The sequence below is a fragment of the Streptomyces sp. NPDC020747 genome (genome assembly GCF_044334695.1).
Taxonomy (GTDB): domain Bacteria; phylum Actinomycetota; class Actinomycetes; order Streptomycetales; family Streptomycetaceae; genus Streptomyces.
In genome coordinates this window covers 103,684-154,681 of the sequence record NZ_JBIRTJ010000022.1, presented here as the reverse complement: position 1 = coordinate 154,681, position 50,998 = coordinate 103,684, and the positions used below count along the sequence as shown (strand labels likewise).

Genomic DNA, 50,998 nt, shown 5'->3' with positions numbered 1-50,998 from the left:
CCAGATGTACGGCCGCGCGAGCTTCCCTCTCCTCCGCCACCGCATCCTCTTGGGCTGACGACACCCTCCGTCACCACCGACTACGGAACAGACCCGCTCGTTTGACAGTCCCTCGGGAAACGCGGTTGGGTGACGACGGTGCTGCGGCCAACGAGTTGGTGGGCCGGATGCAGGAGTCGCGGTCTGCGCCGTCTGTTGCCGACGAAGATCCGGCTCAGGTCCCTACAGGGCGTCCCAGACCTTGAAGTAGCCGATGTCGTCGTTCGCCCGGTCCCCGACGTAGGGCGTGGCGTAGCCGTAGTAGTAGAAGGTGGTCTGGCCGTCGTTGAGAACTGCCTGCTGCCCGTCGCAGCTGTTGTAGGTCTCGAACGAGGAAATCATGTAGCGCGACAGGCCTGCGTCCAGGACATAGCCGGACGCGTCGCAGGGGCCGTAGTCCCCGTACACATCGGTGATGGCGCCGTCGTATCCGGCGTGCTGGTACCAGGTCATGAGCTTTGTCGCAGCGCTGCTGTTCCTTGTCGCCGCCGTCGCCGCTGTCGCTCTGTCGTCGGAGCAGGTTCGGCTCTTCATCCGGGAGACCCTGTCCCCCGGTTTCACCCGCTCCACCACCACGGAGCAGTACGTGTCCTTGGACGGCGCCGCCGCCGATGCAGGCGGTGTGAGTCCGGCGAGACCGATGAGTGAAGCGGCCGCGCTCAGCGTGACGGCCGTACGCGTGCGGAGATGCATGGCGCTCCTTGCGGCTGGGCTGGCAGGGGCATTGCGCACGCAAGGCTAGAAGAGTGCCGACCGCACCGGTCCTGACACATGTCAGGTATCAGGTGTCAGGCAACCGAGTGCTCCGTACGCGAGCGGTGCCAGGGGACGTCGTCGTCATGCCGGTTGACCCTGACGCAGGGTCAACGTCTCAGCATGGTGGGCATGACTACGAGAACCAGTGCGATCGAAGTCGCCGGACTGCGCAAGTCGTACGACGGCCGCGAGGTGGTCGCCGGGGTCGACCTGGCCGTCTCCGCCGGCACCGTCTACGCCCTGCTCGGGCCCAACGGAGCCGGCAAGACCACCACGGTCCGGATCCTGTCCACGTTGCTCCCCGCGGACGCCGGTGAGGCTCGGGTCGCCGGGTACGACGTATGCCGCGAGGCCGATCGGGTGCGTGCGTCGATCGGAGTGACCGGGCAGTTCTCCGCCGTGGACGAGTTGCTGACCGGGCGGGAGAATCTGCGACTGATGGCCGACCTCGGCCACTTCGGCCGGCGCCGCGCGGAGAGTGTGGTCGAGCGGTTGCTGGAGCGGTTCGACCTGGTCGATGCCGCCGACCGGCGCGCGGTGACGTACTCCGGCGGTATGAAGCGGCGGCTGGACCTGGCGATGACTCTGGTGGCCGGTCCGCGGCTGATCTTTCTCGACGAGCCGACCACCGGTCTCGACCCGCGCAGCAGGCGTGAACTGTGGGAGATCGTGCGGGAGTTGGTGGCCGACGGGGTGACCGTCCTCCTCACCACGCAGTACCTCGATGAGGCCGACCAGCTCGCTGATCGGATCGGTGTGCTCGACGGGGGCCGGCTGGTCGCCGAGGGCACCGCGGCCGAGCTGAAGCGGCTGGTCCCCGGAGGTCACATCGAGCTCCGGGCCGCCGACGGCGAGCGGGCGGCCGAGCTGGCACGCCGGTTGCCCGGAGCGAGCGCGAACGCCGAGGCGCTCACCGTGACCCTGGCGTACGACGGCAGCCTCGCCGCACTGCGACGACTGCTGGACGGGATCGACGATGACGCGGTCACCGGGCTCGCCGTGCACACCCCGGACCTGGATGACGCGTTCCTGGCCCTCACCGGGCGCCCGACCACCGACGAGCCTTCCGAGGAAGTGCCGGTATGAGCACCGCGAGGTACGCCGTTCGCGACTCCGTGACCATGCTGCGTCGCAATCTGAAGCACATGGTCCGGTATCCGTCGATGACAGTGATGCTGATCGGGCAGCCGCTCCTGTTCCTCCTGCTGTTCGTCTACGTCTTCGGCGCGACCATGGGCGCCGGTCTGCCGGGAACCCCGGCCGGGGGCCGTGGCGACTACCTGACGTTCATCACTCCCGGAATCCTGGTCATGACGGTGGCCAGTGTGTCCATCGGCACGGCGGTCCTGGTCGCCACCGACATGACCAACGGGATCATCGACCGGTTCCGGACCATGGCCATCGCCAAGGTCTCGGTGCTCAGCGGCCGCGTGCTCGGCGCGATGATCCAGACCGCGCTCGCACTCGCACTGATCCTCGCAGTGGCGTTCCTGCTCGGTCTGGACACCGCCGCCTCCGCGCTGCAGTGGTCGGGGCTGGTCGGACTGCTCGCGCTGCTGTCGTTCGCGATGACCTGGTTCACCGTGGCACTGGGGTTGGCCAGCCCGGACCCGGAGACCGCGAGCAACCTGCCGATGATCTTCGTGCTGCTGCCGTTCGTGGGCAGCGGGTTCGTACCGGTCGAGTCGATGCCGACCGGGCTGCGGTCGTTCGCCGAGCACCAGCCGTTCACTCCGATCATGGACGCCTTCCGCGGTCTGCTGGCGGGATCGCCGGACGGTTCGGACGTGTTGTGGGCCATCGGCTGGTGTGGGGTGATCGGGATGGTCGGCTACCTCTGGTCGCGGCGCCTCTACAGGTACCGGACGCGTACCACGAACTAGGAGACTGGAGCGATGCTGACCATCGGCGAGCTGGCGTCGTACACCGGAGTGACGGTGCGCGCGGTGAGGCACTACCACGCCAAGGGGCTGCTGCCGGAGCCGGAGCGGGACCACTCCGGCTACCGGAGGTACGACGCCGGCGCCGTGGTGGAGCTGATCAAAATCCGGACCCTCGCCGGGGCCGGGGTCCCGCTGGGGCGGGTGCGTGAGCTGCTGGATGCGGACGAGGAGGAGTTCGCCGCGGCGATCGCGGACATCGACAGGCGACTGCGGGCGGAGATCCGGGAACGGCAGCAACACCGCGAGCGGATCGCCCGCCTCGCCGTCGGGGACAACCTGGTGCTGCCCCTGGAGGTGGTCGATTTCCTCGACCGGCTCCGGGCGCTCGGCGTCGACGAGCGGATCGTACGGGTCGAACGCGACGGCTGGATCCCACTGGCCGCACACTCACCCGAGCGGATCCCGGAGTGGATGGCACGCAAGCGGGAGCAGATCGCCGACCCGCAGCTCATCGACTTCTATCTCACCCTGGGCCAGGCCCTCGACCGGACCGACGACGACCCACGGCTGGTCGAGCTGGCCGACCAACTGGCCACCTACATCACGCGGATGGCCGACGAGCAGGGCGAGGGTTACGTCGACGATGCTGACATCGAGCCACCGTTCGTCAAGCTGATGGATACGCTCGCTTTCGACACCGCGCCTCCGGCCCGTCGACTGATCGAGCTGCTGAAGGAGCGCGGCTGGACTGGCTGGACCAAACTCGAGCGCGTGGCCCCCACATGGGGTACTGCCGGATCACGGCAGGAAGACACTGCAGTGCGGCGTTCGCAGCGTGAGCGGTGATGGCGGGCGGGGTCCAGGTTGCCGACAGCCGGGTGGACATCACCGAGGTCACCGCCGAGCGTATGGGCCTCTCCCCCACTGCCCAGCGATGGGAACTCCGTCGGTCTGGGCGGCGAACGCGTTCGCGGGCTGGCGAAGCAGTCCTGCTTGGCTTCGCGGCGTCAGCGACGACTTGGGACTCCCGGAGATGAGGACTCCCGAGGTGACGAAAGACATGGCGGACAGAGGGCCACCGCTGTCGCGATGGCTGTCCATGCCCTGTCCGGCTCAGGCCAACGCGCAGGCGGCTCACCAAGGTGGTCAACTGGCCAAACGACTCTCCGTGCCTCTTCGCAAGGGAACTCAGCTATGGCGATCGTCGTGGTTCTCGATATGCCGGGGATGACCCAGGCCCAGTACGAGCAGAGCGCGGAGAAGGTCGCCGGCCGTCCCGGCCCGGTCAAGAGCCCCGCCGACTGGCCGGTGTCCGGCCTCATCTCGCACACTGCCGCGCCCACCGGCAACGGCTGGCTCGTCGTGGACGTCTGGGAGTCCGAGGAGGCATTTCAGCAGTTCGGCGAGACCCTCATCCCGATCCTGCGAGAACTCGGCCTCGCTGACGTGCGACCGCAGACCTACCCGGTGTTCAACGTGGTCACCCGCTAAAGGGTGTCCCGTCCTCCCGACAACGTGCGGATCCACACCGGGAAATGAGCATCCAAGTCCCCCTGCTATGGTGCGCCGATGTCATCGATCAAGAAGTTCCAAGTCACCTTCGACTGCGCAGAACCTGAGCGCGTGGCTCGCTTTTGGTGCGAGGTGTTGGGGTACGTCGCACCGACCCCACCGGAGGGCTTCGACACTTGGGACGATTTCAACCGCACCCTGCCTCCTGAGGATCAGGGTTCATGGTTCTCATGCAGTGATCCCTCAGGTGTGGGCCCGCGACTGTTCTTCCAGCGCGTTCCCGAAGGCAAGGTCGCCAAGAATCGGGTGCATCTCGACGTGCGGGCCGGCACCGGGCTCGTGGGTGAAGAGCGCCTGGCCACGCTTCAGGCCGAATGCGCACGACTGATCGCGCTCGGCGCGGTACACGTGCTCACGCAGCTTGCCGACGACGACAACGAGTCGTGCATCACGATGCAGGACATCGAAGGCAACGAGTTCTGTCTCGACTGAGCATGCTCCGAGACGGCGAGGTGGGGGCTGTTTCCCTTGAGGCCTCTCCAAACTGCAGTCGCGAAGAATCTGCCAGGTCCTCATGCGCGCGAAGACGTGCTCGACTCGCGCCCGGACCTTGCGGTGGAAGGTGTCGTACTCCGCCTTCCAAGCAGGCAGTTCGGTCTGACCGCGTTCACGGCGGGGCGGGATGACCAGGCCGATGCCTCGGTACCCCCATCCGCGATGACCGCGGTCCGGCCGACTGCGGACTTCACACCGGACAGTTCCCACGCCTTGCTGTCGTTGCGGTTACCGGTGACCGGCCGACCCACGGCGACGACGAGTCGAGGTTCGGCGTCGATGACGACCTGGTGATTGGTCGAGTGCGGGCAGTTCCCAAGTTCTTCGCTGCGCGGCAACCGTGTGATCCCGCGCGTGGGGTGCCAGGGTGCCTTCGACGATCAGGACGGCGTCCTTGCGAGCCGGGTGTGGCAGGCACGCCTCCACGCGTCCAGGGTGTTTTCACTTTCGTCCAAGCGTCCTCGATCTTTGTCCATGGATGAGTCTGCCTCCAGGGGTGAGGGTGGGGTCATGAGTGAATTCAGCGTCCGGGACACAGATTTCCTGCTGGACGGGCGACCGGCGCCGCTGTGCCCGGGGCCGTCCAGAGATTCTTGATTACGGGGCCTCCGTGAGCCTGTAATCGGCGTCCGGCGGCACGGACTTCGGGAGCTGTGCGGACGTCGGCACGGGCGGCGGCGCGGTGTACGACGGGCCACCGCAGCGGACGTCACGTCGTGCAACTGCGACGCGCCGATCGACTATATGCGGGCGCCGCACCGAGTCGTTTCTGGCACTTCCGGGAGATCCCCCGCGGTCTGCGCGGACATCTCCCCTGCCAGACGCACCCGCCATATCCGCGGCCCCCCGACAAGGCCGTCTTGGCAGAACTCACCACGTGGGCCCCTGGACGACCTCCGGGAAGTGCGCGGCACCCCGTCCTCCAGGCACCGATGCCGCCCACATTCGAGGAACTGGACCGCGACTGCAGGCCGGCGTGAACTCGCCCCGCCCGTAATCCACTTGAAAACCTCCCGAAAGGAGACGCAAGGCAAATGAGAGACGGCGCCTCCAGCCCCGTTGTGTACACGGGCGTGATCGAGCGGCGGCGGATGCCGAGTGGGCTTGTGGCGCTGGCACTTGGCGGCTTCGGCATCGGGCTGACCGAGTTCCTGATCGCCGGGCTGCTGCCGCAGGTGGCGTCGAGTTTCGCGGTGTCCGAGGCCGCGGCGGGCTGGCTTATCTCCGGGTACGCGTTGAGTGTCGCCGTCGGTGCGATCGCGCTTACCGCAGCGACGTCCCGGTTGCCCCGTAAGGCGGTTCTGATCGGCCTGGTGGCGTTGTTCGTCATCGGCAACCTGTTGTCCGCTCTCGCACCGAGCTATCCAGTGATGCTGCTCGGGCGGATCGTCGCGGCCTTGTGCCACGGGTCGTTCTTCGGTATCGGCTCGCTGGTCGCCCGCAGTCTGGTCGCGCCGGAGAAGAAGTCCCGCGCGGTGGCGCTCATGTTCGCGGGGCTGACGCTGGCGAACGTACTGGGTGTGCCGTTCGGCGCGCTGGTCGGTGAACGCTGGGGCTGGAGAGCGGCCTTCTGGGCGGTCACTGCAATCGGCGTGCTCGCACTTGCGGGAATCGCCGCCCTTGTTCCCGACGGGGCGGGAGAGACACGGCCGCCATCAGTGACGGGCCACTCGGACCCGGCACCGGCCGACGGCTTGCGCTCGCAGTTCCGTGCGTTCCGCTCCTGGCAGGTCTGGCTGACCCTGACGGCCACCGCGCTCAGCTACGGCGGGATGTTCGGTGCGTTCAGCTACATCGCCTACACGTTCACCGAGGTCGGCGGCTTCTCCCCCTCGGATGTCGCCTGGCTGCTGATGGTGTACGGCGTCGGTCTGGTGGTCGGGAACCTGGTCGGCGGGCGAGCGGCCGACCGAGACCGCGACCGCGCTCTGGTCCTTGCCCTGCTCGGGCTTGCCGTGACCCTGGCCGTGTTCGGTCTACTGGCCGGCAGCGCCACCGCGTCGGTGATCCTGGTCTTTCTGATGGGGCTGTTCGGGTTCGCCAGCGTGCCGGGCATGATCACTCGCGTCACCGACTTCGCCCATGGGGCGGCGCTGGCCGCCAGTGCCAATGTGTCCGCGTCCAACATCGGCAACGCGCTCGGCGCCTGGCTCGGGGGCCTTGCCATCACCGCGGGTCTCGGATACACCGCGCCGCTCTACGTCGGCGCCGGCATCGTACTGATCTCCGTCATCGTCATGGCCGTTGCCGCACACCAAGCCAAGTCAGCCGCGCAGCAGACTGAGCACTGCATATGAATCGATGTCGGGGCCGGCTCCCATGTAGACACGGTCGCCGAGAACCGGGACGCCCTGGCGTTCGCAGAAACCGAAACCGACAGCGACCTGAAGGTGCCGCAGCCGCTCACCAGACGAAGGTGACATCGGGGAAACCCGCTGAGGGACCGTCCAGAACATGGTCGTTGCGGTCTCGCAGCCAGCGGTCGAAGAATGAGGTGACACAGGCTCGGATCACCGTGACCGCACGGGCGGGGTCGATCGTGCCGATGGTCTCTTCGACGATGTCCTGGCCGAGACCGGTCTGGGGCATGACTGCCGCGAGATCGGTGTACGTCTGGTGCCGGGAGCCGATCAGGGTCAGGTCGCGGCGCCATCCGGTGCTGTGCGACCAGAAGGCCGCCCATGACGGCTCGGTTCGCGCGTGGTCGCTTCCTTCACGGCCCATCAGGAGGAAGGGGCGGTCCAGGCCGTGGGCGGCAACGGGCGAGAGGTTGGTTCCGTTGGGTTCCTGGTTGAACTCCAGGGTGCCGTCCAGGTCGACCCCTGCTCGGATCCTCCGGTCCTCGTACATGCTCTGAGCGGCGGTGAATCCGCCCCCCGACTGGCCGGCCAGGCCGACCCGGTGGGTGTCGAGCACTTCCGACAGCCCGTGCGGCAGCGCGCCGAGCCGATTCAGCACGAAGCGGGCGTCGGCGACCCTGGCACGCAGCGTCTTCTCCAGCAGGGCGGGAACGGTGCCCTCACGCTGGGCCCGCGCGAATTCCTCGAGCAGCACCTCGTTCGTCCTGACCGAGCCGTCGGGAAACTGCACGCCGGGAGACTCGTAGGTGTGGTCGACGGTGACAACGGCGTAGCCGTGGCTGGCCAGTTCCTCGGCCAGCAGGGTGCCCCAGCTGCGAGGGTCGCCGACGCCCGGCGAGTACACCACCACCGGCCGACGCCCGCCGCGTGGGTCCGCGGGCGCCTGACGATAGGCATGCGTGCGCGTGCCCGCCCAGTCCACCGTGCCCAGGGGGATGCGATGCGGCTCCAAGACGTCGAATCGCTCGGCCGCACGGCGCTCCATGTACGGCGCGAGGCGCTGCCCGCGGCGTGGCGCGAGAGCCGGATACCAGACACTGATCATCAGCTCGCGGTGGGGCACCGACGGCATCCATGGGTCGGGCCGACTACGGTCCACCAGACGGAGTGAGACCGTACCGATCGTGCACGGTCCCGTCGGCTCGGGGAGACGGATCCGGATCGCCGAGCGGCGGGCCGACTGCGACTGGGCCCGCGCAGCAGGCGCACCCGCCAGCGGCGACATCGCCAGAGCAGTCGCTGCCAGAAACTCGCGGCGTGGTAGAGAGAAAGACGGCATGCCGTCCATCCTGGACGAGACCACCGACGGGGTCACTCGTGCTACCCCCAGCTGCCCCGGTTCGGGTCTCCCCGTATACGCACCCTTGCCGTGATCGATGCTCCGCCATGTGGCACCAGAACGGCCGCCGCTGCTCATCAATCTCGCCCACGCTGTCCAGCCGCGCGCCCGATCTCGCCGGGGCCCGCACCCACCGGATCATCCGCTGAAGGGACAGCGGGGACTTCCATCGGGTTCGGCTACTTGATGGGGCGGGGTGCATGGATGGATATGGACGGACTCAGAGATGCAGGGCGGGCCGGTAGATGAGCTCTTGGATGTGGCCGTCGAGCGTCCGGCTCTCGACCAGCTCCAGGTCGAAGTCGGCCGCACCCTGGAGGATCGGGTCCAGCCCGGTCCGACCGGTGATCACAGGGAAGAGCGTCACCTGGACGCGGTCGACGAGACCGGCGGCCATCAGCGCCCGGTTCATCGACAGGCTGCCGTGCGAACGCAACGGCACCCGGGACTCCTCCTTGAGCCGGGCCACGACGTCGACGGCGTCACCGCTCACGACGGTCGCATCCGGCCAGTCGAGGGATCCTTCCAGTGTGGTCGAGACCACCGTTGCCGGCAGGTTCCTCATCCGCGTGACCCATGGGTCACGCACCTCGGAGTCCTCGGTGCTCGATGCCAGCATCTGCGCGAACGCCCGATACGTGTTGGCCCCGAAAACCATCCGCTGCTCCTCGCTGTACAGGCCGAGGCGGTGATCGAGGAGCTCGGGGCCCTGCTTGCCCCAGTAGCCGGTCCAGTTGCCGCCGGCAGCGCCGAAGCCGTCGAGGCTGGAAAAGACGTCGAATGTGTAGGTGGCGGCCATGATGCTCTCCTCGAGTGTGGTGATCGCTTCTGTGAATACAGACTGGCGACCACGGCGAAACTCATCGTCCTTGGACTCCTGGAGCTCGGCCACTTCGGTGAACCGACCGTCTCTATGTCGGCATCACTCCGACGTCTTCGGCACGCCATTCCTCTTCGAGAATGCTGAACGTCAGGGAGTCCCGCCAACCGTCCCGTATCCATGCCGTGTGCCGAAGCCGAGTGAGAGAAGTGGCGCCCGATTCCTGTGCCGATGCCTTGCCCCCATACCCGAGGACGCACAACGTAGGAGATCTCGCCCTGGCGCTGCCTGTGACTGCGGACATGCAGCTCGCCCACACCGACAACGTCGTCCCCGAAGCGCGCTATATGGGCGAACCTCTTCTGGGGTGTGCTCGACCAAGCCTCGACGGCGGCCGTCACGAAATCGCGTGTCTGCTCCTCGGTGTTTGGTCCCCAAGGCTGGAAACGACAAGCTTCCGGGAGACAGGCCCATGAGTGAATGGCCTGCCAGTCATCAAACGAGATCTTGTCCAAAACCACCGAGTGCTGACTCATGGGTTGATCTTGTCGACTGGAGTTGGCCAGCGCTACGAGCTCACAAGCACCTACTGAGCGGGTTTGCGTGTCGGCGGCGGGGTGCGTTTGGGACGCGCGCCCCGCCGCCGACCGTCCAACCGTGTTGATCGGAGCCGGCCCGCGTGACGGCCACCGCAAGCGTCCATGGGGCGCCGAACCGGAGCCGTTCAAGGAGCAACCGGGCGAGCCGGCTGCGCGCTTCGACATCCTCGGCTGAATCACACGGGATCCGGGTGCTCCGTCCTGAGTTCCAGGGACAACCGGGCCGGATCCACTTCGGCCGCGGCGGTCTTCGCGTCCAGTTCCCAACCCCTCCCGTACGCCGCGGCAAAGGCTTCCTCGCCCAGCGCGGCCCGACCTCGACGAGTGAGGTCTCGAACCTGCCGATCGGTGCGGTCGTGGGCGCCGCGCAGCCGGGAGGCGGCGCCGAGCAGGACAGCGGCCTCGTGATGCCGTCCGTGGGCCTCGGCGAGCGCGGCCGTGTTCACCGCCACCAGCGACAGGATCGGCAGGTCCCGGGTCTCCAGCGCCGATGCGTACGCCTTCGCCAGCGCCTTCGCCGCGCCGGCCAGGTCGCCCGTCTCCAGGCAGAGCGATGCACGTGCGCTGCCGACCAGCGTCCGCCCGTGGTCGCCGGGGAACGGGGTGTCGCCGTCCAGACCCCGCTCGGCTCTGTCGAGCAGTTCCCGCGCCCGGTCCAGGTCGCCGAGCCGCACCCACAAGACGGCCTCCCACGCGTCGACCAGGAGCAACATCTCCGCTGAGTCCGCGCGCACCGCCCGCTCCCGGGCCGAGTCGATCATCGCGATCACCAGGTCTGTGTCGCCACGCCGCAAGTACAGGTCGATCCAGCGCAGGTCACTGAACACCTCGTCGCCGAGGCTGAGCGAGCCGAATTCGGCTGCCAGCGACCGGGCCTCGCGGAGGTCGGCCAGCGCGCCGTCGAGGTCGTCGTCGTACTGCCGCAACTGGGCACGCAACGGCAGCACGTTGGCCTGGCCCCAGCGGTCGCCGACCTGCCGGAAGCAGGCCAGGGCCGCTTCGACGTCGGTGCGCATCTCGTCGAGTTCGCCCGAGTTCTCGGCGAACTGGGCCCGGAACATGCGGGCCAGCCCGGACAGCCACACGTCGTCGCCGTCGGCCAGGCTCTCGACGAGCGCGGGAGTGGTCCTCTCCTCGTGCAGGAACGCCAGCGGGAGCGCGGTGAGCGCGCCGTACGGGCCGGGCAGCTGCGGGTACGTGAGCAGCCGGTCGGCCAGCTCGCGCAGCTCGGCCTGGTCACCCGCGACCTCCTCGGCGGTCGTCCCGGTCGTCCCCGGCCGGGTGTCGACCCGGTTGAGCAGGTGGATCGCGTGGGCGCAGTCGCGGTCGGGCGTCGGCTCGCCGTCGGGCACCGACAGGGCCTCGCCCAGCCAGTAGGCCGCATCTGACTGCCGACCGAACATCTGCCAGTACCAGGTCAGGTTCAGGGCGAGGGCGATCGCGCCGGGGGCGTCTCCGGTGTCGCATCGCCGGCGCAGGGCAGAGAGCGTGTTGTCGTACTCGGCGCCGATGACTCGTACGGCCGTCAGCTGGCCGGGCCCGCGCAGCTGCGGGTCGTACCGGGCCATGAGCTCGGCGAAGTGGCCGGCGGCCAGGTCGCGGGCGGTGCCGAGGTCGCCCGTCTCGGCCAGGCGGTCGGTGCCGTACTCGCGCAGCGTCTCCAGCATGCGGTAGCGGCCCGGGGCGGGCGCGAGCTGCAGCAGCGAGCGGTCGACCAGGCTGGCGAGCAGCTCGGGGATCTCGGCGGCCTGCACTGCGGTGTCGGCGCAGACCGCGGTGGCCGAGGCGGGCGTGACGCCACCGGGCAGGATCGAGACGCGTTCGGCGACCGTATGTTCGTGCACGCTCAGCGGGTCCCAGCTCCAGGCGATGACCGCGCGCAGTGTGCGGTGCCGGGGCAGTGCGGTGCGGCTGCCGGTGGTGAGCAGCCGGAACCGGTCGGAGAGCCCGTCGGCGAGTTCGGGCAGCGACAGCGTCCGCAGCCGGGCCGCGGCCAGTTCGAGGGCCAGCGGCATGCCGTCCAGGCTGCGGACCACCTGCCGGACGTCGTGCAGTGTCGTCTCGTCGACCTCGAAGCCGGGGCGTACGGCCGCGGCCCGCTCGGTGAACAGGCGTACCGACGCCGCCCGCCGGGCCTGTTCGACGCCGTCGTCCGGGCCGGGCAGAGCGAGCGGGCCGAGCGGCACGAGCGCCTCGCCGTCGACCGCGAGGGGTTCGCGGCTGGTGGCGAGCACGCGCAGCCCGGCGCAGCGGGACAGCAGTGCCGCGACCAGGCGGGCCACGGCGTCGATCAGGTGCTCGCAGTTGTCCACCAGCAACAGGCTCTCCCGACCGCCGAGTTGGTCGACGAGTACGTCCAGCTCGTCGCCTTCCACTCGCGTCCGGGTCTCGAACATCGTGCCGCCGCGCAGCCCGATCCCGGCGAGCAGGGCCGCGCCGACCTTGGCCGGCTCGGTGACCGAGGCGAGGTCGATCATCCAGGCACCGTCACGGTACTCGTGGCGGTGGCGGCGGGCGGCCTCGACGGCGAGCCGGGTCTTGCCGGCGCCGCCGGGACCGAGCACGGTGACCAGGCGCCCTGCGGCGAGCAGCGTGTCGATCCGGGTGAGGTCGTCGTCGCGCCCGATGAAGCTGGTCAGCGGCGCGGGCAGGTTGCTCGGCCTGGTCTGCGCGGCGTCGGCGTCCGCGGCGGGCCATTCGGCGCGCAGCAGGCTCAGGTGGCGCTCGCGCAGGGCGGCGCCCGGGTCGGTGCCCAGGTCGTCGGCCAGGGTTTCGCGGACGCGCTCGTACAGGGCCAAGGCCTCGGCCTGGCGTCCCTGGGCGGCGAGCGCGTCCATGAGCAATGCGGCCGCCCGCTCGTGGACGGGGTGCTCGGCAAGCAGTGCGGTCAGGCGGTCTGCGGCCTTGTCGGCACGGCCCAGGGACAGCTCGGCGTCGGCGAGGTCGGCGACGGCCTCGGCCGAGGTGTGGGCCAGCCGGGTCGCGGCGGCGGGCACCACCGCGGCGACGACCGTTGGCTCGGCGCCGGGACGGGTGCCGGGATGGTCGCCCCACAGCGTCACGGCCTCACCGAGCACGGCCGCCGCGGCGTTCGGGTCGCTGGCGCGCAGGCGGTCACGGCCGGTGGCGGCGAGTTGCTCGAACCGCAGCGCGTCCACGTCGGCCGCGTCCACGTCCAGCCGGTAGCCGCCCGCCGCCTGCACGACGCAGCCGGCCGAGCCAAGGATCCGGCGCAGCCGCGAGACGAGTGCCTGCAGAGCGTGGGCGGGGTCGGCCGGCGGGTCCTCGGCCCAGATCGCGTCCACCAGCACGCCCTGCGCGACCGTGCGCCCGCCGGCGAGCGCCAGCCGTACGGCCAGACCCTGCAACCGCGCGCCGACAACGGGCAGGGCGGTGTCACCGCGAGACGCCTGAAAGACGCCGAGCAGCGTGATGCGAAGCCGCGCATCCCCGTCCATCCCCCGATCTTCGCGCGCGCACGCACGATCCCCAAATCAGGGCAGTGGTGCCTGACTTCCCTGCCCACGCCAGTGCCGGAAGGCGCCGGACGGGAGTGTCAGCGCCACGTGCCCCCCGTGTCAGCGCCGTGTGAGCCCCGTGTGAGCGGCCCGCGTCAGTCTTTGCCTGCCTCACGGAAGAGGCTTCGGAAGGGGAGTTCTCGTGCATGACGTAGTGATTGTGGGCGCCGGCCCAGTTGGTCTTTTCCTCGCCTGCGAGCTTGGCCTCGCGGGCTGCTCGATCCTGATGCTGGAGCGGGAGCCGGAGGGCCGCTCTCCGTGGAAGGCGGACCCACTCGGGATGCGGGGCCTGTCCGCCGCGTCGGTCGAGGCGTTCTACCGCCGCGGGATGCTGCACCCGCTCCTGACTGCGTCGGGCGTCCACGACGATCCCGGCGCGGACCTCGACGTGGACGAGCCGTCGCCCCCTCGTGGCGTGAGCCACTTCGCCGGCATGATGCTCGATCCGGCCCATGTCGACGTCGCCGCCCTGCCGTTCCGGCTTCCCAGCCCGGCAATGGAAGGCGTGATGACGAATCTCGAAGCGGTCGAGACGGTGCTGTCCGAGCGGGCGTCCAAGCTCGGCGTGGAGGTCAGGCGCGGCGTCACGGTCTCAGGCGTCGCGCAGGACGGTGAGAGTGTGGTCGTGCAGGCAGGCGAGCACGAGTACGCGGCGGGCTGGGTCGTCGGCTGCGACGGCGGACGCAGCGCGGTGCGTGGGCTCGCGGGCTTCGAATTCGTCGGCACCGAGCCGCAGTTCACCGGCTACGTCGTGCTCGCCAACGTCGCCGATCCCGAGAAGCTGCGCCCCGGGTTCAACCTGACGCCGACAGGCATGTACCTCCGGACACCCGCGCAGGAGTACATCGGCATGCTGGAGTTCGACGGCGGCGCGTTCGATCGCTCGCAGCGGCCGACTCGCGAACATCTCCAGGCGGTTCTGCGCCGTGTGTCCGGCGCCGACGTGACACTGACCGACGTCCATCTCGCCTCGAGCTTCACCGATCGGGCGATGCAGACGACGACGTACCGCCAGGGGCGCGTCCTGCTCGCGGGCGACTCCGCTCACATCCACTCCCCCCTTGGAGCGCAGGGACTCAACCTCGGCCTCGGCGACGCCATGAACCTGGGATGGAAGCTCGCCGCGACCGTGCACGGGACCGCGCCGGACGGGCTCCTCGACACCTACACCCGCGAGCGCCGTCCGATCGGCGCAGAGGTGCTCGACTGGACGCGCGCCCAGGCCGCGGCCATGAAGCCGGACCCCCATGCCCAGGCGATCCAAGGAGTCATACGCGACCTGCTCGGGACCCGAGACGGAACGACCTACGTGTTCAAGAAGACATCGGGATCGTCGAACCGCTACCACCTCGGCAGCGAGCATCCGCTGGTCGGCCTCAACGCCCCCGACCTCCGTCTTGAGGACGGCACTCGCCTCGGCGACCTGATGCAGGACGGACGAGGCGTCGCGCTCGACTTCAGCACCGACCGATCCCTGCACGCTTCGGCGATGGGCTGGGAGAGCCGGATGCGGTACGCAGCCGGTCCGGCTCGGAACGACCTCGGACTGGGCGCCGTGCTGGTCCGACCCGACGGCACAGTCGCCTGGGCAGGTGATCGCGACCCTGACCGTGAAGCGTTCGAACAGGCCGCCTGCCATTGGTTCGGCAGCCCGCAAACCTGAACCAACCACCCCGACAACCGAGTTCCAGGAGCACACATGACCATCACCATCCGACCGGGAAGCACCGTGATGTTCACCGGCGATTCGATCACCGACTGCCAACGGCTCGAAGGCGAAGAGCATCTCGGGTTCGGCTACCCGCTCCGCGTCGCGGGCGACTGGGGACTCCGCCGCCCGGACCGGGCCGTGACCTGGCTCAACTCCGGCATCGCGGGCGACAAGGTGATGGACCTCGAGGCCCGCTGGCAGGCGGACGTCCTCGACGCGCGCCCGGACGTGGTGTCGGTCCTCGTCGGCGGAAACGACGTCGGCTGGCACTCGTACGACCCTGACGGCTATGTGATCCCCATGGAGGACTTCGCGGCAGGGTACGACCGCCTGCTCGCGCCCCTCGCCGAGGCCGGCACCGAGCTGATCCTCATCGAGCCGTTCCTGCTGCCGATTCGCGGCCTTGTCGAGGTCGGCGACGTGCACCTCGACGAAGAGGTCCGAAAGGAGTGGCGGGCCGACCTGGACCCGAAGATCCAGGTCGTGCGCGAGCTTGCGCGCACGTACGGGGCTCATCTGCTCGCCGCCGACGGCATGTTCGCCGAGCTCGCCGCGACGACCGGGCCGGAGTACTGGGCTGCGGACGGCGTCCACCCGACACCGGCCGGTCACGCCGCACTCGCGGCGGCCTGGCTGCGCCTGGTCGCGTGACCGGGCCTCGCGATTGCCGGCGACACGGGCGATCGCGAGGAGCTTCACCGACCAAGGCCGTCGACGATGCGCGGACGGAAGTAGTCAGCTCTCGCCGAAGTCCTTGGTCTTGATGAAGCGGCGGTCCGTTGTCGACGGGCCGCTCTTCGTTCCGCGCAGGATCCAGTAACCGGCGTCCTTGCGGGGCTTGTTGAAGCCGAACGTGCCGATGAGCAACTCGTCACGGCCATCGGTGTCGAGGTCGGCGATGCGCAGGTCCCAGCCGAAGAAGTCGCGGTCTCCTTCGTGCTGCGGGGAGCCGCCGAGGCCGATCGCGCGCCGGTCGATCTTGACAGTACGGGCCGTGTCGAGCCCGTCCTCGCCTCCGAGGAGCACCACCACCTGGCCGAAACGGCGATCGACGCCCGGTGACTGGGTGGCGATGTCGTCGTGGCCGTCGCCGTTTACGTCGCCGACCGCGACGGCGCTGTCAACATCCAGCTTCCCCAGATCGCGGGCGGCCCTGCCCCGGCCTGGGCCCTCGGCGCTTCCGTAGACGGCAACGGCTTCGGTGAAGCCCACCCCGGCGAGGATGTCGGCGTGTCCGTCGCCGTCGAAGTCCCCGGCGGCCACGGGCTTGCCGCCGGGGACCTGGCTGTCGGCCTGGTTCGTGATGCCGGGTACGGCCCCGGCGGGTTTCAGCCCTTGGGGTGTACCCCGGTAGAACACGGCGTCGATGACGTCTTCAGGCATGTCTTCCTCGAAGCGGACATCCTCCTCGTCGTACTCGGCCTTGGTCACCAGGTCGTCCCGGCCGTCGTCGTCGAAGTCACCGACGGCCGTGTGCGCCACGGACACCCAGCCCTGTTGGCCCACATCGGTCCTTGAGGTAGTGCGGGGTGCCCCTCTGCCACGGCTGAGCGGGCCGTACAGGACGGTGGCGAACTGCGGCTTGCGGTCGTACTGGTCGCCGGGCTCCGCGAGGGTCAGCAGGTCGAGGGCGCCGTCGCCGTCGAAGTCCCCGGCAGCGGTGGCCGGGAGGATGTCGGCGGGCAGCTTGGTGACGCCCGCGGGGACGTCGGATCCGCCCCACACAATGCGCTGCTCGGGCGTGTCCTTCCCGCTGGGGTTCCTCAGCAGATTGCGTACGACGACATCGGCGTGGCCGTCGTCATCGAGATCCCCGGTGAACTGGGTAGACCGGTCGTACTCGATCGGCGAGCTGGTGACCCGGGGGTCCGGCTTGGCATAGCGCTCCGCGAGACGGAAGGACTTGCCCGGTTCGGGGCCGCCTGGTGCGGCAAGGGCGACAAAGCGGTTGTTGTGCCAATCGCCCCCTACCTTCGGCTCCTTGTACCAGCCGTTGACGAGCGCGTCGGAGTGCCCGTCACCGTTCACGTCGTCCCGGTTGACCTCCCCGTCGTCCCGCTGGGAGGGGGAAGGGGGCACTGGCGTCGACTTCCCGTCATCGCCCGAACACCCCGTGAACAGCAGGGTGGTCGCACAGAGGCAGACCAGGGCGACAGCAGGACGGGTAGTACGGCGGCGGCGCATGCCGCAAGTCTGCGCGACGCGGCTCACGGGCCCGTAACGACGGGGTCAGGGTCGGATTCCGGTCAGGAACTGAGCGGTCAGTGCAGCACTGGCGTCAGGGCAGGAACCGAGTCGTCGGCGTAGTACTGGCGTCAGGGTGCGGTGAACGCGTCAGCGGTCACATCGGCTTCGAGGCTCGCGCCCTGGAAGCCGTACGTACCGATGTCCGAGACCTTGATCAGGAGGCAGTAGCGGTCGACCGCGCCGAGGGCGTCGGCCACTTGGTGGTAGTTCCTTCTGAGGAAGTGGATCGCGGCCTGGTTGGCCAGGGAGCTCTGGCCGCAGACCAGCATGACCGGGCGAGTTGCCTGCGGCGGCCTGAACTTGGCCACCAAGGCGTACTCCACCTCGTTCTTCCGGTACGGGTAGCGTCGCCCGCCGACGTCGAACGCCATCGACTCCGGACCCTGACCGTACGGCAGGATGCTGACGCCGGGCAGATGGGCCGCGAGGTGACCGCCCGTACGGAGGTTGGCCTCGCCGATCGGACCACCGATACAGAATTCCGTACGGTCGTCGTTGGTGCCGCGGAAGTCGTCGCTGGACTCGGTCGCGACGTCACAGCCGAGTTGGCCGGCCAGCGTCGCGACCTCGATCATGGCGCGGATTTCCTTGTGCGTGGTAACGCCCCGTGTGTTGTGTTTGTTGCCGATGACGATGAAGCAGGTCTCCCCCGGGACGAGGCCGAAGAAGTCCGCCTTGCGCCGCAGTCGGCCGGTGCGCTTGCCACGCTCCCAGAGCCAGACGAACCCACCACCGATGAGGCTGGTCACCAGACCGACCAGCACATTGACGACTACGGAAAAGATCGCCGCCCCCTCAGGCCCCCGCCGCGCACAGCGGTTCCGCGCGCCTCGAACGCCTGATCCTCCATGACGGGCCCTGCCTGTGACAACCGGAGTCTGCCCGAACGACGGATGGTGGAGAGTGTGGAGCATGGAGTTCTTCTGCTACCACCGCGATCGGCCCAACTCTGTGGCTCTGCGTCACGAGTTGCTGGAGGAGCACTGGTCCTACATGGACCGGTTCGGCAAGGAGATGATCGCCCGCGGCCCGACCCTCGCAGGGGACGACGTGCCCACCGGCAGCGTGCACATCGTGGACTTGCCGGATCTTGCCGCCGCCCGCGCGTTCGCCTTTGACGAGCCCGGCTACCAGGCAGGTGTGTACCGGGACGTGTTGCTGCGACGGTGGCGCAACCTGCTGGGGCGCACCATGTGGGACTTCCCCGGTGGCGGGACCGACGGCAACCGGTACCTGGTGCTCGGCCTTGGCTCAGGGCAGGGTGCCGACCTCGCCGTACCTCCGGACCGGGACGAACTGATCGCGTACGGGCCGCTGTTGTCCGACGACGGGACCAAATGGCTGGGTACGGCGGTTCTGGTCCGGGCACCGGATCCGGACTCGGCACGGGCCGTCCTGACCCCGGGCCCGTACGCCGACATCGAGGTCCACGACTGGCAGTTCGGCGGGCGGTCGTAGTGAACTGAGGACGCAGTGAAGGCGCCGAGGCGACCTGGCACGCTCCACTTCCCAAAGGGCCCTCGACACAACGGAGTTGGGGCCTCACCATGGTGCCCCATCGGTCGTGTCGACGGATGGGGCACGCCTTACTGCGGGGGTGGCTGTGGGGTACGAACGATTGCCGCGCGAGTACCGGATGAGACGGTCCCGGATGCACGTGTTCCTCTGGGTGATCGTCATAGGCACGCTGAGCGTCTTGGTGGCCCTGTGGGGCGCCGAGGTGCCCGCCTCGTTCCGGTACCCCATCCTCGCAGCGTGGGTGGCACTCATGGGGTGGCTCTTCTACGCCACGTTGCGCTGTTCGACCGTCGCGGACATCAAGGCGATCCATGTACGCGGCATGGCGAAGCGCCGGCATTTGGCATGGGAGGACATCCAGGACATCAGGGCGGAGGTCAATCCGGCATCGGCGATGCAGAGCGGTGCGCCCAACGTGCTGGTGCACGCCTACGGCCGGGACGGCTCCAAGGTGCTGTTGCCGTTCGTCGACGATCTTCATGTGAACGTCGAGCGCGAACTTGGGCTGCTGATTGACTCATGGGAGGAACTGCGGGGCGCGGACTGGGCGCCCGACCCGCAGGCCGCTGTCCTCATCGACCGGCGCGATGCACGCCAGGCGGCCCTCATGATGGGGTTCGCCGCCGTGATGCTGGCCTTCATCCCGCTGACCGTACTGATGCTGCTGCCCCTGTTCGTCGACATGCCGGAGTGGATGGAGTCGTTCCTGAACCCGTTCACGGTCATGGGGGTGGGAGCGCCCCTGATCTTCGCGCTGACCGCGATTGCCTCGTACCGCAGCCGTCGGCCCAGCGGCTGACGGGTCGCGGCCGACGGTCAGGGCCCAGGGGCGGCTACAACCTCTCGGCCAGGAACGGAAGCACCACATCCGCCACCTCGTCGGGTATCTCCTCGGCGAGGTCGTGGCCGGCGTTGAAGACGTGACCGGTGACGCCGTGGGCCATGAGCCGCATCTGGGCTTCGTTCCGGTCGCCGATGAAGGCCGAGCCGCCGAGCGCCAGCACCGGGATGTCCAGCTTCCGCTGTGATGCCAGCCTGTTCTGTTCGGCGTCGACGAGCATGGCCCGGTAGATCGCCAGCATCGCGCGGATGCCGCCAGGCATGGAGTAACAGCGAACGTATTCGTCGACCGCGTCGGGGGTGGCGGTGTCGGGGTGACTGCGCTCGTACTTGATCATGTAGGTGATCAGTTCGCGTTCATGCCCGGCGATCAGCATCTCGGGTACGTCGGGCTGGAAGTAGAAGCCCAGATGCCACAGGTGCATGCCACTTGAGACGTTCTCGTGGGTGAGTGCGGTGTGGTCCTCGAAGCCGAATCCGGGGAACAACGCCTCGCAGAACACAAGGGCGTTGACGTGATCGCGGTGCCGGGCCGCGAGTTGGTAGCCGATCACCGCTCCCCAGTCCTCCCCCATCATGCTGTAGGAGGCGTGTCCGAGCTGGGCCATCAGCGCGGCGATGTCGTCGCTCATCGTCGCGCTGTCGTATCCGTCCGCGGGACGGGAAGAGTCACCAAGACCACGGAGGTCCGGTACGACGACGGTGTACTGGTCCGTCAGCTTCGGGACGAGGTGCCGCCAGTGATAGCCGGTCTTGGGAACGCCGTGCAGCAGCACCAGCGCCGGGCCGGACCCAGCCGTGCGGTAGTGGAGACTCGTTTCGTTGACGGTGGCACGGCCTGTGCGTGCAGGATTTGCGTGATGGTCGACGATCATGTTTCTTCGCAACTTTCCTGGGGGGCTTGGCGGTTCGGGCGCCAGAGAGTGCGTTCTGGTCCTGCCGGACGGTGCCCTGGTGTGGCGATGCGGGCCGGTGGCTGTCCCAGCCGCGTGATCAGCGCGTTTCCGGCGGGCTGTCCTGCCGCTCGGTGACGTCGTGGTCCGGCAGGTCGATGATGAGGCGGCCGCCCGGTCCGTTCGTGCCCGCGGCTGCCGGGCCGGCGTCATGGCCGGCGGGGCGCAGGGCGACGTTGTCCGGGTAGAGGCGGCCGAGCAGTGCCAGCGCGACGAGATTGTCCTGGCCTGTGGCGTCCAGGGTGACGTCGCCGTCCTGCGTCCACAGCAATCCGGGGGCTCGTAGTGCGGTCCACAGCTCGGCGCTCCGGGTGGTGCGGGCGATCGCGGCGCCTGTGACGGCGGCCTGGTGGGCGAAGCGGTGGCCGCGCAGCGCCTGGCCGAGGTCGAGGTGTGCGGTGGTTCCGTCGTGGGTCATGGCGATGTGGGCGGTGCGGGTTCCGTCGACGGCCGGTCCGACGACTACGCGGCCAGTTATTGGCCCCTGTGCTGCGGTGGCGGGCGATAGGTGGTCGATGAGTGTGCGGGGTGCGGCGTAGTAGTCCTGCATTTCGGCGACGTATGTGATGGTGTCGTCTGCGGCGGGACCGGGTCGCCAGGTCAGCAGGTGGCGGGGCGCGGTGAGGGGCGGTGTGCCGACGACGGTGGGCAGGACGGTGCCGCCGTCGTGGTCGAAGCCGTAGCCGGCCGGGCCCGAGGTGCCGGTGACCGCGTGGCGGGCGAAGTCCACGATGCTGGTGTGCCGGATCTGGCGGACCAGGAGTTCGGTGAGGAAGCTGTCGCGGGCCGACTCGATGTGCCGCAGCCCGGTCGGGGTGACGAGGAGCGGGACGTCCTGCCAGTTGGTGAAGGGCAGTAGGCCGTCGCGCAGCAGGACCATCTGGTGCAGCCACTCGTTGTAGAGCTGCATCGCGACCGGTCCGCCGCGGCTGCCCAGGAGCAGGTCGGCCGCGCGGTGGGTGAGTAGATGTCCGTCGCAGTGGCTGCGGACCACCAGGGGGCCGACGGGCAGCGGTATCCGGTGGGTGAGCAGCCGGTCCAGGGCCGCGGTTGCCCAGGAGGCGATCTCCCGGCCGATGTTCTCGGCCTGCGCGCCCAGTTCGCGGGCTGCCGAAGCGCTGTCGGGGCCTACGGCCAGCGGCAATGATGTCTCGCGCGTACCGAGGCCGAGCGTCGCGTGGATCTGGTCCTCCAGTACCTCACGGTCGACGCTGTGCAGGGCATCGATGACGCCTTGCAGCAGCGGCTCGGCACCGGTGAAGAACTGACGGGCTCTCATCGTGCGGGTTGCCGGGAAGGTGTTCCATCGGGAGCCGCCGAGGGTGGGTGCGGTCGAGGTCTGCGCGGGGGGCATGGGTCCTCCGATGTGGTCGGTGAGCGGCATGCGCTCTCGTCGGCGTCGGTGACTTCGCGGACGCCGGTACATTTTGTGGATCGTGCGATACAGATTGAGGGCGTGAAAAAATCAGTCGAGGGCGGCCAGCGCGACCTCCACGAGGGGTTCCAGGGCACGGACGTCGGGTGTGATCTTCGAGGAGACGAGCAGGCCGTTGAGGAAGGTGACCAGGAAGGCGGCCAGGGTCCGCGGGTCGCGAGTCGCGGAGATCTCGCCCCGCTCCGCCGCCACGCGCAGCACGTCGGCGAGCGCACGCTGACTGGCATCCTGCACGTCACGCACGGTGCGCCGGGTAGCCGGGTCCGCCGGCAGACGCTCACAGACGGCATTGACCAACAGGCAGCCCCGGCCGTCATGTTCGGCCGCGATCCGGACCCGCTCGACCAGCATCGCACGGATCGCCGACCGGGCGTCCGCCCCCTCGTCGAGGCTGCGCAGGGCGGCCGCCGCGAGGGTGGTGCGGTAGTGCTCCAGCGCGGCCCGGTACAGGCCGTCCTTGTCGCCGAACGCCGCATACAGGGATCCTTGTCCGATGCCGAGATGCCCGGTCAGGTCGCGCACCGACGTCGCCTCGTATCCGCGCGTCCAGAACAGCTCCATTGCGCGGCTCACCGCCGCCTCGGTGTCGAACTCTCGGGTCCTTGCCATGCACTCACACTAACCTATCTGGATCGATCGCTCAAGAAAGTGCTGCGGCGGCCACGAACCACCACGGCGTCCGGCTGTGGGGCGCGTGCCCGCCGAGTCCGTCTTCGAGCTCCCGCGAATGGCGTAACCGTCGTTGGGTCCGTGCTCACCATGATCAATAGCCTGGCACTCGGCGCGTGATCTCGCGTCCGTCGGACACAGAAGGCGAGCGCCCCCAGTGAAACTCCCGATGCTGCAGCGCGTGGCCTGGCTCACCGCGGCGACGGTCCTGCTGACCTCGCTCGGCACTGCCCCGGCCGGTGCGGACAGCCCATGGCAGCAGGTCGGCGGCGACGTCCGCAGTGGTGTCAGCGGCCTCGCGTACGAGGGCCGCGCCTCGGACGGATCGTGGGTGGACGTGCTGGCCGTGCACGACAACAAGGGGGCCGGGCTGAAGCGTCTGTCCCGGATCACCCACTGGGAGGGCGCCGACGGCATCTCCCCGATCACCTGGGACGGGCCGGAACCCGTCGACCTTGAGGCCATAGAAGCCATCCCCGGGATGCCGGGTGAATACCTGGCGCTCACCGGCCGCGGCATCGTCTACCGCCTGAAGGTCGCCGGCCCCAGGGCGACGGTCGTCGACTACTCGCCGCTGCCGGCGATCGGCGAGGGCGACGACTTCGAGAGTTTCGCGCTCGTCGCCCAGAACGGGAAACTCGCCGTTCTGTGGGCGGACCGTGGAGCGGGCGCGGATCGTCCGGCCACGCTCTACGCCGCACCCCTGACGTTCGCCCCGTGGGGTCAGCCGCAGTTCGGCACCGTGACGCGCCGCGCCTACCGGACCGCGTATCCGACCGACGACGGCACCCGGCACATCTCCGACATCACGGTGACCGACTCCGGCCGGATCATCGTGAGTTCGGCGGCCGATGCCGGTGACGACGGCCCGTTCGACTCCGCGGTGAGCGATGCGGGCCGGGTGAGCGTGTCGGCTGCAGGCCGGGTACGGGTCACGCTCGCGGCCTCCCCGAGCGTCCTCGGAACATTCCCCCAGTACAAGATCGAGGCAGTCGAGTGCCTGCCCGGATCCACCGACGCCCTCCTGGGCACCGACGACGAGAACCTCGGCGGATACGTGCGGACCATGCCCTTCTGCGGGGTCTGACCCGATGAGGCACCGGGAGGAGCGACCCCGTCAGGTCACTTGTGCGTCACTGTGACTCCGTACAGGGCGACCTCTCCGTAGTTCGAGTTGTCGCACGGCGAGGAGTTGGTGCAGTTCGCCTGGGTGTAGGCGCCCGCCTTGTAGTAGCCGCTGCCGAACGCGCCGTCGACGGTCGCCTTGAGGGTGCCGTTGTAGTAGACGTCGACCTTCCCGTCGTGGGCCACGAACTTCCCCTGGAAGCGGGTGCCGAGCTGGTAGTTGGAAGTCACCAGCTTGTAGTGGGTGGTGTTGTACGAGGTGACGTACAGCGAGGTCCCTTCGAGACGGAACGAGGTGACGTCGCTCGTCTCGTCATGTATCTGCCCGGCCATCACGTGTGGTTTGGTCTTGGGGAGGTGGGTGATCGCCTGGTCGACGACCATGGTGTGGGTGCCCGACGTGGACGGCCAGCCTTTCGTCGCCGACCCGTCGGCGGTCATCTCGCGCAGCTCCGACCGCGGGTATCCGCTGTTGCTGGTGGTGGCGCCGTTGACCGCGGCCCGCAGCAGGATCGCCTCGCAGTCCGAGGTGGTCGTGAACCAGGGAGCATTGTTGTACGTCTTCAGGGCGGGCTGCTTGATCTCCTGGAGGGAGCCGGAGCTGTTGGGGAGGGGCAGCTGAAGCTTCCAGCCGGTGCTCAGGCCGATGGCCGCGGCCGGTGCGGTGCAGGCGGCGGCACCCGCCGAATCGGCCGACGCGCTCTGAACCGGGGCCAGCAGGCCGACGGCGAGGGCGGGCGCCGCGAGCAGGCTCAGAGCGCGGCGGTGAGAACTGCGCGAGGGCGGGCGCCGCGAGCAGGCTCAGAGCGCGGCGGTGAGAACTGCGCGAGGGCGATCGACGCTTCATGAGCGGCTCCTTCATGTCCGGGCCGCGACGGGCCCTTGGGAGGTACGTGGAGGGGCACTTGGGCCATGAGGATGGGACTTGGACGGCCTGACATGCCCGCAGCTCAGCAGGCGAGTTCTCGTACGATCCCTTCGTCGATGCCGATACCGAGGCCGGGCCCCGACGGCACCCGGGCCACCCCGGCGCGGACCTGGATCGTGGAGCCGGTGGCATAGGGGCTTTGCAGGAACTGCCGGCCGTTGAGGTCGGCGGGGGCGATGAGGTCGTGGGCCGCGAACAGGTGCAGTGACGCGGCGAGGCCGATGTCGGATTCGGTCAGCCCCGAGCCCATCAGCGCCACACCGCAGTCCTCGGCCAGCTGGCACTGGCGCAGCGCCAGGGTGAGCCCGGCGCAGCGCTGCACCTTGGCCACGGCGATGCCGATGGCGCCCCTGCGGACGAACGAGGCGAGGTCGGTGGGGTGCCGCAGGCTCTCGTCCACGGCGATCGGGACCGGGCTGAGGTCGCGCAGCCGGCGGAGTCCTTCGATGTCGTTGGCGGGCAGGGGTTGTTCAAGCGCCGCGATGTCGAGCGGCGCGAGGAGGCGGGCGAGGCGGAGCGCGGAGTCCTGGGTGCCGGCCTGGTTGGCGTCGACGATCAGTCGGGCGCCGGGGGCGGCCTCACGTACGGCCGCCACTCGGGCGACTTCCCCTGCCTCGTCCTGTCCGGGCACGAGCCCCGTCTTGATCTTGAAGTGGCGGTACCCGTGGGCCTGCCCCTCGGCGACCGATTCGGCGAGGTCACCTGCGTCGTCTCCGGTGGCGATCCAGCAGAGTTCGACGGTGTCGTGGCGGCGTCTGCCCCACAGCTCTCCGAGGCTCACGCCGCGGGAGCGGGCGAGTGCGTCGTGCCAGGCGACGTCCAGGGCGGCGCGGGCCAGTGGCATCCCGGTGGACCAGCCGCGCCGGATGGTGCGGTCGCAGGTCCGCACCAGCCCGTCGAGGTCCCACAGTGGCAGGTCGGTCGCGGCGGGCGCCAGGTAGTGCGTCAGGGTCGAGACGATGGACTCGGTGGTCTCGTACGTCCATGAGGGGATCGGGGTCGCCTCGCCCCAGCCGGTGCTTCCGTCCGACGCCGTAACCTTGACGAGCACGCGGATGGCGGGGCGCCCTCGGGCGGTCACGCCGCCGCCCGCGACCGCGAAGTCCCGCAGCGTCGGCAGGGCGACCGTGAACGTCTCCACGCGCTCGACGGTCACCGCGGGTTGGGTGTCTGGTGATGCGGTCAGAACCATAGCGACTTGTCCACTACGTTGATCAACGGCCGCCCGTCGGCGAACCGCTGTGCGTTCTCCGCCAGCACCTCGAAACGGCGCTCCGAAGCGTGCGGTCCGGCCCCGGCCACATGCGGAGTGATCAGTGCCTTGGGGTGGCGCCAGAGTGGATGGTCCGGCGGCAGCGGCTCCAGTTCCATGACGTCGAGGGCGGCGCCCCGCAGGCGCCCCGCGTCCAAGGCCGCGACGAGGTCGTCGAGGCGGACGGTGGGACCGCGGCCCACGTTGATGAGGCAAGCTCCGTCTTTCATCGCCGCCAGACGGCCGGCATCCATCAGCCCTTCTGTCTCAGGGGTGTGAGGCACGGTCAGGATCACGATGTCCGCTTCGGGAAGTGCGCGATCGAGTTGACCAGGCGGCAGAACCCGGAGGAATCCGGGCGGTGCCGTGGTGACACGGGGGTCGATGCCTTCCACGCGGGTGCCGAACTCGGCGAGCAACCGTCCGGTCTCGGCGCCGATCGCACCCGTACCGACGATGAGTGCGCGCGCCTCGCCGAGGGGGACGACCGCGCCGTCCGACCAGTCCGGCGCCCAGTTGGCGGCTGCCTGTTCGCGTACGTAGCGGGGCAGTTGCCTGGCGAGGGCCAGGACCAACGCCATCGTGTGCGCGGCGACATGATCGGTGTAGGTGTCGCGCATGTTCGTCACCTCGACCGGATGACGTACGAGCGCGGGGTGGTAGAAGCCGGGAGGAGGGCCGGCCTGAGGGGCTTGCAGCCAGCGCAACCGGTCTGCCGAGCCGAGGAGTTCGGGTGTGAGTGTGCCGTAGGCGGCATCGGCGCGCACCAGCGCGGCGTCGATGCCCTGAGGGCCATGGGGGCAGAGCACCTCGATCCCCGGTACTGCCTCGACGAGCCTGTCGGGCCAGGATCGGGCTTCCGCCGACAAGGGCGGGACCATGACCAGCGTGAAGGCGACTGTGCTCATGCGGCGTGCTCCATCGACGCGGCGGCTACCTCGTGTCGCAGCGGGCTCCCGGCGACGTACCGGGCCAGTTCCTCGGCCATGGCCCGGCCCAGCAGGCGCCGTTCCGGGCCGAGGCTGCCGGCCAGATGCGGGGTGACCACCACGTTGTCCAGTTCGAACAGCGGGGAGCCGGGGGGCGACGGCTCGGGGTCGGTGACGTCGAGTACGGCGAACAGGTCGGTGCGTTCTCCGAGCACGGACACCAGCGCCGGCTCGTCGACGAGGCCGCCGCGCGCGGTGTTGACCAGCGTGGCGTCGGGGCGCATGGAGCGCAGCAGCCGTGCGTCGACCATGGCGTGGGTCTCGTCGAGCAGCGGGGCGTGCAGGCTCACGACATCGCTCTCGGCGAATACGCCTTCCAGCGTGGTCAGTTCGACGCCGAGAGCACGAGCCGTGGCGACGGGCACGTAGGGGTCGTGGGCCAGCACGCGCACGCCGTGCCTGGCCAGGAGCCGTGCGGTGGCCCGCCCGGTGGCTCCGAGTGAGACAAGGCCGACGGTGGCTCCCACGGTGCCGAGTTCACTTCGGCGGACGGCCGCCGCCCGGGTGCGCCGTGCGGTAAGGACGTAGCGCCAGCCGTGCTTGAGTGCATACAGGATCTGGGCGAGCGCGAAGTCCGCGACCTTGTCCGCGATCACCGTGCCGGCGGAGGTGACCCGCACGCCGCGCGCCCAGGACTCCTCGGTCACCAGGGGGCGTACGGACCCTGCGGCGTACAGGACGAGGGCGAGCCGCGGCGCGCTGTCCAGCAGCTCCGCGGTGAGCTGGGGCGCGCCCCAGCCGGTGACGAGCACGTCGACTCCTGCCAGCATGTCCGCGGACAGGTCCGCTGCGGCGCACGGGGGCTGCTTGATGGTCAAGTAGCTCTCGATCGCGGCGCGTTCGGCTGCCCCGTAGACGTCGTCGAAGCGCGCCGGATCCATCGCGTACAGCCCGGTGAGTGGCTCGTTCGTCATGCTGCTCCCTCCGTTGTCCGAGTACCTGCTCTCGCGGTGGCTCGCACCGCTTCCTGCGCGTTGGCCATGCGCAGTGCCCGTAGTCGCGCGGGTGAGGACAGGCCCGCGTGGTAGTAGCGGATCTGCCGCGCTCCCGCGGCCAGCAGCCGGGCGACCCGCCGGCTGAGTTCGGCGGGGTGCTCGTCGAGCACTGACACATTGGCGATGACTGGCCGTGTGCTGTCCCGCACCGCTTCTTCGACGCGGGCCACCGCCCGGTTCTCGTCGTCCCAGCACTTGAGGACGACGGCAGTGGCCCGGCCGCCGAAGCGGACCAGGTCGAGTCCGCTGTCGGGGCCGGTGGTCTGCGGGTCGCCGTCCGCCATCAGGAGCAGCTCCCGACCGGGTGCCACCGCCGCCACCTGTCGTGTCAGGTCCTCGATCACGAACTGGCGGTGGCGCAGCAGAGCTTGTGCTGACCGTTCACCGAGCGACTCGGCGAATGTGTTCGGTGCGCGTAAGCCGTCGCGCATCTCCGCGTCGACGGTGTGGCGCACTGTCTGTGCGATGTCGGCGGGGTCCCCTCCGCAGGTCTCGATTCCCTTGCTGCAGGCAGCGCACAGGCATATCGACAGCAGATCGCGGCAGCCTCTGCTCAGGTCGGCGCCCGCTGTCTTCTCATGGTGGCTGCCGTGCTCGAAGCCCAGCCAGCCGCAGGCTTCCAGCATCAGCGTCGGCACCTCGGCGGCGTCGTGGCGTTCGCAGAAGCTGTGGACCAACTGCTGGGCGTACGCGGCCACTTCGGGCTGTGCCGGGCACAGTGCGTACCCGTATCGCTCGTCGAACGCGTTGCGCACGGTCAGATCGAGTGCGCGCTCCCCCGCCGCGGTGCTGTGCGTGAGCACCAGCCAGGCTTCGACCCGCAGTCCCTGACTCCGCAGAGCCGAGGCCGCCGCCCCGAACCGGTCCGGGGCGTCGACGGCCCAGCCCGGCGGGTCAGGTCTGAGACGCTTGCCGCGCCACTGGTGAGGGTCGAGCGGGAAATACGCGGCGGCGTGTGTGGCATGCACCGTGCGGTGGACGGGGTGGTACGGCGTCATGGCGCGCACCGAGTGGTAGGCGGCCTGCAGGACCACTGCGCCCACGCCGAGTGAGGCTATTCGTTCGGCCGCGGCGGGGTCGCCCACCAGGTCCCAGGTGTAGGCGAAGGTGCCGCTGAGATCGACGGAGCCGGGTGGCTCGGTTGTCACGTGGTTCACTCCTTGGTGGCGCCGGCCAGGCCGCGCACGAAGTAACTCTGGAAGAAGACGAAGACAATCAGCATGGGAATGACGGAGAGCGTCATTCCGGCGGCGAATCCGGTCCAGTCCACGGAGTGCTCACCCTTGAACGACAGCATTCCGACTGCCAGGTTCTGCAGATCCGGCTGGCCGAGGGTGAAGACCAACGGGATGTTGAACTCGTTCCAGTTGGTGATGAACTGGAAGATGACGACCACCGCGATGACGGGCTTCGCCAGCGGGAGGACCAGCCGGAATGTGCGGAGGAAGCCGGCTCCGTCGAGTTTTGCCGCGTCGAACAGATCGCTCGGTATGCCCGAGAAGAAGCCGATGAAGAGCAGGACGTAGAGGGCGCCGGCCGCCCCGGACATGGCCAGGATGACCCCGGCCTGGGTGTTCAGCAGGCCGAGCTGTTCCACCAGGACGAACTGCGGGATGATGATGGAGGCCACCGGTACGAACAGGGTGGCAATGATCATGCGGTGCAGGAGCTTTCGTCCCGGGAATTCGTACCGGGCCAGAATGTATCCGCACAGGGCCGACTTGAAGAGTTCGATGACGGTGGACACGACCGCGTACAGAATCGTGTTGAAAAAGTATCTGGAGAAGCCTGCGTCCACCCATGCCCGGCGGAAGTTGTCGAAGTTCCACTGGTCGGGCATGAGGCTGGCGCCCCCGGTGAAGAGCCCTGTCTGTGTCTTGAACGCCCCCGCGACGACCCAGAGGAACGGATAGACCCAGACGAGACCCACCACGATCAGCAAGGGCAGCGCGATGAGGTTGGCACGCGCGGGCCGTGACAGTCGCGAGAAGCGTGACTTTCGCGGTGTGCGGAGTTCGGGACGGGACATCAGACTCCGTACTCCTTCCGCGTCTTCTGCGCGCGGCGCACGAAGAGGCCCTGACTGGTGACGAGGAGGAACGCCATGACGGAGAACAGCAGGGCGGCCGCCGACGCATATCCGTACGCGAAGGGCATCGAGCCGAAGGCCTGTTTGTAGATGAAGTACGAGACCACGTAGGTGCTCGTGCCGGGGCCTCCGCCGGTGAGCGTGACGACGAGCCCGAACACGTGCATCGCGTTGACCAGAGCGAGCATCACGATGACCACGGCCACGGGACGGATCAGCGGCAGCGTGATCCGGGTGAGCTTCTGCCATTCACTGGCGCCGTCGAGCTCGGCGGCTTCGTACAGTTCGTCGGGGACGTTCTGTAGCGCGGCCATCCAATAGATCATGTACTGCCCGAAAACTTGCCAGACGGAGATCAGGACCAGGGCCAGCAGCGCGGTCCAGCGGTTGGCGAAGACATCGGTCGTACCGTCGGTGAGGCCGAGTCCGTGCAGCGCGGAGTTGAGGGCGCCGTTGGACGGGTTGAGCAGGTAGGTGAAGACCAGGCCGGCCATCGCCACCGGGATGATCAGCGGTGCGAAGAAGACGGTGCGCAGCGCCCTCTTCGCCCGCAGCCACTTCCTGGTCATCACCAGTGCGGCGAGGAGGGACAGCGGCAGCTTGATCAGGGTCGTGCCGACGGCAAACAGCAGGGTGTTGACGACCGCCTGCCAGAAGAGCGGATCGCCGAGGATACGGCTGTAGTTGTCGCCACCGACGAAGTTGTCGAGCGGTCCGGAGCCGGACCAGTCGAAGAACGAGTAGTAGACCGTCGCGATCAGCGGCCAGAGGGTGAACCCCATGTAGAGCACGAGGAACGGCACGAGAAAGGCGGCCACCCACAGCCGGTCGCGCCCCTTGGCGCGCTCACGGTTTCCCTCCGGTGGCTCCGAAGAAGGCTTGGACCGGTGTGTCTCCCCGCTGGGCCGGGTGATCGTGGTCGGGGCGGCGTCGGGTGGATGTGGGCTGGTGGGGGCGAGAGCCATGCGAGGTCCTTTACGGCTGGCTGACATCCGGCTTCCGGGACGTGGGCGGCTACTTGGCCGGCCGGTAGTCGGAGGTGTACGACCAGTCGGGGAAGGTGAAGCAGTCGAGTGAGACCTTCAGCCCCTGGGCCGCTTCCTTCTTGAGCTCGGCCGTGAGGGTCTTCTGACGCTGCTCGACGATCCGTTCGGCCTCCGGCTTCAGCGACTTGCCGCCGCTCAGGGCGCCGGACATCGCCTCGTACTCCCAGTTGGGTCGCTCACCGACGGCCTTGACGTAGGCCTGGGACTTCACCAGGTCCGGGCACTTGGTCACCGGGAGCGGCAGATCGACCCGGTAGCCGGGCTTGTCGGCTATCCCCATGATCTGTCGCATCGCGGGGTCCTTGATGTAACGGGCGTTGTCCGCGAATGCCAGTGTCCCGAAGCCGCCTGCGAGGTACTGCTTGGCGAAGTAACCGTCGGGCTGAGTCAGCCAGTTCATGAAGGTCCACGCGGCCTTCGACTGCTTCGTCTTCGCGCTCACCCAGTACTTGTTGCCGTCGGGCTGGCTCCACAGGGCGCCCTTGGCACCCGAGTCAGGGACGGGGTGCGCGGCGATGGAGTACTGCGAGGAGTCCATGCCGAGGGACTTGAACACCGAGGGGATCCAGGTGCCGTCCATGATGATGCCGGCCTGTCCCGTGGCGAACTGCTGCCGGGAGAAGTTCTTGTCGTTGGTGCCGGGTGCCAGGTAGCCGTCCTTCTTGAGCTCCTGGATGAATGCGAACACCTTCTGGGCCTGCGGTTCGGCCAGCGAGAACGTGCCCTTCTTGTAGTCGAAGAACCCGTCGTTGAAGGTGTATTCGCCGGCGGCGAGTGCGTAGAAGATGCGCTGGAAGTCGACGTCCTTGCTGGGCGACGCGATGCAGTACGCCTTCGTCTTCGCCTTGATCTGCGCGCAGGCGCTCTTCAGCTCGGACCAGGTCTTCGGCGGCTTCGCGGTGTCGAGACCGGCGTCACCGAAGACCTTCTTGTTGAGGAACATGTAGCCGGGGCCCCAGTAGGTGCTCTCGGAGAAGGGGAACGCGTATGTCTTCCCGTCGAGTTGGTTGACCCCGTCGACGAACGAGCCCTCGGGCCAACGCTTGGTGAAGCTCGCGGGCAGCGCGGAGCCCTCGTTGAGGGGCTGGATCCAGTCCTGGCTGAGCAGTTGGGACATGGCCAGCGGACCGCTTTCGCTCCAGTAGAAGATGTCCGGACCCTGGCCGCTCTGGAAGGCCAGCGGGAGCGTCCGCTTGTACTCGTCCTGGGCGATCGACTGCCACTGCACGGTGATGTCCGGGTGCTGCCGGTGGAACTCCTCGGCGGCCTTCTTGTGGAAGTCCGTCTGCTCCGCCGAGTAGTCCCAGACCTTGAGCGTGGTGCCCGAACTTCCGGAACTTCCACCGCATCCCGCCAGCAGTGGTCCCAGCAACAGGGGCGCGAGCGCCAGCCTGCCGATCCGGGATGCTCCAACTCTGTGTCCTGTGCCCATGGTCGGCTCCTGCTCCGTCGAGATGGCCACCCGAGCGGCTCTCGGGACTGAGGCGCGGATGACGTTAGGGCGCAGTACTCGACCTAGCAAGCGTTTTCACAGGAGGAGATTCGACAGGTCCAGCTCCGGCGCCCTCAACAAGGCTTCTCAACTGGAGTGTTGTACGAACACTCGATCTCCTGCGATCGCGGTGGTTAAGTTGAGGGAGCGCTTTCACAGATTCTCATGGTGTCGCTAGCGGCCCGTACGGGCTCGCGAGCGACCGGAAAGGAGTACGTTGTGCGCGTCCTCGTCCTGACGAAACCGTTCGGTGATCTGCCGCCCGAGGAGCTTGCCGATCAGCTGGCCGAGTCCGGCGCGGACGGCGCCGACCTGCTGGTCAGGGACGGGCAGACCGTCACACCGGGCACGTCCTGGCGCATTGCCGAGACGGCACGCGCCTTGCGCGGCAACGGACTTGAGACCGGCCTCGTCAGCACGGACCTGATTTCGGCGGACAGCGAGTCCGAGCGCGTCATCGGACACTGTGCCGAGGCAGGCGTGTCCCTGATGCGCGTGGGCTTCTACCGCTACGACGCCGGACTCGACTACGCCGCCTGCCTGGACCGGGCCCGCCGCGACCTCGCGGGCCTCGCCGAACTCGCCGCCCGCCACGGCGTCCGGCTCGTGCTCGCGCTGCACCACGGCACGCTGCATCCCTCGGCCTCGCACGCGTCGCGACTCCTGGACGGCCGCGACGACGTCCTCGTCCATCCCGACCCGGGGAACCAGGCCAAGGAGGGAAGCGAGGACTGGCGGCTCACCCTCGATGTTCTCGGCGGCCTGGACCGTGTCGGGTGCGTGGGTGTGAAGAACGCGGTGTGGGAACCAGGTGCGGCACGTGGGTCCTGGAACTGCAGGTGGCAACCGCTCGCCGACGGCGGCGTCGTCCCCTGGGCCACGATCCTGCCCGGTCTCACAGAGCTCGGCTACACCGGCCCGTTCTCCCTACACGTCCACTACCCGGCCGACAACCCGCTCGCAGCGGTCCGCCGGGACCTCGGACACCTGCGCAGAATCCAGTCCGAGCCGACGACCACATCGCCCGCCCGCTGAACGACGAACTACTGTGGCCATGGACCGAGGGACACGGGGAGTTGGGCTTGGCAACGTCGAAAGTACCGGACATGGCGGAAGATCCGAGAGCCTCCGCGGAGCCGGATCCACCGACGGACGGCATGCCCGAGCCGCCCGGCACGGCGAGCGCGTCCGTCGTGGCGAGCGCCTCCGTCACGAAGAAGGCAGCCCGTCAGCGGCGGGTGACGATCACTGATGTCGGCACGGCGGCAGGGGTCTCCACCTCCACTGTCTCCCGCGTTCTCAACGGCACGGCCCGGGTCGACCCCGAACTGACGCGCCGGGTGCAGGACGCGGTCGCCGAACTCGGCTACCGCCCCAACGCCGCAGCCCAGGGCCTGGCTCGCGGTGAGGCCGGTGCCATCGGTGTCCTCGTGCCCGACCTGTCCAACCCGTACTTCCCCGATGTCCTCAAGTCCGTCTCCGCCGTGGCCCGCTCGCACGGGCGGCGGGTGATGGTGATGGAGTCCGACGAGGACGCGACGAGTGAGCACGAGCTCGCCGAGGACCTCATGCGCTGCTGTGACGGTGTGCTGCTGTGCTCCCCACGCATGAACCGCACCGAGCTCGTCGACCTGTCCCTGCGTGGCCACCCTGTCGTACTGGTCAACCGGATCGTTCCTGGGCTGAGTCTCCCCTCGGTCTCCGTCGACTTCTACGGAGGGATGACCCTGGTCTGTGGCCACCTCACCCAGCTCGGGCATCGCCGCGTGGCCTACCTGAGCGGCCCCGAGGCGTCCTGGGCCAATGCCGAACGCATCCGTGCCTTCGATGCCGCGGCGGCGTTCGGCGTCGACGTCACGGTCATCCCCTGTGGTCATACGGCACGGCATGGGTACGCCGCGGCCGGTGCCGTGCGAGATTCCGGTGTCACCGCTGTTGTCGCGTACAACGACCTCGTGGCGCTCGGTGCGGTGACCGCGCTGGAGGAGTCGGGCCTGCGGGTCCCCGAGGACATGTCGGTCATCGGCTGCGACGACATCTCCCTCGACGACCTGCCCAGTTCACGCCGACTCACCACGGCCTCGTTGGCCCGGGACGAACTGGGCCGACAGGCCGCCCAGACACTGGAAGCACTGATGGCTGCCAACGGCGACACCGAACCCAGAATCATTCCGATGGAGCTGCGGGTACGCCACACCAGCGCTCCCCCGGCGGTGCCTGCGCACTGAGGTGAGGCCAGGGCCTGCACCGGCGAACGGTAAGACTCAGTCCCGCCAGGGCTGCTGCTTCCACACAGCCGCCGGCAGGTGTCGCGGCTGCCTGATCGTCGAGGGCGACCAGCCCCTGCTGCTGATCCGCTCCGGAGATTGCGCCTCTTGACCTACTTGGATTCGACGCGTCCGAGCGGGTCCGGGTCGGCCGTCAGCGCGTCGCGCGCCTCCTGCCAGGCGGCATCGCCGGGGTAGAGCTCCGTGCGGAGGTAGGCGCAGGTGAGCCGCTGGACCGCGGACACCCGCTCGATGTTCTCGTCCGTGGTCTCGGCGACGTCGTATCCAGACACCCCGCCGAGACCGTGCTCTGCGTCGAACAGGGTGAGCAGGGACTTGGGACCCGGGGAGAGGACGTACGGGTCGGCGTGCCAGTCCGCACCCGCGACCGTCAGGTGGGTCGAGGTGTCCTTGTCGCCGGCGACCACCAGCGTGGGTGTCGTCATCTTGGAGAAGTCCGTGGTCAGGAAGAAGGAGAGGTTCTCGGCCACGGACTCGGTGAGTGCGTCGCCGCCCCTGCCGGGCGCGGCAAGCAGGACACCTGCCTTGATCCGGGGCTCGACCAGGTCCACTTCCGTTCCGTCGTCCGGATCGGTGAGCCGGGCGCCGAGCAGCAGGCTCGCTGTGTGCCCGCCCATCGAGTGCCCGGCCACGGCGACCTTGTCATGGTCCAGCCGCCCGAGAAACTGGGGGACGGCGGCCTCGATCACGTCGAGTTGGTCGAGGATGCGCGTCATGTCCTCGGCCCGTGATCGCCAGTGCAGGGGTGCGCCGGGAGTGCTGGGATCGAGGCTCAGCGTCCTGGAGCTCAGATGGGTGGGCTGGATCACGACAAAGCCGTGCGCAGCCCAGAAGTTGGCGAGCGGGGCATAGCCGTTCAGTGAGGAGAGGTGGTTCGAGTAGCCCTGCCCGTGCGAGAGGAGGATGACCGGCAGGTCGCCCCCCGTCACGGGCGCGGAGACCTTCACCTCAAGGTCCACCGCTCGGCCCGGGGCTGACAGCACCACCGGGCTGACCGAGAGGACGGGAGTGGGCAAGCCGACGGCGTCAGCAGTCCGAGCCGATGCACTCATGATGCGTATTTCCCTTCAAGGGCCTCAGCTGCCGGTCTCGTTCGGGCCGACGGCAGGTGAGGCGGACAGGAGCATCCGCATTCAGCCGGGCTGAAGCGGATCCTTGTTCCGTTTAATGTACGGAACGGTGTTCCGTTTTGTCAACGGCCTCCAGAAGGAGGGCGCGGTCACCCCTGCAGGCCCTTGCAGGAAAGTGCCAACCGGCAGCAAGCGGGCCAGCGCGCTGCGCAGCCAACCGACCCTGCTTGCTCCCGCAGCGCACTGTTCGCCGAACGCCGTGAGGAACCGTTCGGGCAGGGTTACGCCGTCAGTTCGGTGACCAGCTCGTCCAGAGTGTTCGTCCGCCAGGTGAACGTGTCGGTGCTCGCCGGTGGGTCCCCGACCGGTCGGTGGACGTAGGCGGTTCGCATTCCCACCGCCTGAGCTCCGCGAAGGTCCCAGGCGTGAGCGGCGACCATCAGCACGCGCTCCGGTGGACAACGTGCCGCGTCGAGCGCGAGCCGGTAGACCTCCGGCGCGGGCTTGTAGGCCTGGGCATCTTCGGCCGACAAGGCCTGGTGCCACCCCAGCTGGGCGTACGCGTTGAGGCGGAGGAGAGTCGCGCGACTGGCGTTGGAGAGTCCCAGGACAGGAAATCGCCGGGCGAGGTGCGCGAGTCCGGCGAGGGAGTCGCTCCAGGGCTTCAGGCGCTGGCTTGCGGTAGCCAGTCGCGCGATGGCCACCGGGTCGGTGAGCCCGGCGTGGTCGGCCACGCGTTGGGCTGCCTCGCGGTCGACGACCTCGGTGTTGGCGTACGCCCGGCCTCCCTCCGCGATGCGTTGCTGCTCGTGCTCGACGTGGTCTCGCCACACCGTGAGCAGTTGGTAGACGGACGCGTCGTCGGACGCGGGCACCGCGTCGTGGATGGCAGCCCGGAGTCCGCCCGGCTCGTCGACCATCGTTCCGAGGATGTCGAACACGACGACCTCGATGCCGTACGACTCGGCCATGCGGTCTCCTCCTCAAGGTGCTCAGGTGTGGCGTGGCTCGGGTCAGCGCGCAGGTAGCGATTGTTGCTCGACCTTGCGTCACCAGTCAAGGAGGTGACGAATCGGCCGGGTCCGTGAGCGGCGAACGAGATGGCTTCGCACCGCGTGACGGCCTGGAAGACCGCGGCAAGGTCGATGTCCGACTCCGTGAAACCGACGGACGGCTGCGGGTCCTTCATCGACGAGCGAGGACCGTGGCGCTGGCCACCCCCGTGCCGGCTGCCGGCGAATACTCGGGTGCGGGTGACACCGGGTCGCGCCTAGGCTCCGCTTCGGGGACCGAAGGGCGGCGCCCTGCCGACAGCGGTCAGTCAGTCGATCGGGGATGTTCAGGGGAATGACGTGTCAACTGTTCGCGGTCTGCTTCGGTGCGAGCCAGCCACTGCGTCTTGCGCAGTTCTGGGCGGGGGTTCTTGGCTGGGAGATGGTCGACGATCCGGACGACGGCGTCACGCTCCTGCCCAGTGATGACACCGGGTTCCGCATCCGTTTCCTTCCGAGCGGGGAGCGCAAGGTCGCGCAGAACCGGATGCACTTCGATCTGACGAGCACATCCCTGGAGGACCAGGAACGGACTGTGGCCAGGGCGCTGGGACTTGGTGGACGGCACATCGATGTCGGCCAACTCCCGGAGGAGGGCCATGTGGTGCTCGCCGACCCCGAAGGCAACGAGTTCTGCGTCGTCGGGCCGGGCAACAGCTTCCTCGCCGACTGCGGGTTCATCGGAGCGCTGGCCTGCGACGGCTCTCAGGAAGTCGGGTACTTCTGGAGCGAAGCCCTGGGGTGGCCGCTGGTCTGGGATCAGGACCAGGAGACCGCGATCCGCTCGCCGCACGGCGGTCCGAAGATCACGTGGGGTGGTCCACCGGTGGCGCCGAAGACAGGCAAGGACCGGCTGCGTTTCGACCTCGCTCCGCCTGTCCACGGTGATCGGCAGGCAGAGGTCGACCGTCTACTCTCCCTTGGGGCGACGCGAGTCGACGCCGGCCAGGGCGATGCCAGTTCGGTGGAGATGGCCGATCCCGACGGCAACGAGTTCTCTGTGTTGACGCCCCGGTAGCTCCGCCGACGTCCGGGGTCCGGGTCCGGGGCCCAGCGGGAGTACGTAGAACATGTCCTGGTGGCAACTCCCCCTGGCTATGCGGTCAGCGGATCTTCCACAGCCGGACGGTGCCGTCGTGACTCCCGCTGGCGAGTGTGGTGCCGTCCGGGCTGAACGCCACGGATCGCACGGTGCTCGTGTGGCCGGTGAGGGTGGCGACATTCGTACGCTTCGCGACGTCCCAGAGTCGAACGGTGTGGTCGTCGGGATAGTCGTTGCCGAGCGTGGCGCTGGCGCTGCCGCCCCCACTGGCGAGCATCCGTCCGTCGGGACTGAACGCCACGGACATCGCGACGCTGGTGTGGCCGTTGAGAACGGCGATGGTGCGGGCCGAGGAGACGTCCCACAGCCGGATGGTGCGGTCGTAGCTGCTGCTCGCCAGCGTGGTGCCGTCCGAGCTGAACGCCACCGTATGGACGGTGCTGGTGTGGCCGGTGAGGGTAGCCACACTCGAACGGCCTGCGACGTCCCACAATCGGACGGAGGCATCGTGGCTGCCGCTGGCCAACAGCCGTCCGTCGGGGCTGAACGCCACCGCCAGCACGAACGCGTTGTGGCCGGGCAGTATGGCGACGTTCTTACGGCTCGCGACGTCCCACAGCCGTACGTAGTCGAAGCTGTGGCCGCTGGCCAGGAGGGCGCCGTCCGGGCTGAACGCAACGCACCATGCCCAGTCGACGGTGGCACTTCGGGTCAGGGTCAGGGTGGCTGTCGTGTGTCCGGACGCCAGATCCCACAGGTGTACCCCGTCCCGGGCATCGGCCAGGGTGGTGCCGTCCGGGTGGAAGGCGACCTCCATCGAGGTGATCCGCCGGGCCTCGGTCAGGAGCGCGGTCGGATGTCCATTCTCCGCGTCCATCATTCGTATGGTGCCGTCCGAGATGCCGCCGGCCAGCGTACGCCCGTCCGGGCTGAAGGCCAGCGTGGTGACCTCTCCGGCCTGTATCAGGAGCGATACATAGCGGATGCCTTCGGTGACACCGGTCCTTCTGGGGACCGGGGCGAGGGACGCGTCGACGACCCCGGCCCCTGAGGAGGTCGGGGTGAGCAGCCCAGCGCTTGGGCCAGGGGCGGCGCGGGAGCCGCGATGCGAGGACAGCCGCGACAAGGTCACGCCGGCAGCGGAGACGGCAGCGGCTCCGAGCCCGGCCAGCAGGAGCGAGCGACGCCGTCGTCGGCTCCCGGCGGGCACACGTCCCACCTCTACAGCGACGGCGTCCGCCTGCTCGCCCGGGTGCTGCGCGTCGAGCGGCTGCGCGGACAGCAGCAGCGGGCTCGGCCCCTCTTCCGGTACCAGCCAGTACAGCCGGTACGTTGCGGGAGGCGGAAGCGGCGCGGCGCCGTCACGCACCTCGATCCGCACCGCGCCCACACGCACTTCCGGCTCCGCGCCCGGTACCTCGACGATCCGCCCCACCGCGCTCATGATCCGGGCCGGTACCCCGGTGAGCAGCGGTCGCTGTGCCGGGGCCAGCCGCCCGGCGGCGTTGGCCGCCACGGCCTCCTCATCCGTCCATGAACACGCCGTCGGCTGCGTCGCCACCATCCGTCTCCCTCCGGAATGCCTCTCCCTCGCTCCTCACCGCCGATGGTAGTTCGGGGCCCACCACCGGTCGTGGCCCCGAACGTGGCTGCGTACGGCGCCGGACCGTGCCGAACCCGACCTGAGGACAGGTCCCCCGACTCTCCGACCCGGCACTGCGAGCACTCAGCCGACGGCAGCGCCGAACCACCTGGGCAACTGGCTGCGCAGATCCTGCTGATCGTCACCGGCCCACGCCACATGGCCGTCCGGCCGGAGCAGCAGCGCGGGCACGTCCAGTTCCTCGCTGACGTCGACGACGTGGTCGACCCGGTCCGCCCACCCCGACACCGAGAGCCGGCCGGTCTGGTCGAGCAGCAGGCCGCGGCCGCCGTGCGTCAGCTCGTAGAGGCGACCTCGTTTCAGCTTCACGTCCCGCATCCGTCGGCCGAGCAGTTCATGTCCCTCGCCGAAGTCGTAGCGGACACTGATCGCGATGATCTTCTCGATCAGGTACCGGTTCACCTCGTCGAAGCCCATCAGTTCCGACATCAGCCGACGCACCGACTGGGGCCCCGGCTCGGGGGACATCAGCACGGTCTGCGCGCGGGTGTTGTCCAGCACGTCGGCGGCGACCGGGTGCCGTTCGGTGTGGTAGCTGTCCAACAGCCCTTCCGGCGCCCAGCCGTTGACCTGGGCGGCCAGTTTCCAGCCGAGGTTGAACGCGTCCTGGATGCCCAGGTTGAGGCCCTGCCCGCCCAGCGGCGGGTGGATGTGCGCCGCGTCGCCTGCCAGCAGTACCCGGGCGGTCCGGTAGCGCTCGGCCTGCCGGGTGCCGTCGCCGAAACGGGAGAGCCAACGCGGTGAGTGCACGCCGAAGTCGGTGCCGGTGAACACCCGCAACTGCTGCTTAACCTCCTCCAGGGTCGGCGCGACCGAGCGGTCCTCGGCCACTCCCTCGGCGGGCACGACGACGCGGTACAGCCCGTCTCCGTCAGGCCCTCCGTAGGGCCCGACGCCGAACCGAAGGTGGGTCTTGCGGACTTCGGCCACCACGGCGGCCACCGTTTCCTGCGGCGCTGCCACCTCCATCTCGCCCAGCAGCGTCTCGGCCCCGGAGGGTTCGCCGGGGAAGCCGACGCCGAGCAACTTGCGCACCGTGCTGCGGCCGCCGTCACAGCCGACGAGATAGCGCGAGCGCAACTGCGTGCCGTCGGCCAGCTCGGCGGTGACCCCCTGGGCGTCCTGGCTCAACCCGACCAGCTCGCAGCCGCGCCGGACATCGACACCGAGCTCGGTGGCATGCTCGGTCAGCAGGCGGTCGGTCACGGGCTGCGGAATGCCGAGAACGTACGGATGCGCCGTGTCCAGCCGATCCGGCGACGGCTTGGTGATGCCGGCGAAGAAGCCACCGACCGGGTACTGCTTCCCGAGCGCGAGGAACCTCTCCAGCAGACCGCGCTGGTCCATCACCTCGACGCTGCGCGCGTGCAGACCGAGCGCACGGACAACCTTGGTCGGCTCCGTCTCCTTCTCCAGCACGACCGCGTGCACGCCGTGCAGCCGCAACTCGCAGGCCAGCATCAAACCGGTCGGTCCACCGCCGACCACGATCACGTCAATCATCGAATCCCCCTCATCCAACACGGCCCATTCGGCCAGTAACTCCGCTTCGGCCAGTTGCTCCGCGCGGTCCGGCAGCTCGCACGCCCGCGCCTCCGCGCCGATTACATGCGGCCACGCCACGAGTCCCGCTGCCGGCTCGACGTCCCGCGAGACCCGTATGCCAACAAAGGCACACTCACTTCGTGACCCACTGATTTCCGCAGGTCCTGGCTTCGACCGGAGATTCTGCAGCATGACCGGGGTCTTGCCGCAAGGCCCCCGGTGCGCTATAGGTTGATAGTGGCAAGGAGAGGGCAATCTCCTTGCCTTTGCCATGTGCGGGCGGCGCCCCGGGAATGGGTTCCGACTCCATGGGGCAAGGCCCCACCATGAAATTCCGAAGAAGTATTCGACTCGCGTTAGTAGCCCTGCTCACTCTGGTCGCCGCCGCACTGGCACCGGGCGCGATCACCGGAGCGGGGGCCGCCGCCACCGCCTATACCGACCCGCTGGAGACGATCGGCGCGAGTGAACGGGCGGGCTACGGGCTCCGCTGGAACGCGGTCACCCCGGAGACCACCGCGAACCTCGACTCGAAGCTCAACAACGTGGGCGTCACCGAGGTGCTGGAGAGCGCCAACCACCCGGCGCGCTCCTGCAACGCCGCCGAGCGGGGCACCCTGCCGACCACTCCCACCGCGAGCACCAGCTTCTGCTGGGACACCGGCGACGCCACGACCCCGGACTGGCACCCCCAGTCGATCACCAGCTCGGGCGACGCCGACGACGACGGCGCCTGGGGTACCAACAGGCTGATCCTGGCCGGATGGAGCTACGTCGGCACCGGAACCGGCGACGCCCGCTACAACACCGTCCGCGTCGCCTTCATCGACTACAACAACCCCGCGGCCCCCAAGTACCGCTGGGTGCTCCTGGTGACTCCCACCAGCGGCGGCGAGAACTTCGCACGGGTCGCCGCGCATGCGGGAGGCATGGCCTGGTACGGGGACAAGCTGTTCGTCTCCGGCCAGCAGGGCCACACGAACGCGATCTACGTCTTCAGCATGCAGCACATCCTGCAGGCCTCGGTGAACAGCCACGCGATCGGCAAGGTCGACGGTGGCTACTCCGCCTGGGGCTACCAGTACGTCATGCCGGCCATCGGCTCGTACTCGTACGACGCGGGGGCCTGCAAGGGCAACGTGAACACCGCCGTGCCCTGCGTCGGTTCACTCTCGCTCGACCGCAGCAGCGTGCCCGACAGCCTGGTCACCACCGAGTACCTCAACAACGGCACCAAGGGCCGCATGCTGCGCTACAACTTCGGCAGCGACTACCTGCTCAACAACAGCAGCGCATCCGGCTCCTTCGTCCCGGCCGTCCAGGGCTACCGGAGCGGCGTAGGGAACATGCAGGGGGTTCTCGCCCACAACAACGTCTGGTACGTCGCACATGCCTCGGCCTCGTCCGGTGTTCACGGGCACCTCTGGGGGCAGACCACGACCCGCAGTGTGGCCACCTGCGGAGGCAGCTACCAGTGCTGGGCCGAGCACCCGGAGTCCCTGACGTACTGGCAGAGCACGGGCCAGGTCTGGTCCCTGACCGAATGGGAGAACCTAAGGACAGTGTTCGCCGTGCCCCTGTCCTCACTCCCCTCCTGAAGCGTGGCGCCTCAGGCCGCGAACAGGCGGCCTGAGCCGGTCTGTTGGCGGCCTCCGGTCATACGGTGAGGCTGGGGTCGGCCATGCAGGCGGCTGCCTGGACCGCGTGGTGCGGGGCGGCCGTCACACCACGCTCACGGGATGCCGCACCACCGCGTCGAACAGGTACCCCTGTGTGTTCGGCACAGCGGTGTCCGGCTGAGTGCGGCCGGCCGTGTCGGTGGCGCGGGCCAGCAGGTGGGTGGCGCCGGGCGCCTCGGGACTCCAGCCGAGTGACCAGCGGGACCAGGTACCGGCGCGGGGCCGGTCGTGGAGGCGGGCCGGCCGCCAGCTCGCCCCGGCGTCGGTGCTGACATCGACACGTGCCACGGCGCCCGCACCCGACCACGACCGCCCGTGCAGTACGTGCCTCTGTCCCGCCGTGAACGTGGCACCGCTCGCCAGCTCGAAGGCGCTCTTCGTGGCCTGCCGGGTGATGGGCGCGCTGCCGCCCTCCGGGTGTGCGGGGCCGAACAGCCGGTAGAAGGTGGTGTTCCACGGCGAGTAGAGCGGCTGCGCGGACACCTCGATGTCGCCGACCCACTTGATCGACGCGATCCCGACCCAGGAAGGCACCAGCACCCGTACCGGATATCCGTGATCGTGGGGAAGCCGCTCACCGTTCATCTCGTACGCGAGCAGTACGTCGTCCAGCGCCTTCGCCAGCGGCAGCGGACGGCGCACCCTCCCTAGATTCTCGCCTCCGCTGATGTACTCGGCGTCCAGGCCGCGCGGCTGCACGTCCACGGCGTACGGGGACAGCCCGGCCCGGCGCAGCACGTCGGCTAGGCGCACCCCGCGCCAGCGCGCCACACCGATCGCGCCCAGAGTCCACGGGGTCCCGGTGACCGTCTCGCCCTGTTGGGTCGTGTAGTAGGAGCGTCCGTTTCCGGCGCACTCGACGAACGCGGTACGGGTGACCGCGGGCAGAGCTCTCAGATCGTCGTACCCGAATTCCACCGCCCGGTCCTCGCCGGGGGCGCCGCGCAGTCCGCTCCCCCACAGCCGCAGCCGCCATTCGTCGGCCTGGAGGACGGGGGTGGCTGTGTGGTTGCGTACGAAGAACCGCTCGTTGGGGGTGTGGAGGCCTGTGCCGCGCAGCGCCTCCCAGCGGGTCTCGGCGTTGGTGCCGCGTTCGATGAACCACTCGGGTGGCAGTGTCTTGACGATCGGCCGGTCGGCGGCATGGGCGGAGCTCGTGGCGCCCAGAGCGGTCCCGGCGGCGGTGGCGGCGAGCAGGGTGAGCAGTCGACGGCGGGTGATCCCGTCCGCCCTGGCTTCGCCGACGAGCCACTGGCGCAGCCTGCGGCGGTCGTAGGCGGATTCGTCGTGATGGCCGGCGGGGGCGGCAGAAGGCATGGCGAGTCCTCGTCAGAAGGTCAGAAGGGGAGAAGAGGAGAAAGCGCGGGAGGAAGTCAGGCGCGGGTCGGAGCGGGCATCCGGCGACCCGGATTCCGGGCACAACAGGTCTGCACAGCAGGGCTGTTGGCAGGAGGCGCGAAGAAGCGCCTGATCAGCCGGTCGTCCGACACAGGGCCGCGGCCACCCGGACGAGGTCCACGGCGCGGCGGCGAGTCAGAGGCTCCGGCGACGGCATGGCGGGATGCAAGCACGTGGCTCGCCAGGGTGTCAACGGAGCCTTCGTGTCAGGGAGCCGGCCGACTCGGCACGGCCAGTGCCCCTGGGTACGAGGGCACACCGGCGGGACGGCGGAGACACGGGGTGCGCCGGAAGGCGGGAGCCGCCCTCGAACAGCACGCCGGGCAGCCGCGGCCGTCTTGCCCTTGACGCGCGCGTCAGGGGTTAGCGTCTGCGCGCCGACGGCCGGGCACCGTTCCGGCTGTCCTCCGCACCCACTCACCCACCTGATCTGCCAAGGAGCCCCGACATGGCCACTCTCCTGCCTGCCACGACGCGCGAGATCCTGCTGACCGACGCTCCCCAGGGGTTGCCCGGGCCCGAGGACTTCGCGGTCGTGGAGAAGCCGCTCCCCTCCCCCGGTCCGGGTCAAGTCCTCGTCCGGAACCGGTACTTCCTCGTGTTTCCCGGGCTGCGCACCCTGATCGGCGGCCAGGCCGACGGCGTACCACTGCCGCGTATCCACGTCGGTGACGCGCTCTTCGGTCCCGCTGTCGGCGAGGTTGTCGCGGCCCCGGCAGGCAGCTCGTTGCGGCCGGGGGACGCGGTCGGCCATTTGCTCGGATGGCGTGAGCACGCGCTGGTGGCGGAGGGCGACTGCGCTCCGCTGGGCGAGGCCCTGCCCGACCCGGTGGCCCATCTGTCGTCCGGGGCTGCCGCCTACGGAGCCCTGACCCGGCTCGCCGAAGTCCGCACCGGAGACACGGTGTTCGTCACGGGGGCGGCGGGAGCCGTGGGGTCGCTGGCCGGTTCCGTGGCGCGCCTGTTGGGCGCAACGAGGGTCATCGGCAGCACTCGTTCGCCGGACAAGGCCGAGCGGCTGCGGGCCGAGTTGGGCTACGACGAGGTGCTGGTGCCGGGATCCCGGTCGCTCGACGCGCAGTTGGCCGCGGCGGCGCCGGAGGGCATCGACGTGCTGCTGGACACCGTCGGCGGTGAGCAACTGACCGCGGCGGTCCGCGCCGCGCGCCGCGGTGCCCGCTTCGCACTGGTCGGCGCTCTGGCCGGACAGTTGTCGCCGCACCGGGACGGTGGCCGCGCGCCCGCTGAGATCGACACGTTCCGGCTCGTCAACCAGAGCGTTTCGCTCCGCGGTTACAGCGGCATGGATCATCCCGAGGTGACGGAGGAATGGACCAAGCGCTTCGGGGACTGGCTGCGCTCCGGGAAGATCACCTTTCCGCACGTCCGGGTCCCGGGCATGGATCGGGCTCCGCGGGCGTTGCAGGAACTGTTCGAGGGACGGCACTTCGGGACCGTCGTCGTGGAGTTGCCGCCGCGGTGAGGCTACGAGGCGTGGTTGCGGGTGCGGCAGGGGCGTGAAGAAGTCCAGGACGGGGGCGGGATGCGGATCGGGGATGCGGCGGCAGCGGCGGGGACCACGCCCCGGGCGCTGCGGTTCTACGAGGAACGCGGCGTGCTGCCACCGCCGCCGCGCACGACCGCCGGACAGCGGGAGTACGGTCCGGACGATGTGGCCAGAGCCCGCGTTGTCCGTGAGCTGCTGACGCTCGGGCTCACCATCGAGGACCTGCGCGGTGTCGCCGACCGGATCGACCTGCTGGTCGAGAATCCGCAACGGCGTTGCGGATGCCCCGACTCCGGTGTCCCCGGCTCCAGGGTCGCCGACCGCAGACTGGCGGCCCTCGACGCCGAGATCGCCCGCCTGACCCGTCTGCGCGACCGTCTGGCAGAGCGCGTGGACGATCGGTCCGGCTCGTCCCTGTTTTCACCTGCGGCGGCCGTGTCGGCTGAGGCTCAGTAGGCCGTGTCGGCCGCCTGCCCGATGCCTCGTGCGTACACGCCGGTTGACGTCGTGGTAGGCGGTCCCGTCGAGGGCCAGACTGTTCGGGAAGGAGCTGACCTCTGCCAGTCACGAGATCAGTTCTCCGACAAGCCCTGGCCAGGATCGGGTACGGAGTTCGGCACCAAACGGCCTCAATTGCCGACGCCGAGTCCGGCCATGAACGCGGACGGGTATCGATCGCCGCTCGCCGCACCCGGCGGCACCGCCTTCTCGATCTCGGCGAGGTCGTCCGCGGCGAGGGTCAGCTCCATCGCGGGCAGCGCCTCGGCCAGCCGCTCGCGGGTGCGGGCGCCGACCAGCGGCACGATGTCCTCTCCCTGTGCGGCCACCCAGGCGATGGCCAGTTGGGCGACCGTGCACCCCTTCGCGTCGGCGACCCGGCGCAGTGCCTCCGCGAGGGCGAGGTTGTGTTCCACGTTCCCGCTCGAGAATCGCGGGCTGAAACCGCGGCCGTCGCCGGGGCCGGCCGTGCGGCCCATGGACCAGTGCCCGGAGATGAGGCCGCGGCCGAGGACTCCGTACGCGGTCAGGCCGATGCCGAGCTCCCGCAGCGTAGGCAGAACGTGCGCCTCCACCGCTCGGGACAGGAGGGAGTACTCGATCTGAAGATCGGCCACCGGGTGGACGGCCTGCGCCCGGCGGATCGTCGCCGCGTCGACCTCCGAAAGGCCGAGATACCGGACGTACCCGGCGTCGATCATCTCTTTGATCGCGCCCACCGATTCCTCGATCGGTACCGTCGAGTCGAGCCGGGCGGGACGGTAGATGTCGATGTGGTCGGTGCCCAGCCGGGTCAGCGAGTAGGCCAGGAAGTTCTTCACCGCTTCGGGCCGGCCGTCCTGCCCGCTGAACTCGTGGCCCGGCCCCCGCAGCTGACCGAACTTGACGCTCAACCGGTAGCTGTCCCGGTCCCGGCCGCGCAGCGCCTCCGCGAGCAGCAGCTCGTTGTGGCCCATGGCGTAGAAGTCGCCGGTGTCGATCAGCGTGACGCCGGCCTCCAGCGCGGCGTGCACGGTGGCGATACTCTCCGCGCGGTCGGCCGCGCCGTAAGCGCCCGACATGCCCATCGCGCCCAGACCCAGCGCGGAAACGGCGGGGCCGGTGCTGCCCAGGGTTCGTGTCTGCATCGTGTGCTCCTTCGTCGTCGGTCTGCCGTCCACCTTGCGGCCGCGCCGCGACGTACGGGAGCGGAGCGTTCATCCTGGGAGAGCCGCTCCCTGGCTCGGCTCGCCCGCCCCGAGAGACGATGGGGTCATGGAACGTGACCAGCTCGCCGACTTCCTGCGCCGCCGCCGCGAGGCGATGCGCCCGGCCGAGGTCGGTATCGCCGACGGTCCCCGCCGCCGAACCACCGGTCTGCGCCGGGAAGAGGTGGCCGCGCTCGCCGGCATGTCGGTGGACTACGTCGTACGCCTTGAGCAGGGCCGCAGCAGTCAGCCGTCGGTCCAGTTGCTCGGCGCGCTGGCCCGGGCGCTGCGCCTCTCCGACGACGAGCGCGATCACCTGTTCCACCTGGCCGGCCATCGGCCCCCACCCGCCGATGGGGTGGCTCGCCTGGCCCGCGCCGGCCTGATCCGCATGCTCGACCTGCTCGGCGACACCCCGGCGCTGGTGCTGTCCGACCTGGGTGAGGCCCTCGCCCAGAACCGGGCCGCCCTCCTGCTCATGGGCGACCACACCGGCTTGTCCGGCGACCGTCGCTACGTCGCATATCGCTGGTTCACCGACCCAGGGGCCCGGGCCGTCACCCCTCCCGAGGAACAAGAACGCCACGGCCGCCAACTCGTGGCCGACCTGCGTGCGGCCGCCGGCCGCCGGTCCGGCGACTCCACGGTCGCGGGACTCGTCGACCGGTTGCGGGCCGCGAGCGCCGACTTCCGCCGGCTGTGGGCAGAGCACGAGGTAGCGGTCAGGCGAGCCGACCGCAAGACCCTGCTGCATCCGCGGGTCGGCCGCCTGCTGATGGACTGCGAGACCCTGGTCACTCCCGATCAGGGCCAGCAACTGCTGGTGCTCACCCCGGCGGACGCCGAGGCCCGCGAGCGGCTGGAGCTGCTGCGGGTCATCGGGATCGAGGAATTTCCCACGGGGGCAACGGGCCCTTCGGCACGGTGAAGCGGCCGGCCCGGCCGACATGCCACTCGCCGAACTCGTTCACCCCGACAAACATCCACCGGCACATCGAGCACGACTACCGGAGACTCGAACATGGCCTGGGCCCGGACCACTTCGACGGCCGGTCCTGGCCCGACAGCTGCGTCACCTGCCACCGCCCGCTCCGGCCCTCCCAACGGAGCAAGCCGCAGATGGTGGCGCAGTCGCGCTGGAGGAAGGTCATCCCGTTGAGGTTGCCGACCAGGGCTGCGCAAGCTCGATGTCCCGACGCCGCACTTCACGGACGAGTTCTGATCCCGTCAATGGTTCAGAGGCTCCGTCAAGGGGACAGATGTCTGCAACCCTTCAAGTGCGCCCTTCGGCCGGCAGGCGCTTTTCGAAGGGCAGCGGGCCGATGGTTTCCGGGTCGGCGGAGGTGTCGAACAGCGGGGTGTAGCCGATGGCCAGGTACAAGCCGCGGGCCTCTGGCTGGCGCGGCCCGGTGGTCAGGTAGATCCGGTGGTAGCCGCGTACGCGCGCCTCGTGCTCCAGTTCGGCGACAACGAGTCGCGCGAGGCCGCGTCGGCGGTGGGCGGAGTGCGTCCAGATCCGTTTGAGTTCCGCCGTGGTGGCGTCGTACCGGCGGAAGGCGCCGCCCGCGACCGGCTCACCGCGCTCCAGGAGCAGGAGCAGCGCCCCGCCGTGCGGCCGGGTGAACTCCTCGTCGGGGTAGCGGGCGAGTTCGGCGTGCGCGTCCTTGCCGTAGCGCGTCGAGTACTCGTCGCCGAGTTCGCGCAGCAGCGGTCTCACCCGCGGGTCGGACACGGCCACTTGAACGACCGTCAACTCGGGTGAGGCCGACGGTGGTTGCGCGACTGACGTCATCCATTCACCGCCGCGAGGCTCTGCGTGGCGCGGGCCGCCCGCTCGGCGTCGCGCTTGGCGTCGCGCTTGGCGTCGCGCTTGGCGTCGCGCTTGGCGTCGCGCTTGGCGACCTCCTCGCGGACGATCGGGATCACGTACCGGCCGAAGTCGATCGCGTCGTCCAACAGGTCGTAGCCGCGGGCGGAGAGGATGACGACACCGAGGTCGTAGTAGTCCAGGAGAGCTAGGGCGACCGTCTCCGGGGTGCCGACCAGGGCGTTGGAGTTGCCCGCACCCCCGGTGGCGGCGGCTGTCGGGGTCCACAGGGCACGGTCGTAGCGCTCGCCCGCCTCAGCGATCGCGATCAACCGCTGCGAGCCGGTGTTCTGCGGCTGCGCCTGCCCGTTGTGGCGCTTGCCGATCGCCTCGCCCTTCTCCTTGCGGGCCTTGATCACGCCTACTGTGCGATGCGCCTTCTCCCAGGCCAGTTCCTCGGTCGGGGCAATGATCGGGCGGAACGCCGCCTGGATACGGGGTACTTCGGTACGGCCCGCGGCCTTCGCGGCGGCCTTCACGTTCTCGATCTGCTCGGCGGTCCTCGCGAGGGGCTCGCCCCAGAGGCAGTAGATGTCGGCCTCGGCGCCCCCTGCGGCGTACGCGGCGGGCGACGAACCTCCGAACGACACCTTCGGGCGCGGCCGTTGGACGGGGAAGACGTCGCTGACGAAGTCGCGGAAACGGTAGTGCTCGCCCTTGTGGTCGAACGGCTCGCGGGTGGTCCAGATCTTCTTGACGATCCGGATGTACTCTCGGGTGCGGGCGTAGCGCTCGTCCTTGGTGAGGATGTCGCCCTCGCGGCCCTGCTCCTGGTCGTTGCCGCCGGTGATGAAGTGCACGGCCAGCCGGCCCTCACTGATCTGGTCGAGGGTGGCGAAGGTCTTCGCGGCGAAGGTCGGGTACGAGACGTTGGGCCGGTGGGCGAGCAGGATCTGGAGCCGGTCCAGCCGGCTCGCGATGTAGGCGGCGGCCGGCGCGGGATCCGGCGATCCGGAGCCGTAGGCGAACAGCACCCGGTCCCAGCCGTGCTCCTCGTGAGCCCGCGCCAGCCGGAGCGTGTACTCCTTGTCGAAGGCGGCGCCGGAGCGCGCGGTGGTTTCGGATCCGTTGTTGGTCGCGGCGATACCGAGGAACTCCACGGGCATGGGAATGGCCTTTCGTACGGGTGTGGCCACGCGTGGGCGGGACGGAATGGCCTTTCGTGCAGCCGGGCATGACTGCTCGTCAGGTAACTGGCGCGGATTGGAGCGAGCACGGCGACGCCGCGCGTCGGGCGAACCGGATGGCGGCAGCGCGCGTCAGGGCCCGCAGGACCACGTCGTTGCGCGGGTCAGCACCTGTGCGCGTCGGTGACGCGAAGGGAAAACTCGGCCCGCTACGAGGTCACCGAGGAGGGAAGGGCCGACGAACGGCCCGCTGCCCGAGTCAGGCGCGACACGCCGCGGACCACACCCGACCGAAGTCGATGTGGTCACGCGAGACCAAGCGCTGCTGGGCGTTCATGCGGCCAATTGAGCAATACATCTCGCTCATCGTCAACCAACGCCCGCATGCCGGACCGGCTCCGCCAG

The 50,998-nt window shown here is 69.2% G+C and carries 43 protein-coding genes and 2 pseudogenes; 18 read left to right on the top strand and 27 right to left on the bottom strand.

The features are described 5' to 3' along the window. Positions 1-222: 222 nt before the first annotated feature. The gene (locus ACH4YP_RS42785) at positions 223-732 is read right to left on the bottom strand and encodes a hypothetical protein (RefSeq protein ID WP_398496637.1); all 510 of its coding nucleotides are present in this window, start codon (positions 730-732) and stop codon (positions 223-225) included. A gap of 192 nt (positions 733-924) precedes the next feature. Between ACH4YP_RS42785 and ACH4YP_RS42780 the strand changes: the two genes are divergently transcribed. The 5 genes from ACH4YP_RS42780 to ACH4YP_RS42760 all read left to right on the top strand — a co-directional run bounded on the left by ACH4YP_RS42780 (position 925) and on the right by ACH4YP_RS42760 (position 4,682). After that, complete coding sequence (locus tag ACH4YP_RS42780) at positions 925-1,881, top strand: ATP-binding cassette domain-containing protein (protein WP_398496635.1); 957 nt, start codon at positions 925-927, stop codon at positions 1,879-1,881. Beyond that, positions 1,878-2,678, top strand: a complete 801-nt coding sequence (locus ACH4YP_RS42775; RefSeq protein ID WP_361069179.1) for an ABC transporter permease — start codon at positions 1,878-1,880, stop codon at positions 2,676-2,678. The genes ACH4YP_RS42780 and ACH4YP_RS42775 overlap by 4 nt, the downstream gene beginning before the upstream one ends. 12 nt (positions 2,679-2,690) lie before the next feature. After that, on the top strand, positions 2,691-3,524 hold the full coding sequence (locus tag ACH4YP_RS42770) for a MerR family transcriptional regulator (RefSeq protein ID WP_398496633.1): 834 nt from the start codon (positions 2,691-2,693) through the stop codon (positions 3,522-3,524). Positions 3,525-3,872: 348 nt separating this feature from the next. Beyond that, the gene (locus ACH4YP_RS42765) at positions 3,873-4,169 is read left to right on the top strand and encodes a hypothetical protein (RefSeq protein WP_398496632.1); all 297 of its coding nucleotides are present in this window, start codon (positions 3,873-3,875) and stop codon (positions 4,167-4,169) included. Between the two features lie 78 nt (positions 4,170-4,247). Then, positions 4,248-4,682, top strand: coding sequence for a VOC family protein (locus ACH4YP_RS42760; RefSeq protein ID WP_398496630.1), 435 nt, complete (start codon positions 4,248-4,250; stop codon positions 4,680-4,682). 45 nt (positions 4,683-4,727) lie between these two features. Here ACH4YP_RS42760 and ACH4YP_RS42755 read toward each other — a convergent pair. After that, positions 4,728-5,141, bottom strand: a pseudogene (locus tag ACH4YP_RS42755) (transposase family protein); the annotation flags it as partial. 695 nt (positions 5,142-5,836) lie between these two features. Between ACH4YP_RS42755 and ACH4YP_RS42750 the strand changes: the two are divergent. Beyond that, complete coding sequence (locus tag ACH4YP_RS42750) at positions 5,837-7,042, top strand: MFS transporter (RefSeq protein ID WP_398496648.1); 1,206 nt, start codon at positions 5,837-5,839, stop codon at positions 7,040-7,042. A 106-nt stretch (positions 7,043-7,148) separates the two neighbouring features. Here the strand turns inward: ACH4YP_RS42750 and ACH4YP_RS42745 are convergent, their stop codons facing one another. The 4 genes and pseudogenes from ACH4YP_RS42745 to ACH4YP_RS42730 form a co-directional block, all read right to left on the bottom strand. Then, a complete protein-coding gene (locus ACH4YP_RS42745) occupies positions 7,149-8,177 on the bottom strand; it encodes an alpha/beta hydrolase family protein (protein WP_398496646.1) in 1,029 nt (342 codons plus the stop codon). Positions 8,178-8,664: 487 nt separating this feature from the next. Then, positions 8,665-9,243, bottom strand: a complete 579-nt coding sequence (locus ACH4YP_RS42740; RefSeq protein ID WP_398496644.1) for a dihydrofolate reductase family protein — start codon at positions 9,241-9,243, stop codon at positions 8,665-8,667. A gap of 263 nt (positions 9,244-9,506) precedes the next feature. Next, positions 9,507-9,800: pseudogene (locus ACH4YP_RS42735) on the bottom strand (GNAT family N-acetyltransferase); the annotation flags it as partial. Positions 9,801-10,039: 239 nt separating this feature from the next. Beyond that, a complete protein-coding gene (locus ACH4YP_RS42730; protein WP_398496628.1) occupies positions 10,040-13,321 on the bottom strand; it encodes a BTAD domain-containing putative transcriptional regulator in 3,282 nt (1,093 codons plus the stop codon). Between the two features lie 202 nt (positions 13,322-13,523). Here ACH4YP_RS42730 and ACH4YP_RS42725 point away from each other — a divergent pair, with 202 nt between their 5' ends. After that, entirely contained in the window at positions 13,524-15,044 is a 1,521-nt protein-coding gene (locus ACH4YP_RS42725) for an FAD-dependent monooxygenase (protein ID WP_398496626.1), read from the top strand. Between the two features lie 36 nt (positions 15,045-15,080). Then, positions 15,081-15,743 (top strand): GDSL-type esterase/lipase family protein, encoded by a 663-nt coding sequence (locus ACH4YP_RS42720; RefSeq protein ID WP_398496624.1) that lies wholly within the window; start codon positions 15,081-15,083, stop codon positions 15,741-15,743. 84 nt (positions 15,744-15,827) lie between these two features. On the opposite strand, the gene ACH4YP_RS42715 is transcribed toward ACH4YP_RS42720, so the two are convergent. Both ACH4YP_RS42715 and ACH4YP_RS42710 read right to left on the bottom strand, forming a co-directional pair. Beyond that, a complete protein-coding gene (locus tag ACH4YP_RS42715) occupies positions 15,828-17,171 on the bottom strand; it encodes an FG-GAP repeat domain-containing protein (protein WP_398496622.1) in 1,344 nt (447 codons plus the stop codon). 236 nt (positions 17,172-17,407) lie between these two features. After that, entirely contained in the window at positions 17,408-18,088 is a 681-nt protein-coding gene (locus ACH4YP_RS42710) for a hypothetical protein (protein ID WP_398496620.1), read from the bottom strand. 163 nt (positions 18,089-18,251) lie between these two features. On the opposite strand from ACH4YP_RS42710, the gene ACH4YP_RS42705 reads away from it, so the two are divergent. Together ACH4YP_RS42705 and ACH4YP_RS42700 are read left to right on the top strand one after the other, a co-directional pair. Then, positions 18,252-18,797, top strand: a complete 546-nt coding sequence (locus ACH4YP_RS42705) for a YciI family protein (protein WP_398496619.1) — start codon at positions 18,252-18,254, stop codon at positions 18,795-18,797. A gap of 193 nt (positions 18,798-18,990) precedes the next feature. Next, positions 18,991-19,656, top strand: a complete 666-nt coding sequence (locus tag ACH4YP_RS42700) for a PH domain-containing protein (protein WP_398496617.1) — start codon at positions 18,991-18,993, stop codon at positions 19,654-19,656. Between the two features lie 34 nt (positions 19,657-19,690). Here the strand turns inward: ACH4YP_RS42700 and ACH4YP_RS42695 are convergent, their stop codons facing one another. The 3 genes from ACH4YP_RS42695 to ACH4YP_RS42685 form a co-directional block, all read right to left on the bottom strand. Next, positions 19,691-20,572 carry an alpha/beta fold hydrolase gene (locus ACH4YP_RS42695; RefSeq protein WP_398496615.1) on the bottom strand — a complete coding sequence of 294 codons (882 nt, stop codon included), beginning with the start codon at positions 20,570-20,572 and terminating at the stop codon, positions 19,691-19,693. 118 nt (positions 20,573-20,690) lie between these two features. Then, positions 20,691-22,004, bottom strand: coding sequence for a hypothetical protein (locus tag ACH4YP_RS42690; protein WP_398496613.1), 1,314 nt, complete (start codon positions 22,002-22,004; stop codon positions 20,691-20,693). Positions 22,005-22,115: 111 nt separating this feature from the next. Continuing rightward, positions 22,116-22,694, bottom strand: coding sequence for a TetR/AcrR family transcriptional regulator (locus ACH4YP_RS42685; RefSeq protein WP_398496612.1), 579 nt, complete (start codon positions 22,692-22,694; stop codon positions 22,116-22,118). 229 nt (positions 22,695-22,923) lie between these two features. Between ACH4YP_RS42685 and ACH4YP_RS42680 the strand changes: the two genes are divergently transcribed. Next, a complete protein-coding gene (locus tag ACH4YP_RS42680) occupies positions 22,924-23,841 on the top strand; it encodes a hypothetical protein (RefSeq protein WP_398496610.1) in 918 nt (305 codons plus the stop codon). Between the two features lie 35 nt (positions 23,842-23,876). Here ACH4YP_RS42680 and ACH4YP_RS42675 read toward each other — a convergent pair whose 3' ends face one another. From ACH4YP_RS42675 to ACH4YP_RS42640, 8 genes are all read right to left on the bottom strand, one after another. Beyond that, positions 23,877-24,461 carry a polysaccharide lyase family 7 protein gene (locus ACH4YP_RS42675; protein WP_398496643.1) on the bottom strand — a complete coding sequence of 195 codons (585 nt, stop codon included), beginning with the start codon at positions 24,459-24,461 and terminating at the stop codon, positions 23,877-23,879. Between the two features lie 368 nt (positions 24,462-24,829). Continuing rightward, the gene (locus tag ACH4YP_RS42670) at positions 24,830-25,963 is read right to left on the bottom strand and encodes a mandelate racemase/muconate lactonizing enzyme family protein (protein WP_398496608.1); all 1,134 of its coding nucleotides are present in this window, start codon (positions 25,961-25,963) and stop codon (positions 24,830-24,832) included. Positions 25,964-25,989: 26 nt separating this feature from the next. Further along, complete coding sequence (locus ACH4YP_RS42665) at positions 25,990-26,967, bottom strand: D-2-hydroxyacid dehydrogenase (RefSeq protein ID WP_398496606.1); 978 nt, start codon at positions 26,965-26,967, stop codon at positions 25,990-25,992. Next, positions 26,964-27,962 carry a hydroxyacid dehydrogenase gene (locus tag ACH4YP_RS42660; protein ID WP_398496604.1) on the bottom strand — a complete coding sequence of 333 codons (999 nt, stop codon included), beginning with the start codon at positions 27,960-27,962 and terminating at the stop codon, positions 26,964-26,966. The genes ACH4YP_RS42665 and ACH4YP_RS42660 overlap by 4 nt, the downstream gene beginning before the upstream one ends. Beyond that, positions 27,959-29,191 carry a hypothetical protein gene (locus ACH4YP_RS42655; RefSeq protein ID WP_398496602.1) on the bottom strand — a complete coding sequence of 411 codons (1,233 nt, stop codon included), beginning with the start codon at positions 29,189-29,191 and terminating at the stop codon, positions 27,959-27,961. The genes ACH4YP_RS42660 and ACH4YP_RS42655 overlap by 4 nt, the downstream gene beginning before the upstream one ends. Before the next feature lie 5 nt (positions 29,192-29,196). Beyond that, positions 29,197-30,072, bottom strand: a complete 876-nt coding sequence (locus ACH4YP_RS42650; protein WP_398496600.1) for a carbohydrate ABC transporter permease — start codon at positions 30,070-30,072, stop codon at positions 29,197-29,199. Beyond that, positions 30,072-31,097 carry a carbohydrate ABC transporter permease gene (locus ACH4YP_RS42645; protein WP_398496598.1) on the bottom strand — a complete coding sequence of 342 codons (1,026 nt, stop codon included), beginning with the start codon at positions 31,095-31,097 and terminating at the stop codon, positions 30,072-30,074. Before ACH4YP_RS42645 ends, ACH4YP_RS42650 begins: the two co-directional genes overlap by 1 nt. A gap of 49 nt (positions 31,098-31,146) precedes the next feature. Next, the gene (locus tag ACH4YP_RS42640; protein ID WP_398496596.1) at positions 31,147-32,610 is read right to left on the bottom strand and encodes an ABC transporter substrate-binding protein; all 1,464 of its coding nucleotides are present in this window, start codon (positions 32,608-32,610) and stop codon (positions 31,147-31,149) included. Positions 32,611-32,889: 279 nt separating this feature from the next. On the opposite strand from ACH4YP_RS42640, the gene ACH4YP_RS42635 reads away from it, so the two are divergent. Both ACH4YP_RS42635 and ACH4YP_RS42630 read left to right on the top strand, forming a co-directional pair. Further along, entirely contained in the window at positions 32,890-33,705 is an 816-nt protein-coding gene (locus tag ACH4YP_RS42635; protein WP_398496594.1) for a sugar phosphate isomerase/epimerase family protein, read from the top strand. 71 nt (positions 33,706-33,776) lie between these two features. Beyond that, positions 33,777-34,898: a LacI family DNA-binding transcriptional regulator gene (locus ACH4YP_RS42630; protein WP_398496592.1), complete on the top strand. Its 1,122-nt coding sequence runs from the start codon at positions 33,777-33,779 to the stop codon at positions 34,896-34,898. Between the two features lie 152 nt (positions 34,899-35,050). Here the strand turns inward: ACH4YP_RS42630 and ACH4YP_RS42625 are convergent, their stop codons facing one another. Together ACH4YP_RS42625 and ACH4YP_RS42620 are read right to left on the bottom strand one after the other, a co-directional pair. Next, positions 35,051-36,010: an alpha/beta hydrolase family protein gene (locus ACH4YP_RS42625; protein ID WP_398496590.1), complete on the bottom strand. Its 960-nt coding sequence runs from the start codon at positions 36,008-36,010 to the stop codon at positions 35,051-35,053. A 299-nt stretch (positions 36,011-36,309) separates the two neighbouring features. Beyond that, on the bottom strand, positions 36,310-36,999 hold the full coding sequence (locus ACH4YP_RS42620; protein ID WP_398496589.1) for a haloacid dehalogenase type II: 690 nt from the start codon (positions 36,997-36,999) through the stop codon (positions 36,310-36,312). 376 nt (positions 37,000-37,375) lie between these two features. Between ACH4YP_RS42620 and ACH4YP_RS42615 the strand changes: the two genes are divergently transcribed. Next, positions 37,376-38,098, top strand: coding sequence for a VOC family protein (locus ACH4YP_RS42615; RefSeq protein WP_398496587.1), 723 nt, complete (start codon positions 37,376-37,378; stop codon positions 38,096-38,098). Positions 38,099-38,183: 85 nt separating this feature from the next. On the opposite strand, the gene ACH4YP_RS42610 is transcribed toward ACH4YP_RS42615, so the two are convergent. Further along, a complete protein-coding gene (locus ACH4YP_RS42610; RefSeq protein ID WP_398496585.1) occupies positions 38,184-39,686 on the bottom strand; it encodes a WD40 repeat domain-containing protein in 1,503 nt (500 codons plus the stop codon). A gap of 162 nt (positions 39,687-39,848) precedes the next feature. Further along, positions 39,849-41,288, bottom strand: coding sequence for a rifampin monooxygenase (gene rox, locus ACH4YP_RS42605; protein WP_398496584.1), 1,440 nt, complete (start codon positions 41,286-41,288; stop codon positions 39,849-39,851). 368 nt (positions 41,289-41,656) lie between these two features. Here rox and ACH4YP_RS42600 point away from each other — a divergent pair, with 368 nt between their 5' ends. After that, positions 41,657-42,928 (top strand): hypothetical protein, encoded by a 1,272-nt coding sequence (locus ACH4YP_RS42600; protein ID WP_398496582.1) that lies wholly within the window; start codon positions 41,657-41,659, stop codon positions 42,926-42,928. A 123-nt stretch (positions 42,929-43,051) separates the two neighbouring features. Here the strand turns inward: ACH4YP_RS42600 and ACH4YP_RS42595 are convergent, their stop codons facing one another. After that, entirely contained in the window at positions 43,052-44,326 is a 1,275-nt protein-coding gene (locus ACH4YP_RS42595) for a sulfite oxidase (RefSeq protein ID WP_398496580.1), read from the bottom strand. A gap of 529 nt (positions 44,327-44,855) precedes the next feature. Between ACH4YP_RS42595 and ACH4YP_RS42590 the strand changes: the two genes are divergently transcribed. Beyond that, positions 44,856-45,890, top strand: coding sequence for an NADP-dependent oxidoreductase (locus tag ACH4YP_RS42590; RefSeq protein WP_361066744.1), 1,035 nt, complete (start codon positions 44,856-44,858; stop codon positions 45,888-45,890). Between the two features lie 60 nt (positions 45,891-45,950). Continuing rightward, positions 45,951-46,370, top strand: coding sequence for a MerR family transcriptional regulator (locus ACH4YP_RS42585; protein WP_398496578.1), 420 nt, complete (start codon positions 45,951-45,953; stop codon positions 46,368-46,370). Between the two features lie 173 nt (positions 46,371-46,543). On the opposite strand, the gene ACH4YP_RS42580 is transcribed toward ACH4YP_RS42585, so the two are convergent. Further along, on the bottom strand, positions 46,544-47,539 hold the full coding sequence (locus ACH4YP_RS42580) for an aldo/keto reductase (protein WP_398496576.1): 996 nt from the start codon (positions 47,537-47,539) through the stop codon (positions 46,544-46,546). 127 nt (positions 47,540-47,666) lie between these two features. Between ACH4YP_RS42580 and ACH4YP_RS42575 the strand changes: the two genes are divergently transcribed. Then, the gene (locus ACH4YP_RS42575; protein WP_398496574.1) at positions 47,667-48,527 is read left to right on the top strand and encodes a helix-turn-helix transcriptional regulator; all 861 of its coding nucleotides are present in this window, start codon (positions 47,667-47,669) and stop codon (positions 48,525-48,527) included. A 345-nt stretch (positions 48,528-48,872) separates the two neighbouring features. On the opposite strand, the gene ACH4YP_RS42570 is transcribed toward ACH4YP_RS42575, so the two are convergent. Together ACH4YP_RS42570 and ACH4YP_RS42565 are read right to left on the bottom strand one after the other, a co-directional pair. Beyond that, positions 48,873-49,391: a GNAT family N-acetyltransferase gene (locus tag ACH4YP_RS42570; RefSeq protein ID WP_398496573.1), complete on the bottom strand. Its 519-nt coding sequence runs from the start codon at positions 49,389-49,391 to the stop codon at positions 48,873-48,875. Then, positions 49,388-50,572 (bottom strand): LLM class flavin-dependent oxidoreductase, encoded by a 1,185-nt coding sequence (locus tag ACH4YP_RS42565; protein ID WP_398496571.1) that lies wholly within the window; start codon positions 50,570-50,572, stop codon positions 49,388-49,390. The genes ACH4YP_RS42570 and ACH4YP_RS42565 overlap by 4 nt, the downstream gene beginning before the upstream one ends. Positions 50,573-50,998 lie beyond the last annotated feature (426 nt).

Bases quoted from the DNA above. Each gene is read 5' to 3' on its own strand.
- ACH4YP_RS42750 (WP_398496648.1), top strand. From the start codon at position 5,837: ATGCCGAGTGGGCTTGTGGCGCTGGCACTTGGCGGCTTCGGCATCGGG.
- ACH4YP_RS42585 (WP_398496578.1), top strand. From the start codon at position 45,951: ATGCGGATCGGGGATGCGGCGGCAGCGGCGGGGACCACGCCCCGGGCG.
- ACH4YP_RS42685 (WP_398496612.1), bottom strand. From the start codon at position 22,694: ATGGCAAGGACCCGAGAGTTCGACACCGAGGCGGCGGTGAGCCGCGCA.
- ACH4YP_RS42565 (WP_398496571.1), bottom strand. From the start codon at position 50,572: ATGCCCGTGGAGTTCCTCGGTATCGCCGCGACCAACAACGGATCCGAA.
- ACH4YP_RS42595 (WP_398496580.1), bottom strand. From the start codon at position 44,326: ATGCCTTCTGCCGCCCCCGCCGGCCATCACGACGAATCCGCCTACGAC.
- ACH4YP_RS42780 (WP_398496635.1), top strand. From the start codon at position 925: ATGACTACGAGAACCAGTGCGATCGAAGTCGCCGGACTGCGCAAGTCG.
- ACH4YP_RS42695 (WP_398496615.1), bottom strand. From the start codon at position 20,572: ATGATCGTCGACCATCACGCAAATCCTGCACGCACAGGCCGTGCCACC.
- ACH4YP_RS42630 (WP_398496592.1), top strand. From the start codon at position 33,777: ATGGCGGAAGATCCGAGAGCCTCCGCGGAGCCGGATCCACCGACGGAC.
- ACH4YP_RS42730 (WP_398496628.1), bottom strand. From the start codon at position 13,321: ATGGACGGGGATGCGCGGCTTCGCATCACGCTGCTCGGCGTCTTTCAG.
- ACH4YP_RS42600 (WP_398496582.1), top strand. From the start codon at position 41,657: ATGAAATTCCGAAGAAGTATTCGACTCGCGTTAGTAGCCCTGCTCACT.
- ACH4YP_RS42570 (WP_398496573.1), bottom strand. From the start codon at position 49,391: ATGACGTCAGTCGCGCAACCACCGTCGGCCTCACCCGAGTTGACGGTC.
- ACH4YP_RS42575 (WP_398496574.1), top strand. From the start codon at position 47,667: ATGGAACGTGACCAGCTCGCCGACTTCCTGCGCCGCCGCCGCGAGGCG.
- ACH4YP_RS42665 (WP_398496606.1), bottom strand. From the start codon at position 26,967: ATGAGCACAGTCGCCTTCACGCTGGTCATGGTCCCGCCCTTGTCGGCG.
- ACH4YP_RS42770 (WP_398496633.1), top strand. From the start codon at position 2,691: ATGCTGACCATCGGCGAGCTGGCGTCGTACACCGGAGTGACGGTGCGC.
- ACH4YP_RS42765 (WP_398496632.1), top strand. From the start codon at position 3,873: ATGGCGATCGTCGTGGTTCTCGATATGCCGGGGATGACCCAGGCCCAG.
- ACH4YP_RS42625 (WP_398496590.1), bottom strand. From the start codon at position 36,010: ATGAGTGCATCGGCTCGGACTGCTGACGCCGTCGGCTTGCCCACTCCC.
- ACH4YP_RS42760 (WP_398496630.1), top strand. From the start codon at position 4,248: ATGTCATCGATCAAGAAGTTCCAAGTCACCTTCGACTGCGCAGAACCT.
- ACH4YP_RS42690 (WP_398496613.1), bottom strand. From the start codon at position 22,004: ATGCCCCCCGCGCAGACCTCGACCGCACCCACCCTCGGCGGCTCCCGA.
- ACH4YP_RS42645 (WP_398496598.1), bottom strand. From the start codon at position 31,097: ATGGCTCTCGCCCCCACCAGCCCACATCCACCCGACGCCGCCCCGACC.
- ACH4YP_RS42745 (WP_398496646.1), bottom strand. From the start codon at position 8,177: ATGCCGTCGGTGCCCCACCGCGAGCTGATGATCAGTGTCTGGTATCCG.
- ACH4YP_RS42590 (WP_361066744.1), top strand. From the start codon at position 44,856: ATGGCCACTCTCCTGCCTGCCACGACGCGCGAGATCCTGCTGACCGAC.
- ACH4YP_RS42660 (WP_398496604.1), bottom strand. From the start codon at position 27,962: ATGACGAACGAGCCACTCACCGGGCTGTACGCGATGGATCCGGCGCGC.
- ACH4YP_RS42580 (WP_398496576.1), bottom strand. From the start codon at position 47,539: ATGCAGACACGAACCCTGGGCAGCACCGGCCCCGCCGTTTCCGCGCTG.
- ACH4YP_RS42700 (WP_398496617.1), top strand. From the start codon at position 18,991: ATGCACGTGTTCCTCTGGGTGATCGTCATAGGCACGCTGAGCGTCTTG.
- ACH4YP_RS42615 (WP_398496587.1), top strand. From the start codon at position 37,376: ATGACGTGTCAACTGTTCGCGGTCTGCTTCGGTGCGAGCCAGCCACTG.
- ACH4YP_RS42650 (WP_398496600.1), bottom strand. From the start codon at position 30,072: ATGTCCCGTCCCGAACTCCGCACACCGCGAAAGTCACGCTTCTCGCGA.
- rox (WP_398496584.1), bottom strand. From the start codon at position 41,288: ATGATTGACGTGATCGTGGTCGGCGGTGGACCGACCGGTTTGATGCTG.
- ACH4YP_RS42785 (WP_398496637.1), bottom strand. From the start codon at position 732: ATGCATCTCCGCACGCGTACGGCCGTCACGCTGAGCGCGGCCGCTTCA.
- ACH4YP_RS42720 (WP_398496624.1), top strand. From the start codon at position 15,081: ATGACCATCACCATCCGACCGGGAAGCACCGTGATGTTCACCGGCGAT.
- ACH4YP_RS42610 (WP_398496585.1), bottom strand. From the start codon at position 39,686: ATGGTGGCGACGCAGCCGACGGCGTGTTCATGGACGGATGAGGAGGCC.
- ACH4YP_RS42775 (WP_361069179.1), top strand. From the start codon at position 1,878: ATGAGCACCGCGAGGTACGCCGTTCGCGACTCCGTGACCATGCTGCGT.
- ACH4YP_RS42680 (WP_398496610.1), top strand. From the start codon at position 22,924: ATGCTGCAGCGCGTGGCCTGGCTCACCGCGGCGACGGTCCTGCTGACC.
- ACH4YP_RS42705 (WP_398496619.1), top strand. From the start codon at position 18,252: ATGGAGTTCTTCTGCTACCACCGCGATCGGCCCAACTCTGTGGCTCTG.
- ACH4YP_RS42620 (WP_398496589.1), bottom strand. From the start codon at position 36,999: ATGGCCGAGTCGTACGGCATCGAGGTCGTCGTGTTCGACATCCTCGGA.
- ACH4YP_RS42640 (WP_398496596.1), bottom strand. From the start codon at position 32,610: ATGGGCACAGGACACAGAGTTGGAGCATCCCGGATCGGCAGGCTGGCG.
- ACH4YP_RS42740 (WP_398496644.1), bottom strand. From the start codon at position 9,243: ATGGCCGCCACCTACACATTCGACGTCTTTTCCAGCCTCGACGGCTTC.